Here is a 54208-nt window from a genome sequence, read left to right as displayed (position 1 = left end):
AGTCGACAGGCCCGGATCGGCCGCCGCCGCCACGGTCTCGACCGGGGCGCTGCCGCCCTCGCCTGCTGCGGCGAAGGTCGAGGTGCGGACCGTGATGACCTTCTTGGCGTCCTTCGACTTCACCGTCTGGATGGCGTTGCCGGCGTAGATCGGGCGCTCATAGGTATCGGGCGCGACCACCTTGGTGATCTCCGAGACCTGCATGACGTCGAGCAGAGCGGCGATGCGGGGCATCACGTTCTTGAAGCGCGAGGTCGCCGGCGCGACAATGGCGTCATAGCCGGACGCCAGCGACACCACCAGCGCAGCCAGCGGCTCGGCGAGATCGTGCGCGTAGAGGTCGCCATCGGCGAGCAGCACCTTCTTCACGCCAGCGAGCTTGGCAGCGGCATCCGCCGCGGCCTTGGCGTTCTGGCCGGCGACCAGCACCTCGACATCCGCGCCAAGCGCGGCAGCTGCGGTCAGGGCCTTGTTGGTGGCGTCCTTGAGCGACGCATTGTCGTGTTCGGCAATCAGAAGCGTCGTCATCAGAGCACCCCGGCTTCGTTCTTGAGTTTCGACACCAGCTCGGCGACGTCCTTGACCTTGACGCCGGCCTTGCGGCCCGCGGGCTCAGCCGTCTTCAGAACTTCGAGGCGCGCGGCGATGTCGACGCCGTAATCGGCGACCGTCTTCTCCGCGATCGGCTTCTTCTTCGCCTTCATGATGTTGGGCAGCGAGGCATAGCGCGGCTCGTTGAGGCGGAGATCGGTGGTGACGATCGCCGGCCCCTTCAGCTTCACGGTCTGGAGGCCGCCATCGACTTCGCGCGTCACCTTGAAGTCGGAGCCTTCGACTTCGAGCTTGGAGGCGAAGGTCGCCTGCGACCAGCCGAGCAGCGCGGACAGCATCTGGCCGGTCTGGTTCGAGTCGTCGTCGATCGCCTGTTTGCCGAGAATGATCAGGCCCGGCTGCTCTTCGTCCGCAACCTTCTTCAGGATCTTGGCGACGGCGAGCGGCTCGACGGTGCCTTCCGCCTTCACCAGGATGCCGCGATCGGCGCCCATGGCAAGACCGGTGCGGATCGTCTCGGACGCCTGCGCCGGACCGATCGAGACCACCACGACCTCGGTGGCCTTGCCGGCTTCCTTCAGGCGCAGCGCTTCCTCGACTGCGATTTCGTCGAAGGGGTTCATGGACATCTTGACGTTGGCGAGTTCAACGCCCGATCCATCGCCCTTGACGCGGACCTTGACGTTGTAATCGACCACCCGCTTTACCGGCACTAAGACCTTCATCGATCCTCTTTCACTCAATTTGGGAGGGGGGTTATCAACTGGCGCGGAACCTAAAGGCCCGATCTGCCCCGGTCAACGCGCGAACGGGTCTAATTTTGGCCTTCTGAAATGCGGGAGCGCGATGGGTCAGCGGTTCTGGCCGGGAACCCAGAGCACGTCGCCGGCGCCATTGCCGTTCACGACCCGGCTGGCCACGAAGAGAAAGTCGGACAGGCGATTCATATATTGGATGCCAGCCGCGCTGACCGGCTCGCCCGGCTGGGCCGCCAGTTCCACGATCACGCGTTCCGCCCTGCGGCATATCGTGCGCGCCACATGCAGATGGGCCGCGGCCGGCGTGCCGCCGGGGAGCACGAAGGAGGTCAGCGGCGCGAGCTTGTCGTTGAGCGCGTCGATGTCGCGCTCGAGCCGCTCCACCTGGCTCGCCACCACGCGCAGCCGCTCCGCCTTGCCTTTGTCCTTGTCTTGCCGCTCCGGCACGGCGAGATCGGCACCAAGATCGAACAGATCGTTCTGAATGCGGCCGAGCATCGCGTCGAGCTCGGGCATCTCCGCAGTGTGGAGCCTGACCACGCCGATCGCGGCATTGGTCTCGTCGACGGTGCCATAGGCCTCGATGCGCAGATCGTATTTCGGCCGCCGCTCGCCGGTTCCGAGCGCCGTCGTGCCGTCGTCACCGGTCTTCGTGTAGATGCGGTTCAGCACCACCATGATTAACGTCCCATCGCCCAGACCGCGAGCATCGCGATGATGATCGCCACGAACTGAAGCAGCACGCGCCAGCGCATCAGCTTCTGCGAGGTGTTGGGCGAGCCGCCGCGCATCATGTTGATGAGCCCGAGCAGCAGCACCAGCGCCACGGCGCCGGCTGCGGCCGGCAGGATGAAAGTACTCAGGAGAGATGCCATTTGGGGTAGATAACACCGGGGGTGCCGGTCCGCCATCTCCCCCCTTTGTCATTCCGGGGCGATGCGGAGCAACGAGCCCGGAATGACAAGCGGGGCGCTCGCGAACTGGCTTTTGGGCCAATAATATCAGATGGTAGCGCGATGATTTTTCGATTTGCGCCCATTGCTTGTTCTCCTGGCCTCTCCCTACCTTCAGAAGGAGACAGCAGCGGTGTAGGTGCCACGTGAAAGCGGTCCGCTACATTTACTGCGTGCTGGAGGACGCGTTTTACACGTTCCTCGCCGATGACGGTTGGGCGATCGCGAGCCACATCGCACTGTCGACGCTGATGGCGCTGTTCCCGTTCCTGATCGTGCTGACCGCGCTCGCTGGCTTCTTCGGCTCCAAGGAACTCGCCGACCAGGCCGCCAGCCTCATGCTCCAGGTCTGGCCCAAGCAAGTCGCCGATTCGATCTCGGGCGAGGTGCATGACGTGCTGACCACCACCCGGACCGGCCTTCTGACCATCGGCGCGGCGCTGTCGGTCTATTTCGCCTCGAACGGCGTCGAGGCGCTGCGGGTCGCGCTCAACCGCGCCTATGCGGTGGTGGAGATGCGAAGCTGGTACTGGCTCCGGCTGGAATCAATCGCCTATACGATCATTGCCGCCTTCACGGCGCTCGCCATGGCGTTCCTGATCGTGCTCGGTCCGCTCATTATCGAGGCGGCGCGGCGCCACATTCCGCTGTTCGTCGAATCCAACGAGAGCATCCTCACCTGGGTGCGCTACGGCATCTCCATCGGCGCGCTGGTGGTGGCGCTGATCATCCTGCACGCCTGGCTGCCGGCGGGACGGCGCAGCTTCCTGCAGATACTGCCCGGCATCGTCTTCACCATCGTGGCGTCACTGATCTCCAGCATCGTGTTCGGCCAATACCTGGCCCGCTTTGCCAACAACTACGTGACCATGTATGCGGGGCTCGCCTCGGTGATCATCGCGCTGGTGTTTCTGTACTTCATCGCCGCGATCTTCGTTTACGGCGGCGAGCTCAATGCCGCGATCATCAAGTCGCGGCTTCCTCACGGCGTGTCGCTTCAAGCAGCGCAGTCGCTAAAGCCCTCGGAGACACAGGCTTGACCAGGAAGGCGTCGGCCCCGGCTTCGCGCGAGGCGGCCTCGTCCTCGCCGCGGCCGGACACGCCGATGATCGGGATCCGAGCCAGCGGCGTTGTCAGCCTGCGGATCCGCCGGATGGCCTCGATGCCGTCGATGCCCGGCAGCACCATGTCCATCAGCACCGCGTCGAATGCGCCCTGCTCCAGCCGGTTCACGGTGTCCTCGCCGCGCCCGATGAACTCGGCGTGATGGCCGAGCTCGGTCAGGATGGTGTTGAGCACGACGCGGCCGAACGGATTGTCCTCGACGCTGAGAACGCGAAGCGCAGCGGCCGCCTCGGGCTCGCTGCCGTCCTTTGCCTTACGGGTCTTGCCCCGTCCCGCCAAGTCCAGCGACACCGTCAATGTGAAGGTGGCGCCGCCACCGCGGCGCGGAGCGACGGTGATGTCGCCGCCCATCGCCCGCGCCAATTGCTTGACCGAGGAGAGCCCCAAGCCGGCGCCGCCGAAGCGTGCGGCAATGGTGACATTGGCCTGGGTGAACGGGCGGAAAAGCCGCTTGATCTCGGCCATGGTCAGGCCGATGCCGCTGTCGGACACGGCGAAAGCGACGCCGACCCTGCCCTTTGCTTTGCCTTTGGCGGGACGCCACGGCTCGACGGCGAGGGCCACACCGCCCTGGTCGGTGAATTTCACGGCGTTGTCGATCAGGTTCTCGAGCGCGGCGCGCAGGCGGACGGAATCACCGACCACGAGCCCTGGGATCTTGTCGGCGATCTCGACCTTGGCCTGGAGACCTTTGGCCGCGGCGCGGCCGGCCAGGGAATCGCCGGCGGTGCGGGCGAGCGCCTTGAGATCGAACAGATCCTGGCGCGGCGTGCTGCCGCCATTCTCCGTTCTGGCAGCATCCACGAACAGCGTGGCGAGGCTCGCCAGATGCTCGGCGCCGGCCTTGATGGTGTCGGCCCAGCGCCGCTCCCGCTCGCCGAGATCGGAGGTCGCGAGCAGGTCGCTGATCGCGAGAATGCCGGTGAGGGGGGTGCGGACCTCATGGGCAAACGCGGCCAGCGCCGCCTGGACGACATCCGGCGCAGCCGCCTTGGTGCTGCGCTTGCGCAGCTGGCCGGCCGCCCTGGGCCGCTTCCGAAGCGGCCGCCGCCTGGACGTCCGGGTGGTGCGCACTGGACGCGTCTTCGCCGCCATGAATCCCCTTCGAAGTACCCTCTTCGAACCCCGCGCTGGCCAAGCATGGCACGGAGGAACGCCCGGAGTCACGGCGACGTTTCGCTAACCCCCAGAGAAACTTAACCTAATCCCACCAGCCGGCGGATCGCGGCAGGCGTGAGGCCGGCCGCGCGCAATTCGCGCAGACCGGTCGAGCGGCCCGATTTCGACAGCTTCCGACCCGCCTCATCGCGAATCAACCGGTGATGGCGATAGGCCGGCTCGGGCAGGCCGAGCAGAACCTGGAGCAGGCGGTGCACCGCGGTGGCGTAAAACAGGTCCTGCCCCCGCACGATCTCGCTGGCGCCCTGGAGCGCGTCGTCGACGACCACCGAGAGATGGTAGCTGGTCGGCGTCTCCTTGCGGGCCAGGACGACATCCCCCCAGGCCTCCGGCCGCGCCGGGACCACGCCGCGCTCGCCGTCCGGCCCCTCGCCGAGCTCGTTCCAGCTCACGCCGGGGGCGTGACGGCAGGCGGCCGCCATGTCGAGCCGCAGCGCATAGGGCGCGCCCGAGGCGATCAGCCGCGAGCGCTCGTCAGCCGAGAGTGATGTGGCCTCGCCCGGATAAAGCGGTGCGCCGTCGGGATCACGCGGCCACGGGCCAGCGGCCTCGCGCGCCGCCACCAGCCTTGCGATCTCGGCGCGGCTTTCGAAGGCGGGATAGACGAGACCGAGCACAGAGAGCTTTTCCAGCGCAGCGCGATAATCGGCGAGATGTTCGGATTGACGCCGAACCGGCGTCTCCCAGGCAATCCCGAGCCAGGCGAGATCCTCGTAGATCGCCGTCTCGAACTCCGGCCGGCACCGCGTCGCGTCGATGTCCTCGATTCGCAGCAGCAATCGGCCGCCGGACTCGCGCGCTCGGTCGAAATTGAGCAGCGCGGAATAGGCGTGGCCGAGATGCAGGAAGCCGTTCGGGCTCGGGGCGAATCGGAAAACGGGTGGTGCCATCACATGAATCTCGTCATGGCCGGGCTTGTCCCGGCCATCCACGTTCTTCGGTACCACAGACCGATGGTGTCAACGTCACGAACAAACACCACGACCACCGCTCATGCTACACAGTGCCTCGCGGTGAGAAAGACGTGGATGGCCGGGACAAGCCCGCCATGACGCTGGAGAGAACCCGCCCGCCATGACCATCCACCTCGAAACCCAGTCCGATCTCGAAGAGGCCGTCCACGCGCTGATCAAGCGCGATCCGCGCCTCAAGCCCGTGCTCGAGATCGCGGGCATGCCGGCGCTGCGGCGGCGCGAGCCGGGTTTTACGGGGCTCGCGCACATCGTCTGCGGGCAGCAGCTCTCCACCGCGAGCGCCGCGGCGATCTGGGCGCGGCTGTCGGCCGCATTCGATCCGCTCGACCATGACGCCGTGCGCCGCGCCCGCGCCGACCGGCTGGGGCGGCTCGGCCTCTCCGCCGCCAAGATCAAGACGCTCAAGCATCTCGCCCGCGAGATCGCCGCGCAGCGGCTGAATCTCGACGTGCTCGCCGAGGAGGATGCCGACGCCGCGCATCACACCCTGATCGCGCTGCCCGGCATCGGCCCCTGGACGGCCGACCTCTACTTGCTGTTCTGCCTCGGCCACGGCGATGCCTGGCCGGCCGGCGACCTCGCCGTGCAGGAAGGCATCCGTATCGGCCTCGGCCTCAAGGCGCGGCCGACGGAGAAGCAGATGGCGCCGATCGCCGAGCCCTGGCGTCCGCTGCGCGGTGCGGCGGCGCATCTGTGGTGGAGCTATTACCGCGCGGTGAAGAAGCGTGAGGGCGTGCTCGCGGAATCGGGCTAACCGCGCAGCCGCGCGCGGTCGGCCCGGGCGCATTCGGCGACGAAGTCGATCACGGCGCGCACCGCCGGCAGCTCGACGAGATCGGGATGGGCCAGCAGCCAGAGATCCGCCACGCTGGCGAGCTTCTGCGGGGCGACGCGCACGAGATCGGAATAGGCTTCGGCGACGAAGCACGACAGCGCGGAGATTCCGATGCCGGCGCGGACCGCCGCCAGCATGTCCCCCTGGGACGAGCAGCGCATCGCCACCCTTGCCTGCCGCGTGACGACGTCGCTCCAGCGCGCAAGCTGCGCATTGGACGTCTGGTCGGCGAAGCCGATGACGCTGTGCTCCTTCCAATCGCCGCGCCGTTCCGGCAGGGACCGCCCGGCGGCATAATCGCGCGAGGCATAGAAGCCGGTGCCGAGGCGGCCGATTTTGCGGCCGACCAGGTTCTCCTCCCCGGTATCGAAGGGCCGCAGCACCACGTCCGCCTCACGCCGGCGCACGCTCGCCGGAAATGGATGGGTGATGATCTCGAGCTGGATATGATCGTGCGCGCGCAGGAAGGCTGGCAAGCGCGGCATCAGCCAGTGCGAGGCCAGCGTCGCGCCGATCGACAGCTTGACGATGCCGCGCGCCTTGTGTCCACCCGCCGCCACTGCGGTTTCGGCCCGCAGCGCTGCGGCCGCCATGGCCTCGGCGTGCTCGCGCAAGGTCCGTCCATCCGCGGTCAGCGCCAGGCCATCGGCAGCCCGCGCCACCAATCTGGTGCCGAGCTGGGCTTCCAGCGCCGCGATCTTGCGGCTGACGGTGGGATGGCTGGTGTGCAGGCGGCGGGCGGCGGCGGTGAAGCTGCCGGTATCGGCGACCGCGACGAAGGTCTTGCAAAGGTCCCAATCCATCGGCGGCCCTGTTCATACCTGAATGATCGTCCGTTCATTATTGAACGGCCCCGGCGGCGCCGTCCAACCCTATAATGGGATCAAATCCGCGGCCACGGGCGGCCGATCCGCCCGCGCGACAATCAAAACGGAAACGCCTCGTGATCCGCCCGCCGGCGGGGCCGCGTTTCGGGAGGACATGATGGCACTGCCCAATCTCTTGAAGGATTCGCTCGAGCTGCCCGTGGTCGGCTCGCCGCTGTTCATCGTCTCCGGCCCGGAACTGGTGATCGCCCAATGCAAGGCCGGCGTTGTCGGCTCCTTTCCCGCGCTCAATGCCCGTCCGGTCGAGAAGCTCGGCGAATGGCTGAGCCGGATCGAGGACGAGCTGGGCGAGTACAAATCGCGCAATCCCGGCAAGAAGGTCGCGCCCTACGCCGTCAACCAGATCTGCCATGCCTCGAACGACCGGCTGATGAAAGACATGGAGACCTGCGTCAAGCACAAGGCGCCGATCATCATCACCTCGCTGCGGCCGCCGGCGGAGATCGTCGAGGCCGCGCATTCCTATGGCGGGCTGGTGTTCCACGACGTCATCAACGTCAAGCACGCGCGCAAAGCCGCCGAGCAGGGCGTCGACGGCCTGATCCTGGTCTGCGCCGGTGCAGGCGGACACGCCGGCACGCTGTCGCCCTTCGCGCTGGTGCGCGAGGTCAAGCAATGGTTCGGCGGCGCCGTGCTGCTGTCGGGCGCGATCAGCGACGGCTATGGCATCGCCTCGGCGCTGACGCTGGGTGCCGACCTCGCCTATATGGGCACGCGTTTCATCGCGACGCAGGAAGCCAATGCCGACCAAGCCTACAAATCGGCGCTGACGCAGCACGCCGCGCACGACATCGTCTACACTAACCTGTTCACCGGCGTGCACGGCAATTATCTCGGCCCGTCGATCGCTGCCGCCGGCCTCGATCCGGACAATCTCCCCGCCGCCGACAAATCGAAGATGAATTTCGGCTCCGGCGGCAACATGAAATCCAAGGCGTGGCGAGACATCTGGGGATCGGGCCAGGGCATCGGCCAGATCACCGATGCCCCGCCCGTCGCGGAGCTCGTCGACCGCATGAAGCGTGAATTCGATCAGGCGAGGCAGGATTTCCTAATGCGCGTCAGCGCCTGACGTCTCCAACTGACAAGACAAACGGGAGGATATCATGAAGCTGGCAGCCGCACTGATCGGTCTGTCCCTGCTGGCACTCGCCACGGACAGCGCCCACGCCGAAGGCACGGAGATCCGCATCGGACAGACCCTGCCCTATAGCGGCCCGGCCTCCGGCTTCGGCGCGATCGGCCGCACGCAGGAGGCGTTCTTCGAGAAGATCAATGCCGAAGGCGGCATCAACGGCCGCAAGGTCAAGTTCATCACGCTGGACGACGCCTATTCGCCGCCGAAGACGGTCGAGCAGACCCGCAAGCTGGTGGAGCAGGACGAGGTGCTGATGCTGTTCGGCTCGCTCGGCACCGCCACCAACAGCGCCGTGCATCGCTACCTCAACGGCAAGAAGGTGCCGCAGCTGTTCGTGCTTTCCGGCGCGACCAAATGGGCCGACCCGCAGAAATATCCATGGACCATGCCCGGCATGGCCGCCTATGAATCCGAAGGCGTGGTCTATGCCAAGCACGTGCTGCGCACCAAGCCGGGCGCCAAGATCGCCATCCTGTCCCAGAACGACGATTTCGGCCGCGACTATGTCGCGGGCTTCAAGCGCGCGCTCGGCGACAAGGCCGCCGGCATGATCGTTGCGGAGGCGACCTACGAGACCAGCGCGCCGACGATCAGCTCGCAGCTTTCGACCCTGAAGGCCTCGGGCGCCGACGTGCTGTTCGGCGTCGTGCTCGGCAAGTTCACCTCGCAGATGATCAAGGGCGTCGCCGAGCTCGGCTGGAAGCCCGAGCTGTTCTTCGTGCCGACCTCGGCCTCGTCGATCTCGTTCCTGGAGCCGGCCGGGCTCGACAACGCCGTCGGCCTGATCTCGTCGAGCAACCAGAAAGACACGATGGACCCGCAATGGGCCAGCGATCCCGGCGTGAAGGAGTATTTCGCCTTCATGAAGCAGTACATGCCGAATGCGGATCTCTCCAACTCCAACTATGCGGCCGGCTACCATTACGCGACGCTGCTGATGACGGTACTGAAGGCGTGCAAGGACGATTTCAGCCGCGACAACATCATGCGCCAGTCCGCCTCGCTGAAAGAGGTGAAGCTGCCGCTGCTGCTGCCCGGCATATCCGTCAGCACCGCCGCCGACGACTATCTGCCGTTCCAGCAGCTGCAGCTGCGGCGCTTCAACGGCAAGAGCTGGGTCGGCTTCGGCGACGTGCTGGACGATCGCTGACTCCAACGGAATGGGAATGACCATGATCATCAGCGGCGAACGCCGGATCGGCCATGACGAGATCCAGGCGCGCATCAGACGCGCGGCGAGCGGGCTGCGCACCCTCGGCCTTGCCGAAGGTGCGCCGGTTGCCATGATGCTGCGCAACGACTTCGCCTTGTTCGAGGTGGTCGCGGCCTCGGCCGCACTGGGCAGCCCCGTGGTGCCGATCAACTGGCACCTGAAGGCCGAGGAGGTCCGCTACATCCTGACCGACAGTGGCGCGAAGATCCTGATCTGCCACGCCGACCTGCTGCCACAAATCCGCGGCGGCATTCCGGAAGATGTCCGCCTGCTCGTGGTCGCAACCCCGCCCGAGCTGGCGGCGACCTTCGCCATTCCCCGTGAGCTGACCGAGATCTCTTCGGGCCTGACCGATTGGGACCGCTGGCGCGACGGCCACACGGAAACAGAGGAGCCGCCGCGCCGGGCCGCGGCGATGATCTACACCTCGGGGACCACAGGCATGCCGAAGGGCGTGCGGCGCATGCCGATGCCGCCGGAGCAGGCCGCCGCCTCCGAGCGGGTCGGCGCGATCGCCTACGGCATCAAGCCGCGCGAGGGCCAGGTCGTGCTGATCAACGGGCCGATGTATCACTCGGCGCCGCATTCCTACGGCATGATGGCCTTCCGCAACGGCTGCACCATCGTGCTTCAGCCGCGCTTCGACGCCGAGGAGCTGCTGGCGCTGATCGAGCGCCACCGTGTGACGCATATCCACATGGTGCCGACCATGTTCGTCCGTCTGCTGCGCCTGCCCGAAGCGGTCAGGCAGCGCTACGACCTGTCGTCGCTGCGCTTCGTTGTGCACGGCGCGGCGCCCTGCCCGCCCGAGGTGAAGCGGGCCATGATCGAGTGGTGGGGACCGGTCATCAACGAATATTTCGGCTCGACCGAGACGGGCATCCCGGTCTGGCACTCGGCCGAAGAGGCGCTGAAGAAGCCCGGCACGGTCGGCCGCGCCATCGAAGGTGGCATCGTCAAGATCTTTCGCGACGACGGCAGCCTCTGCGATGCTGGTGAGGTCGGCGAGATCTACATGCGCCAGACCGCGGTGCCGGATTTCGACTATCACGGCAAGGCGCAGGCGCGCGCCGAGGCCGGGCGCGACGGTCTCGTCAGCGTCGGCGACGTCGGCTATCTTGATGAGGACGGCTACCTGTTCCTGTGCGACCGCAAGCGCGACATGGTGATCTCGGGCGGCGTCAACATCTATCCTGCCGAGATCGAGAACGCGTTGATCACGATGCCCGGCGTACGCGATTGCGCCGTGTTCGGCATCCCCGACGCGGAATATGGCGAGCGGCTGTGCGCCTGCATCGAGCCCGACAGGGCCGAGCAGCTCTCCGCCGCCGCGGTGCAGGCTTATCTGCGCGAGCGTCTGGCCAACTTCAAGGTGCCGAAGGAGGTCAAGTTCCTGGATGCGCTGCCCCGCGAGGCAACCGGAAAGATCTTCAAGCGCAAGCTGCGCGACCCCTATTGGGCAGACCGGAGGCCGGGCGGCGCTTAAGTCGTTCTCCGGCCGCGTCCGCACGTGCGGAATTCCGGGCCATATTCCGTCCGGGCAGGGCCGCATGCCGGCCTCGCTCAGGTCCGCGGCTTTTGGCGGGCGGCGAAACCGTATAGCGTTCGATCTCTGAGGAAACGCCGCGAAGACGGCCATGAGGTCGCGCATGCTGGACCGGACGCAGGATATTTCCATCGCCGCACAGGCCTGGCTCGACGACTTCGAGCGCGCCTTAAGCAGACCTGGTCTCGCGACGCTGGGCCCGCTCTTCCTCGCCGACGGCTTCTGGCGCGACGTGCTGGCGCTGAGCTGGAACCTGCAAACGCTCGCCGGGCGCGAGACGATTGCGCAAGCGCTGGCCGCGCTCGCGTCCAAGGCAGAGCCGATCAGTTTCAAGATCGCTCCGAACCGGGCCCCGCCGCGCTGGGTGACGCGGGCCGGCACCAACTGCATCGAGGCGATTTTCAACTTCGAGACCGCGCTCGGTCGCGGCAACGGCATCGTACGGCTCGTGCCTGATACTGCCGACGGCGACCGCCTGAAGGCCTGGACGCTGCTGACCGCGCTCGACGAACTCAAGGGCTTCGAGGAACAGCTCGGCACCTCGCGCCCGCGCGGCCAGGCCTATTCGCGCGACTTCCGCGGGCCGAACTGGCTCGACCAGCGCAACGCTGCGCGCGCCTATGCCGACCACGATCCGGCCGTGCTGGTGGTCGGCGGCGGCCAGGCCGGGCTCGCGATTGCCGCGCGGCTGAAGCAGCTGAACGTCGACACCCTGATCGTCGATCGCGAGATACGGATCGGCGACAATTGGCGCAAGCGCTATCACGCGCTGACCCTGCACAACCAGGTGCAGGTGAATCACCTGCCCTATATGCCGTTTCCGCCGAACTGGCCGGTCTATATCCCCAAGGACAAGCTCGCCAACTGGTTCGAGGCCTATGTCGATGCGATGGAGCTGAACTTCTGGACCGGCACCGAGTTCGAGGGCGGCGCCTATGACGAGGCCAAGGGCCACTGGACCGTCACCCTGCGGCGCGCCGACGGCAGCAAGCGCACCATGCATCCGCGCCATGTGATCATGGCGACCGGCGTCAGCGGCATCGCCAACATTCCCGACATTCCGACCCTCGACAATTTCAAGGGGACGCTGGTGCATTCCAGCGGCTACGAGGACGGCGAGAACTGGACCGGCAAGCGCGCCATCGTCATCGGCACCGGCAACAGCGGTCACGACATCGCGCAGGATCTTCATTCCAGCGGCGCCGAGGTGACGCTGGTGCAGCGCTCGCCCACACTCGTGACCAATATCGAACCGTCGGCGCAGCTCGCTTATGCGACCTACAACGAGGGCACACTCGAGGACAACGATCTGATTGCGGCCTCGATGCCGACGCCGCTCGCGAAGAAGACGCATGTGATGCTGACCGAGCAATCCAAGCAGCTCGACAAGGAGCTACTCGACGGCCTCGCGCGCGTCGGCTTCAAGCTCGATTTCGGCGAAGCCGGCACCGGCTGGCAGTTCAAATACCTCACCCGCGGCGGCGGCTATTACTTCAACGTCGGCTGCTCCAACCTGATCGTCGAGGGCAAGATCAAGCTCAGGCAGTTTTCCGACATCGAAAGCTTCTTAACCGAGGGCGCGCGGATGAAGGACGGCTCGATCATTGCCGCCGACCTGATCGTGCTCTCGACCGGCTACAAGCCGCAGGAATTTCTGGTGCGCAAGCTGTTCGGCGATGCCATCGCCGACCGCGTCGGTCCGATTTGGGGCTTTGGCGACGGCTTCGAGCTGCGCAACATGTATGCGCGCACCAGGCAGCCCGGCCTCTGGTTCATCGCCGGGAGCCTGGCGCAATGCCGGATCAACTCGAAATATCTGGCGCTGCAGATCAAGGCGATCGAGGAAGGGATTTTGGCACGAGTATAACTACAGCCGTCATTCCGGGGCGCGCGAAGCGCGAACCCGGAATCCATCTAACCACAGAGTATGCTGCCCAATGGATTCCGGGTTCACGCTTCGCGCGCCGCGGAATGACAAGAGGAGAGATCAATGCCAGCCATTCTCGGCACCGGCGAGCACCGCTACCGCGTCGTCGACAACTTCGCGAAATTGCCGGACGGCTGGCAGCTCACCGACGTCGCCTCGGTGGCGGTCGACAGCAAGGACCGCGTCTACGTCTTCAACCGCGGCGCCCACCCGATGGTGGTGCTGGACCGCGAGGGCAATTTCCTGCGCAGTTTTGGCGAAGGCCTGTTCTCGCGCACGCACGGCCTACATATCGACGCCGACGACAATCTCTATTGCACCGACGACGGCGACCATACCGTGCGCAAATGCACCACTGACGGCAAGGTGCTGCTGACGATCGGCATTCCTGCAAAGCCGGCGCCGTTCATGAGCGGCGAGCCGTTCCACCGCTGCACCCACACCGCGCTGTCGCCGAAGGACGAGATCTACGTTTCCGACGGCTATGGCAATGCGCACGTGCACAAATTCACGCCCGACGGCAAGCTGATCAAGAGCTGGGGCGAGCCGGGCACCGATCCCGGCCAGTTCAACATCGTGCACAATATCGCCACCGATGCCGACGGCTGGGTCTATGTCGCCGATCGCGAGAACCACCGCGTCCAGGTGTTCGACGGCGAGGGCAAATACGAGACGCAGTGGAACAATCTGCACCGGCCCTGCGCGCTGTGCTGCTGTGGCGGGGCCAAGAGCCCGACCTTCGTCATCGGCGAGCTCGGCCCCGGTCTTGCCATCAACCGCAATGTGCCCAATCTCGGCCCGCGGCTGTCGATCGTCGATGCGCAGGGCAAACGCATCGCACGGCTCGGCGGCGAGGAGGGGCCGGGCGTCGCCAGCGGCAAATTCCTCGCGCCGCATGGGCTCGCACTGGACTCGAGGGGTGACATCTATGTCGGCGAGGTCGGCGTCACCAATTGGGAGACCAGCTTTCCGGACGAGGAGATGCCGGCCGCGGTGCGCGCGACGCGCTGCCTGCAGAAGCTGGAGCGGGTACGGGAGTAGCAAAGGTAGCCCACGCTGGGGCGGTTCCGCGCGCCCCCGGGATCGCGGCTTTTTGAGCACTTTTGCCACCCCGCCGCCGCATTGGTCGCGCCTGAATAAGTCGCTCAACGGGCTTCACAATCCCGTCACGCTGCATGTAGTATGTCACTACATGCTGCTTCGCAGCGTATATTGGAGGCCGGGAGCGTTACTTGAACGCACATGTCTCGCAAGGCAGTTGGCCGGTGTTGGTGCTGAATGCGGACTTCCGGCCGCTGAGTTACTACCCACTGTCGTTGTGGTCGTGGCAGGACGCGATCAAGGCGGTGTTCCTCGACCGCGTCAACATCGTTGCACATTACGATCAGGCGGTTCGAAGTCCCACGCTGGAAATGCAGCTGCCCAGCGTCGTCTCGCTCAAATCCTTCGTCAAGCCGACCACCCACCCCGCCTTCACCCGCTTCAACGTCTTCCTGCGCGATCGTTTCGCCTGCCAATATTGCGGCTCGCCCGAAGACCTCACCTTCGATCACATCATCCCGCGCAGCAAAGGCGGCCAGACCACCTGGGAGAACGTGGTCGCGGCGTGCTCGCCGTGTAATTTGCGCAAGGGCAATCTCACACCGGCGCAGTCCAAAATGTTTCCGCGCCAGACAGCGTTCGCGCCCACCGTGCAGCAGCTCCACCGCAACGGCCGGCTGTTTCCGCCGAACTATCTGCACGACAGCTGGCTGGACTATCTGTACTGGGATACGGAGCTGGATCCGTAGGTGCGAGCCAGCGCGCTCTGCTGCGCGTTGCGCGAACGCCGACGATCGCCGGGTTCGCGTTCGACGAAAGGTCAGGGCTCCTTCTTCAGGGCGCGAGAGAAGATCCGTCAAACATGCGTTCCGGCCGCTTGATCGAGATCAACAGGCCGTTTTCGCGCTCAGTTATACATTCCCTTGCGTAGCCCCCACTACGCGGTCCCACCCAAGCCGTCGGCTTTCCCCAAGGCTGGCGGCTTTCTTTTGTCCGCCTTCCGTTGGCTCGGCGCCCGCCATTTAATCCGGGCCACTACGTAGGTCGCGCTGAATTTGCGCCTGATCAAATCGGCGGCTCTCGCTCCCCTTAACTTTCGTCAACTTATCAGGGAGGCGCCTGTGCTGGTGAATATCAACACGCATCGACGGCCCATCGACGGTCACCTCGCTGCTCTCGCAGGTGAGCGCGTGCTTTGCAGTGAGTATAGATATCACAAGGGGACCGAGATTTTCGGTGAGGGCGAAGAGGCTGAATACGTCTATCAGATCGTCACGGGAGCAGTCCGGACCCACAAGCTGCTCGCAGACGGTCGTCGCCAGATCAATGCGTTTCACCTGCCGTGTGACATGTTCGGATTCGAGAATGGGAGCAATCATCGCTTTACAGCCGAAGCCATCGTCGAAACCGACGTTCGTATCATGAGACGCGGCAGCGTCATCGAGGCGACCGAGAGCCGGACAGGCGGCATCAGGAGCCTTTTGAGACTGGTTACTCAGAACCTGAAGCACGCCGAAGACCACATGCTGCTGCTGGGACGAAAAACTGCGCCGGAACGGGTAGCCACCTTCCTTGTCGAGATGGACGCGCGACTGGGACATCCCCGACTCATGACCCTTCCCATGAGCCGTCGCGACATTGCAGATTATCTGGGCCTTACGTTGGAGACGGTTTCGCGCGCTCTATCCAGGCTTCGGGACCAAAACCTGATCCGGTTCGAGGGCACGACACAAAGACGGATCGAACTGCTTCGGCGCGAACAACTGGCAGAGCTAGGCCCATGACTTTGCCGACGGTCTCTAGCCCAGATCTGCGAATGCGCGCGCGATGGGCTATCCCCGCTGCAACGCCAGCGTCACGCCTCCGAGCGTGAGCGCCATCGCCGTCCATTCGCGATAGCCGAGCGGCTCGCCGAGAATGACCGCCGCTGAGACGACGCCGATCACGGGCACGATCAGCATGCCGGTCGAAGCCGTGGTCGGCGGCAGACGGCGCAGCGTCTCGAACCAGGTGACGTAGCAGAGGCCCATCGGCATCAGCGTCATGTAGACGAAGCAGCCGAGCCCCAGCGGAGTGATGGCGGTGACGTCAGGGCGCTCGAACAGCACGCCGAGGACCAGCATCGTGGCGCAGCCCAGCCCGACCTGCCAAGCGACGACGACCAGCGGCGGCATTGGCAGCGGCTTGCGATTGAGCACGTTGCCGAGCGCGAACAGGATGGCGCAGAGCAGTGCGAGCGCAATGCCGACCAGCTTGTCGGTGCTGAACGCAAGACCGTTGCCGCTCAGGAGCAGCGTGACGCCGGCAATGCCGAGGACAAGCCCGAGAACATCTCGTCGCGCCGGCCGCGTGTGCAGCACCGGCCAGGCGAACAGCATCGCCCAGATCGGCATCGTATAGGCGAGCAGCGCGCCCTCGCTCACGCTCACATATTTCATCGCGACCGTGCCGAGACCCATCCAGGCCAAGACGTTGGTGAACGTCGCAAACAAGAGGCGCGGCACCGCCTCGCGCGGGACGGCGAAGGATTCCTTCCGGATCAGCACCAGGGCGCCGAGAATGAGCGAGGCGCAAACACCCGCAAGGCCGCGCGCGAACAAAGGCGGCCATTGCTGCAGCAGCAGCTTCATCAGCGGCCAGTTCAACGCCCAGCCGAACGCCGTTACGCACAGGCAGAGAGAGCCGATCGTCCTGTCGCGTCGCGCCGTGTCCATACCCAGCGCTTAGCAGGCCGGCGTCGGCCGCTCCACCTCGCCTGGTGCATGCGGGCCATCGCGGAGCAAGGAACCCGAAGCTTCCACGACCGTTCAGACCGTGGGCCAGGCACGCTCGCCTGCGCACGTTCCGCCATACGCATGTTTCGGATGGCAATATACCAAATGAGGGAAGGCCATGCCCACAGCCGAGCACGATCACGTCTACAAGATCCTGGACCTTGTCGGATCATCCGAGACCTCGATCGAGGATGCGATCAAGAACGCTATCAGCCGCGCCTCCAAGACCGTTCGCGAAATAAGATGGTTCGAGGTCGTGCAAACGCGCGGCCATGTCGAGAACGGCGCCGTGCGTCATTTTCAGGTGACGCTGCGCGTCGGCTTCACGTTGGAAGGATGAGACGTCAGGCCGCCCATCGCGCGGCGACACCACCATGAAAGCGAGCCGACGAGAGTGGAACTCGATGTCGGCCATGTTCCCGGTCGAGTACGGACCCCGCACAATCATCGCGGATATTGCAACAGGCCGTTAAGGCGAAAGTGAGAGGTTTGCTCCGATTTGGAGCAAGCCTGATGGTCACAAGCCGCGAACTCGGCAAGACGCGCCTTCCGCTCTGGGCGGCCGGATTCGTCGTGCTGACTTGCGTGGCTATCCTCGGCCTGAGTGCGTGGCGCGAATGGGAGGCGCGCAACGCCGATCTGAGGAACGCCGAAATCGACGTCACCAACCTCGCTCAGTCGCTGATCCAGCACGCGGACGACACGTTCGAGCTTGCCGATACGATTCTCGTCGGGCTGGTCCACCGGCTCGAGATCGACGGGACGGGCCCGGACACGATCCTGAAGCTCCAGGCCTATCTGCCCACCCGCAAATCATCGGAGCGCATCCGCGGCATCTTCATCTATGATGCGACCGGCCGCTGGCTCGCCACGACGGAGCACCTCGATTTCTCCAAGCTCAACAACAGCGACCGCGAATATTTCCAACGCCACCGCGATTCTACGGACGCGGGCACGCTGATCGGGCGACCCGTCAAGAGCCGCTCCGGCGGCCAGTGGATCGTCACCGCATCCCGTCGGATCAACGATTCCGACGGCGGCTTCGCCGGCGTCGCCCTGCTCACGATCGACGTCAGCTATTTCGTCAAGTTCTACGAGCGATTCGACATCGGGCCGAACGGCTCGGCATCTCTGCTCAACGACAGCGGCATCATGTTGGCGCGCAGCCGTGACGAGAGCGGCGCCTTCGTCGGACGCGACCTGTCCGATGCGCCCTTGTTCAGAAGCTGGAAAAGCCGCCCCGCCGCGGCGGTCTATTACTTCAAATCGCCGCTCGATGGCGCGGAGCGGCTGAGCTACTACCAGCGCAGCAGCCGCTATCCCCTGATGGTGCTGGCGAGCAAGTCGCAGGCCGACGTGCTCGCCCCCTGGCGACGCGCGGCAGCAGCACGCATGAGCTTCGTCCTCGGACTCGTCCTCTTGATCGCGGTGATCGGTTACTATCTGGTCCGTCAATTGCTGCAGCGGCAGCGCACGGCACAGGCCCTGGTCGCCAAGGAAGCCAATTTCCGCCTGCTGGCCGAGCAATCCAGCGACATGGTGACCCGCATCGGGCTGGATAACCGGTTGCTCTACGTCTCTCCCTCCTGCGCGCGCATCACCGGCTGGTCGGCCGAAGAACTGATGGGCACCTCGGCCCTGGCCGGCATTCACGCCGACGACATGGAACGAGTTGAGCAGGCCATCGCCGCGCTGAAGAATGGCGAGGCGGAGGAAGCGCGGTTCGTCTATCGGCAGCGTCATCGCGACAAAGGCGAGATCTGGGCCGAGGCGGCGCTACACGTCACCGTGGCGTCCGACAACGGCGTGATCGACGGCGTCGTCGCGGTCGTGCGCGACATGACCGAGCAGAAGGATCTACAGGACAGGCTCGCCTCGCTGGCAACCACTGACGGTCTCACCGGCCTCGCCAACCGTCGCGCCTTCGACGACCACCTTGCCGACGAATGGGCGCGGGCTCGGCGCGACGGAACCCAGCTCTCGCTGCTACTGATCGATGTCGATCATTTCAAGAAATTCAACGACCTCTATGGGCATCTGGCGGGCGACGCCTGCCTGCGCGCGCTGGCCCGGATTTTATCCGCCCAGGCCAGGCGCCCGGCCGACCTCGCGGCGCGCTATGGCGGCGAGGAATTCGCCGTGCTGCTGCCGAACACCGGTCCTGAAGGCTGCGCCGAGGTCGGCGAAGCGATTCGCCAGGCGCTGCTCGATCTCGCCATGCTGCACGCGCAAAATCCGCCTTCGCGGCTGGTGACTGCGAGCATCGGCGGCGCCGCGGCTCTTCCGTCCCAGACCGCGATGGACTCTAGCACGCTGGTCGCCGCCGCCGACCGGGCGCTCTACGCCGCCAAGGAGAGCGGCCGAGACCGGCTGGTGATGTCGGGCCAGGTGATAGCATGGCCCGCGAAAAGCGCGTGAGCTGATCGGCCGTCTACGGATTCATAGCACTACGCCAGATGGCACGCCACGAAATGGCCGCCCGCTCCCTCCTTCAGCGGCGGCGCGCTTTCCGCGCAGCGTGGCTGGGCGATCGGGCAGCGGGTGTGGAAGTGACAGCCGGAGGGCGGCTTCATCGGGCTCGGCACGTCGCCCTTGAGGCGGATGCGCTCGCGCTTGAGTTTTGGATCTGGCACCGGCACCGCCGACAGCAGCGCCCTGGTGTAGGGATGCTGCGGGTTGCGGTAGAGGTCGCTGGCTTTCGCGAGCTCGACGATGCGGCCGAGATACATCACCGCGACGCGGTCGGAGATGTGCTCGACCACCGAGAGATCGTGCGCGACGAACAGATAGGTCAGGTTCAGCTCGGCCTGAAGGTCCTCCAGCAGGTTGATGACCTGGGCCTGGATCGACACGTCGAGCGCGGAGACCGGCTCGTCGCAGACGATCAGCTTCGGCTCGACCGCGAGCGCGCGCGCGATCACGATGCGCTGGCGCTGGCCGCCGGAGAATTCATGCGGATAGCGCCGCATGTGCTCGGCCTTGAGCCCGACCTTGACCAGAAGCCCCGCAACGCGCTCCTCGCGCTCTTTCGAGGAGGAGGCGAGATTGTGGATGGTAAAGGCCTCGCCGAGAATGGCCCCGACCGTCATGCGCGGATTGAGCGAGGCGAACGGATCCTGGAACACCAGCTGCATGTTCCGCCGCATCGCGCTCAGATCGTTGCCGCCGAGCTTGCGTACGTCCTGGCCGTCGAAGGTGACCTCGCCGTCGGTCGGCTCGATCAGGCGCAGCACGCAGCGCCCGGTCGTCGACTTGCCGCAACCGGATTCGCCGACGAGGCCGAGCGTCTCGCCGCGGTTGACCGAGAACGACACGCCGTCGACCGCATAGACGGTGCCGACCTGGCGCGACAAGAGGCCGCCGAGCACCGGGAAATGTTTCTTCAGGCCACTGACGCGGAGCAACGGCTCGCTCATGACGCGGCTCCCACGCTGGTATCTCCGAGATGACAGGCCATGCGGTGACCGGGCGCGATCTCGCGCAGCAGCGGCTCCTTCTCGGTGCAGACATTCATGGCGAACTTGCAGCGCGGCGCGAAGCGGCAGCCGACCGGCGGGTTGATCAGGATCGGCACAGAGCCGCCGATCGCCTCAAGCCGCGTCTTGTGCTCGCTGTCGAGATCAATGCGCGGGATCGAGCGGATCAGGCCTTGCGTATAGGGGTGACGGGGATCGCCGAAGAGATCGTCGACGGGCGCCTCCTCCACCACCTTGCCGGCATACATCACGACGACGCGCTGCGCGGTCTCGGCGACGACGCCCATGGCATGGGTGATCAGCATCACCGCCATGCCGAAGCGGTCCTTCATGTCCTGCAAGAGGTCGAGGATCTGCGCCTGGATGGTGACGTCGAGCGCGGTGGTGGGCTCGTCGGCGATGATCAGCTTCGGCTTGCAGGCGAGCGCCATCGCGATCATCACGCGCTGGCGCATGCCGCCGGAAAACTGATGCGGATAATTGTGCACGCGACCTTCGGCGTTCGGGATCTGCACCAGTTTCAGCATCTCGATGGTGCGCTCGAGCGCCTGCTTCCTGGTCACCGCTTCGTGCCGTCGCAGGCTCTCTGCGATCTGCTCGCCAATGGTGAGCACCGGATTAAGCGAGGTCATCGGCTCCTGGAAGATGAAGCCGATCTCCTTCGCCCTGATCTCGTCGAGCTGGTTGCTGGTCAGCGGCACCAGATCGCGCCCCTCGAAGATGATCTGGCCCGCCGCGATCCGGCCCGGCGGCATCGCGATCAGCTTCAGGATCGACATCGCGGTCACGGTCTTGCCGCAGCCGGATTCACCGACGACGCAGAGCGTCTCTCCCTTGTTGATGGAAATGTCGACACCGTCGACGGCCTGGAGGATGCCGTCGTCCGTGGAGAAGTGGGTTTTCAGGCCCTTGATCTCGAGCAGCGGCGCCATCAGATCACCCGTCGCGCATCGAGCGCGTCGCGCAGACCGTCGCCGATGAAGTTGATGGCCACCACCGCGACGAAGATCGCGCCGCCCGGAAACAGCGCCCAGTGCGGGCCGATGTCGAGAAAATCCTTGGCGTCAAACAGCAGCCGGCCCCAGGTCGGCGTATCCGGCGGGAAGCCGAGGCCGAGGAAGGACAGCGTCGATTCCGCGATGATCGCAGCGGCGACGTCGATAGTGCCGGCGATGATCACCGGGCCGACCGCATTGGGCAGGATGTGCCGTACCACCTGCCGCACCGGACTGGCACCGAGCGCACGGGCGGCTTCGACGAACTCCTTTTCGCGGAGCGACAAGAACTGGGCACGCACCAGCCGCGCCACCGGCATCCAGCGCAGACCTCCGATCACGAGCACGATCAAGATGAAGATGCCGCCTTCGGGCCCGAACACCTGCTTCAGCCCGTCGCGGAACAGATAGATCAGCAGCAGCAACAGCGGCAGCTGCGGCAGCGACAGGAACAGGTCGGTGAGCCACATCAATCCGTGTCCGAGCGCCCCGCGCGACATACCGGCGAGCGCGCCGATCACTGTGCCGATGATGACAGCGACCAACATCGCGGCGAGCCCGACCGCGAGCGAGATGCGGCCACCATAGATCATGCGCGCCAGAATGTCCTGGCCGAGATCGTCGGTGCCGAAGGGATGGGCGAGCGACGGACCCTGCAGGCCCGCGACGATGTCGATCTCGTTGATCTTCACACGCCACACGAACGGCCCAAGCACGACGGCGAGCACCAGGATGAGGAGCAGGACAGCGCTGACCACCGCGAGCCGGTGGCGGCTGTAACGCCGCCATGCTTCGCGCCAGGGCGAATAGGCGCGCCGCTCAGCGGAGCGAGATGCGAGGGTCAAGCCAGCCATAAAGCACGTCCGCGATCAGATTGAACAGCACCACGAGGCACGCGAAGACGAAGGTGACGGCCATCACCACCGGCGTGTCGTTCGAAAGGATGGAGGAGATCAGCAGCGAGCCGATGCCGGGAATGCGGAAGATCTGCTCGGTGACGATGGCGCCGCCGAACACCGCGGGCATCTGCAACGCGATCAGCGTGACCACGGGAATCATGGCGTTGCGCATCACGTGTTTGATGATCACCGTGGTCTGGCCGAGGCCCTTGGCCCGCGCCGTGGTGACGTAGTCGAGCCGGATGACGTCGAGCATCGCCGAGCGCACGAAGCGCGTCATCGACGCCGCCTGGAACAGGCCGAGCACCGCCACCGGCATGATCGCCTGACGGATCATCTCCAGCACCCAGCGGATGCCGGTGGCCTTGATGTCGGTGGTGTAGACGAAAGGCAGCCAGTCCAGCGTGACCGAGAAGATCAGGATGAACAGGATGCCGGTGAAGAAGGTCGGCAGCGAGAAGCCGACGAAGGCGAGCGTATTCGCGATCTGGTCGAACAGCGAATACGGCCTGGTCGCGGCATAGACGCCGACCGGAATCGCGATCAGCAGCGCCAGGATCTGCGCCGAGCCGATCACGTAGAGCGTGGCGGGCAGGCGCTGGAGGATCAGCGTGTCGACGTTCATCCGGCTGACGAAGGAGAAGCCCCAGTCGCCGTGCAGCATGGCGTTGAGCCAGTGCAGGTAGCGGAGGTAGATCGGATCGTCGAGACCGAACTTGGCCCGGAGTGCCGCCTGCACTTCGGGCGGCACGTTCGGATTGGTGGCCAGTTCGGAGAACGGATCGCCGGGCGCGAGCGCAAGCACGACGAACAGCACCAGCGAAATCGCCAGCAGGCTCGGAACGGCAATCAGGAGGCGACGCAGGACATACTGACTCATAGGGAAGAATCCCGTCTAGCCTGCGCTCATGCCTCCCGGTACCAGTCCTGAAGGTTGTCGGTCCGATTGGCCCAGCCCGAGAGCGCCGGCCGCAACGTGTTGGAGCAGGCATCCACCAGCAGGCGATGCATCACCGGAATGAACACGGTGTCCTGCCACAACAGGTCGTTGCACTTGATGTAGAGTGCGGCGCGCTTGACTGGATCGGTCTCGGTCTCAGCCGCAGCAATGGCGTCATCATACTCCTTGTTGACGTAGCGCGGGAAGTTCTGCCCCTGCCATTTGTTCTCCTTGGTGGCCACATTGGCGGAGATGTAGCGCCGCATGTGCAGGGCCGGATCGGGCTGCGTCATCGGGATCTGGAACTCCTCGATGTCGGCATAGAACTTCGGATAGGTGTCCGGGTTGGCGACGTCAGACGAGAAGAAGACCGAGGCGACGACCGATTTCAGCTCCACGTCGATGCCGGCCTTCTGACAGGCCTGCTTGACGATGGCCTGGGTCTTCTGGCGCGGACCGTTGGTCGAGGTCTGGTACAGAAGCTTGAATTTCTTGCCGTCCTTCTCGCGGATGCCGTCGGCGCCGACCTTCCAGCCGGCGTCATCGAGCATCTTCGACGCCTTCTCGATGTTGAACTCCCACGAGGTGTTCTTGGAGACGAACTTCTCGGGGCCGTTGAGGTAGTTGGCCGTGGTGCGGCCGGCCCGACCATAGATCGCCTTCTTGACGGAGTCGCGGTCGACGAGCAGGGCGAGCGCCTTGCGCACGTTCGGATCGGAGAAGATCGGGTGCTTGGTTTTCATCGAGGACCGTTCGCCGTCGATCTCAGTGTTCGGATCGGTGAAGTTGATCGCGATGAACTCGATGTCGCCGCCGGTGGCATAGACGGTCTTGCCCTTGCCGCCCTTCTCCAGACGCAGCAGCACGTCGTCTTCGACCTGCATGTTCCAGGCGAAATCGAATTCGCCGGTCTGGATCACCGCGCGCGCCGCCGAGACGGCATCGCCGCCGCCCTTCATCTCGATCGTGTCGAAATGCGGACGGTTGGGCATGTGATAGTCGGGATTGAGCTCGCCGCGGACCACATCGCCCGGCTTGAACTCGACGAACTTGTAGGGACCGGTGCCCACCGGGGCAAGATTGTTCGGCGCCTCGCGGGACTTCGAGCCTTTGTAGTCGGCAAACAGATGCTTGGGGAGAACGCATCCATAAGCGCCGACGAACGCGTTGGCCCAGAACGGCGTCGGGGTCTTGAACAGGATGCGAATCGAAAGATCGCTGACCTTCTCGACCGTGATGTCACCATAGGTGCTGATGCTGACGGCAGCCGTGGCGGGATCGCTGGCGTACTGCCAGGTGAACACGAAGTCGTCGGCAGTCAGCGGCTTGCCATCGTGCCATTTGACTCCCGGCTTGATTTTCCAGACCACCGATTTGGCATCGGCGGCGAGACCGCCGTTTGCAAGCGAGGGAATCTCTGCAGCGAGGATCGGGTTGAGATTGCCGTCGGCGTCCCAGCTGGCGAGCGGTTCGTAGAAAAGCCGCGATCCGTCCTGGTCCTTGGTGCCGGTGGCGAAATGCGGATTGAGCAGCGTCGGCCCCTGCCACCACAGCACCTTGAGAGGGCCGCCGCCCCCGCGCTTGGTCGGCTTGTAGACCGCGGGGCTCTGCGCCATGGCAACGCCGCCGAGCGCGAGGAGCTGGTTGGCGAGGGGAGCGGTGAGACCGACCGCGGCGAGGCGCTTGACGAAGGCGCGGCGGTCCATCCGCCCGTCCTTCACCTGACCGATCATCGAACGCAGCTCTTTGTCCAGCATGGTTGTCCCCCGTCTGGTTCCGACATGGATGCAGGCGGCCGCTCGCGACCGCCGGGTTTGGCTGGCGGTAGATGGCACACCGAATGGGGTGCACGTCAACTGGGACCGTGTGTATGCAAACGGTCTATTGGCTGTCCGTTGGGCAAAATTGCGCTCCGCAGCCCATCCGTTCGGCAATCCACCATCAAAATCTGCTGGATTGCGCGCTGCACTGCGGAAAATTTGTTCGCTGGATCAGACGAAGTATCGAGGCGAATTCCTACGCCACGGACATGTCGAGCGGCGGCGCGACATGATCCGGCAACGGACAGACGTAAGGAGTGCGGGCCGTCCGCTTCTGGAGATCCGCCTTGGCAACCTTGATCAGCTCCGGTTTCGTCAACGCCTTGATGCCGAGACCTGCCATCGCCTTGGCGGCCTGCACCATGGCCTTGTGCGCGTGCGGGCTCTTGCCCTGCGCCACCACCTGCCAGGTGTGGAAGGGCGTGCCGATTGCAACCGTCGGTGCGTGCACCTGCACGGTCGGCACCACCCAGCTCACGTCGCCGACATCGGTGGAGCCGACCAGCGGATTGCGCTTGGCATCGAGCGGCACCAGGAAGTCGGCCAGCGGCCGATCGGTCGGCTCCATGCCGATCGCGTAATAGACCGAGGCGATATCCTTGTCGCTCAAGGTCGCACGGATCTGGCCGGCAAAGCTCTTGTCCGCATCGTCGAAATGCGGCGGTCCGAGCTCTTCCATGACCTGATGCAGCGCCTGCTCCAGCGGCGTGTTGGGCAGGATGTTGGAGACCGCGGAGATGATCTTCATCTCGACCTTGGTCTCGGTCATCAACGCCGCGCCTTGCGCGATCTTGGACACACGCTCGACCAACTCGTTCATGCCGGGAAGATCGCGCGCGCGGATCGAATAGCGCACGCGGGCATGGGCCTGCACCACGTTCGGCGCGATGCCGCCGGTGTCGAGCAGGGCATAGTGCACGCGCGCGTCGCTCGGCATGTGCTCGCGCATGTAGTTCACGCCGACATTCATCAATTCCACCGCATCGAGCGCCGAACGGCCAAGATGCGGCGAGGCCGCCGCATGCGAAGTGCGGCCGGTGAAGATGAAATCCGCGCGCGTATTCGCAAGCGAGGGCGTTACCGCCACCTCCCAGAAGCTGTGCGGGTGCCAGGTGATGGCGATGTCGGCGTCCTCGAACGCGCCGGAGCGCACCATGAAGGCCTTGGCCGCGCCGCCTTCCTCCGCCGGACAGCCGTAATAGCGCACGCGGCCGGGCACCTTGTTCTCGGCCAGCCAGTCCTTCACCGCGGTCGCGGCGAGCAGCGCTGCGGAACCGAGCAGATTGTGACCGCAGCCATGGCCATGGCCGCCGGTCTCGATCGGGCGATGCTCGGCGACACCCGCCTCCTGGCTGAGGCCCGGCAGCGCATCGTACTCGCCCATGAAGGCAATGACCGGACCGCCCTCGCCCCACTCGCCGATCAGCGCAGTCGGGATGCCGGCGACGTTCTCAGTGATGCGGAAGCCCTGATGACGCAGCTCGGCGAGATGCTCGGCGGCGGACCGCGCCTCGGTGTAGCAGACCTCAGGCATGCCCCAGACCCTGTCGCTGAGGTCGATGAAGCGTGCCTTGATCGTGTCGATGCCACGCCAGATGTCGCTGCGGTTGTCCATGCTTGTCGTCCGTGATCCCTTGGTCAAACGAGGCGGCAATGGTTAGCAGCTTCACTGCACGGCGCCTAGCACTGCGCCGGACAGCAGCCATGCGCCGGATCAGATGACGATGTGTTTCCGGGCCTTTCCAAGATTTCACGCGGCGTTCTCCCGAATAGTTGGGAACGAGGCTTTCAAGACGGCCTGCTCCGGCCTAAATTAGGCGTGCTTCGCGCGTCGCTCCGCCAGCCTGCCGGAGCGATGCTCTCAGCCAGGAGAACTCCATGAGCGCTCTGACCGAATGGAGAGTGCCGCCGGCGAACCAGCCGCGGGCGAGCGACTATGGTTTCGATCTCGACCGCGCGCTCGGCTCCGTCGTCGGCCTGCACGCCATCATCCCGCCGGACGCCTTCAGTGCCGAGACGCTGGGCACCGAACGCGCCGGCAACGGCGTCGTGATCGATGACGGCCTGGTGCTCACGATAGGTTATCTCATCACCGAGGCAGAGTCGGTCTGGCTGCACCGCGCCGACGGACGAGTGGTGGAGGGCCATGCGCTCGGCTTCGATTCCGAGACCGGGTTCGGGCTGGTGCAGGCGCTCGGCCAGCTCGACATTGCGCCGCTGCCGCTCGGCTCGTCGGCGGCGACACGGATCGGCGACCGCGTCGTGGTCGGCGGCGCCGGCGGACGCACGCGCTCGGTCGCGAGCCAGGTCGTGGCCAAGCAGGAATTCGCCGGTTACTGGGAATATCTGCTGGACGAGGCCATCTTCACCGCTCCCGCACATCCGAACTGGGGCGGTACGGCGCTGCTCAACGAACGCGGCGAGCTGATCGGCATCGGCTCGCTCCAGCTCGATCGCGAACGTGATGGCGAGGCCGAGCACGTCAACATGATCGTGCCGATCGACCTCCTGAAGCCGGTCCTGGAGGACTTGCGAAAGTTCGGCCGTGTCAACAAGCCGGCACGGCCCTGGCTCGGGCTCTACTCGACCGAGATCGACAATCGCGTGGTGGTGATCGGGATCTCCGCCAATGGCCCGGCCGCCCGCGCCGAGCTCAAGACCGGCGACGTCATTCTCGCCGTGAACGGCGACAAGGTGACGAGTCAGACCGCCTTCTACAAGAAAATGTGGGCCCTCGGCGCCGCCGGCGTCGACGTGCCGCTCACCGTTCATCATGAAGGCGTCACCTTCGACGTCACCGTGACGTCGACCGATCGCTTCAAGCTCCTGAAGGCGCCGAAGCTGCACTGATCCAAAAGGCTTTGAGGAAAGCTGGCGATGACCGAGGCCGTGGTCGACGACATCGTGGCCGTGCTGCCGCCGCTGCGCAACGCGCTGGAAGCACTCGGCTTCTTCCAGCGGCATCTGCATCCGCCGGCTTTCGCCTCGGTGATGGATGCGATCGGCACGCCGGACGAGGCGCTGCAGACGGCGCACGCAGCAATCGGGGATTGGCCGGAGCAGTTCGCCGGGCTGCGCGAGCGGCTCGATCGCGCCTGCGGCGAGACGCTCGCTGCCTTTGCCGGCATTCGTGAGGTCGAGCGTGGCCATGGCGATCTCGTCGCGGTGTTCCGCGCGCTGCGCCATGTCCCGCGCGCGCAGGAGGCGCTCTATCCGCTGGCAGCGCAATTTCCGCCGGTGAGCGACTTCTTCCTCAACGCCGCCAATCGCGGCAATGCGGATGTGTTGTCGCGGCTCCAAGCCAGCGCGAGAGAAGATACCGGCATCTTCCACGACCACAACGAGCCTGGCAGCCGCGGCGGCTTCTCGGTCTACGTCCCCGAATATTACACGCCCGAGCGTCCCATGCCGCTGGTGATGGCGCTGCACGGCGGCAGCGGCAACGGACGCGGCTTTCTGTGGAGCTGGCTCCGCGACGCCCGCAGCCTCGGCGCGATCCTGGTGGCACCGACCGCGACCGGCCCGACTTGGGCGCTGATGGGCGAGGACACCGACACGCCGAACCTCATGCGCATTCTCGAGGAGGTGCGCGGCCGCTGGCGCATCGACCCCTCGCACATGCTGCTGACCGGCATGAGCGACGGCGGCACCTTCTGCTACGTCACCGGCCTCGACGGCGCCTCGCCCTTCACGCATCTCGCCCCTGTTGCGGCGACCTTCCATCCGCTGATGGCGGAGATGGCCGACGCAACGCGCCTGCAAGGCCTGCCTATCTTCATCACTCACGGCAAGCTCGACTGGATGTTTCCGGTGCAGACCGCACGGCAGACACAGGCGGCGCTGTCCGCCGCCGGTGCCCAAGTCACCTATCGCGAGATCGACGACCTCAGCCACACCTATCCGCGCGAGATCAATGCGGAGCTGATGGAGTGGCTGAATGGAAAATGAACAACCTCTCCTTGGATGCGCCGCATAGTCGCGGAACCATCACTCCGGGCCGACGTTATCGCCCGTCACCGGAGGTTCGCCATGCAGACTTTTTTCGGAATGATTCTGGGCGCGTTGCTGCTTGCGGGCGGCGTCTACGTCTATGATTCCATGCAGACGTCGTCAGTCGCCAAAGGCGAGGTCGCGACCACCAACCGCACCATCGTGAACTGGGACGTCGCCAAGGCCGATTGGGATGCGCTGCGCGATCGCGCGCACAAGGACTGGGTCCGGATCTCGTCGAAGTAATTTCGTCCGATCGACATGAACGAGGCGCCGTCGCAGATCCGCGACGGCGCCTTTGTATTGCGTCCTGAATTATCGCCGGCTCAGTTCATCTTGGCCTTGCGGGCGTCGGCGATGACCTGCTCGAACTCGGTCATGCTGAACGCGCCGGGCACGCGATACTTGCCGACGATGAAGGACGGGGTGCCCTGGAAGCCGAAAGCTTCAGCCTGCTCGTTGTTGCGCTTGAGGATGGCGTCGATATCCTTGGCGTGGCCGGTGAGATCGCGCTTCAAGCGGTCCATGTCGACCCCGGCAGCCGCGAGCAGCTCGTTGATGCGCGGCTCGGTCAGGCGCGAGCTGACGCCGATCAGGGCGTCATGGGCCTGGTGATACTTGCCCTGGAACTTGGCCGCCAGCGCGCTCCGCGCCGCGGTGACCGAAACCGGCCCGAGGATCGGCCAGTCCTTCATGACCAGCCGCACCTTGCCGTCGTCCTGGACTACCTGGCGCAGCTCGGGCTCGAGCTTACGGCAATAGGGACAATTGTAGTCGGACCATTCGACGATGGTGATGTTGCCGTCGGGATTGCCTGCGACCGGCGTGTCGGGATCGCGTAGCACCTTGGCTTCGGTCAGCACCTCGTCATCGCCGGTGGCGGCGCGCGCAGAGGTGATGCTGCCCGCCGCAAGCGCGCCCGCCCCGATCAGCATCAGCGCCACGCGTCGCGTCGGCACAAGGCCCTTATTCGTGAATCCAGCCATATCTCGTCCCGTTTCGGTCCCATCTCCATCAATACGGATCGAGACCGGGAATTGTTACCGAACATATAGAGTGTCGCGGCGGCGATGTCATCGCACCAGCAGTGTGACCGCCACCGGCACCAGGAACGATGTCACCAGAGCGTTCAGGCACATGGCGATGCCGGAAAACACGCCGGCGATCTCGTCGACCTGGAACGCGCGGGCGGTGCCGATGCCATGCGCAGCAAGGCCGGCGGCAAAGCCGCGGGCCCGGTAATCGGTGATGCCGGTGCGGTTCATCAGCGGCGTCACGATGATTGCGCCCCTGATGCCGGTGAGGATCACGGCGACCGCCGCCAGCGAAGGATCGGCGTACAGGGATTCGGCGATACCCATGGCGACGCCTGCGGTGACCGATTTCGGCGCCAGCGACAGCACGACATCGCGCGGCAGTCCGGCGAGCTCGGCCAGCAGCACCACAGACACCACCGCCGCGACCGATCCCACCATCAGCGCCACCAGCATCGGCACGATCGATGCGACCACGCGCTTGCGGTTCTCGTAGAGCGGCACGGCGAGCGCGCTGGCACGCTTGTCAATCGCGCTATGCGCGGGACGCGCCCGACTCAACTAAGCCGCCGGCAGCATCGCCATCAATGTCCCGGTCATCGTGGCGATCAACTTGGTCTTGCCGTCATGTTCGGCGTAGGCCTTTGCCTCGCAGAAGGTCAGCGTACGGCCGGGCTTGACCACTTTGGCCTTGAAGACGAAACGCTCGCCGCGGGCGGGCGCAAGCAGCGTGGTCTTGAATTCGACGGTGAGGATACCGGCCTCCGCCGGCATCAAGCTGAAGGCCGCAACGCCGCAGGCGTTGTCGAGCCCGGCGGTGATGATGCCGGCATGGATGAAACCATTCTGCTGTGTGAGAGCCGGCGCATGCAGCATCGCCAGCTCGACCTCGCCCGGCGCGAGACGGACGATCACGATGCCGAGCGTGCGCATGGCCGGTTGGGCATCGAACATGGCGATGGCCGCCGCGCGATAGCCCGGGTTTTTCGGCTCGAAGGCAGTCATGGCTCACACCTCGGCTGGTTCGGCAAGATGCTTCAAGGCCGCTTCGCGAATGCAATCGGCGAACGGGGCGGACTTGCGGAGCTGGCGGTCCATGTGCACGCCGGTGATCTCGCACATCGCGGCGAGCTCGCCGGTCTCGGCATTCGTCATGTCGTGCCGGAAGCGGATCGACTTGTCCCTGATCTCGAGCAGATGGCTGCGGATCTCGACGATGTCGCCGGCGAGCAGCTCGCGCTTGTAGGCGATATTCTGCTGCACCGCAGCCATGCCACGGCCGGAGATGCGCAAATAGCTCGGCGTCAGGCCGAGACGAGCGAACAGATTCCAATTGGCCTCGTCGAACTTGCCGACATACCACATGATGTTCATGTGCCCGACATGGTCGCATTGCCACGGATAGACCGTGCCGCGATAGGTCGCCTCCTGCTCCATCGCATTTCCTCCCGCAATTTCGTCCTTGATCGTTGATACGGTAGCGTATCAAACCCGTGTCGCGTTAGCAATACGGCACCGTATCAAGACCGGGTGAGGCTTTCTTCATGAGCGACGGCAAGGGCGACGTTTGGGTCGAGGCTGGGTTTGCCGAGCTCGCCCGCGCGGGAGTGGAGGGCGTGCGCGTCGAGGTGCTCGCCAAGAATCTCGGCGTCACCAAGGGCGGCTTCTACCGGCGCTTCGCCGACCGCGCCGCACTGCTCGAGGCCATGCTCGACGCCTGGCGCAAGGGCCGCATCGCCGCGATCGCGCAGCAGACGAGCCTCGACGGACAAGCGCCCCGCGAGCGGCTGAAGGCGGTGATCCAGCTCTATTCCGAGCGACTCAATCCGGAAGGGATCGCGATCGAGCTCGCGATCCGGCAATGGGCCCGCTCGGACCAGAACGCCGCGGCGGCAGTGGCAAGCGTCGACGCGGCGCGGCTCAGGCACGTCGGCGACCTCTATCGCGCAACCGGCCTTGCGGCCGAGGAGGCCGACGCGCAGGCCTTTCTGTTCTACTGCTTCATCTTCGGCCAGAGCCTGTTGTTCGTCGAGAGCGGTCCGCGCAAGCGGTCGCAGCTCGTGGCGAAATCTGCCGAGAAGCTGCTGGACTGAGCATGATCCGGACCCCAAGGACCGGGTGGGCGCAGGTGTTCAGACAAGATCATGCGCGAGAATTCAGGCGAATCGGCCGGAGCCTTGCTCCGGCCTTCTCAGCAATGCGAAGCTCAGGCGGCGCCCTTCAGCTTCTTGGTGCATTCGCTGTAATAGCCGCCGCCTTTTTGAATCCATTTCAAGCCGCCGTTGCCGTTGGTGGTCTTGTTGGCATTATACTGGTCGACGCAAGTGTGCAGGCGCGCCTTGCCGGGCGTCTCCTTGGCATATTTCGGATCGACCGCGTTTGGGTAGACCGCAGGACCGGCCGGCAGGGCCAGCGCGGCGGCGGGTGCCTCTTCCTTCTTGGCCTGCTTCGGCTCCGCGGGAGCTGCGGGCGCAGCCGCTGTCGGCGCGGCGGCGGGCGTCGCATCGGCACCGCACTGGGCCTTGCGGAAGTCATTCCACTTCATGGTGCCGAGCGAGCCGTCCTTCTTGGCGGCCTGGTACTTCGCGCTGCACTCCTGCGCGGTCAGTGCCTGTGCCGGCGCGCTCGTCAGCAATGCCGCGACACCGGACGCTGCGATCGCATACAACAATTTCGTCTGAATGGTCATCCCTGGGTCTCCTGCTTGATCTTCCCCGACGGAAGTGAATTGAGGATTGCTATCCTAGCGTGCCGGCCGCTTGGGACAAGGATGCGATGGGTTGCGCCGGCAAAATATAGTGATCCTGCCGCTCAACTCATTCATGTCGCGTTCAGCAACGCGAGCCAACGTTCCAGCCCTTCGCAATTCTCGCAAGCAGAGTGCACCACATGACCTTCACGTCCCGCCTGGCCGCCGTTGCTCTCGCCTCCCTGCTCGTCACCGGCACCGCTTTCGCACAGACCGCCGCGCCGGCCGACAAGACCGACACTGCCGCCACCGTCGACGACAAGAAGGCAACGAAGGAGCGATCGGCGGAATCGCTGGAATGCTCCAGGCAGGCGGACGCCAAGGGATTGAAGGGGAAGGAGCGCAAGAAATTACGTCGCGAATGCAAAAAGGAGGCGAAGGCCGGCAGCGCAGTCGCCGCTCCCGCAGCTCCCGCAGCCGACAAGAAATAAGCCCGTCACGATTCCTTCCGAGCCTCCGCGGAAGGCCTCGCGCATTGCGGCATGACGAGCCTGCAATTGTGCGCCTCGCGCTGATTTGCGATAAGGTGGCGTGAAGCACATCACCGCCTCCCTGTCGTTCGAATGGCCGAGCCGTGCCACGATCCTGAGCACGGTGGAGACGCTCGTCATCGGCACCGCCGGCGGCCTTGTATTTCTGCTCGCCGGCCTTCCCGGCGGGCTGATCTCCGGCTCGATGATCGCGGTCGGGATCGCCGCGATCGCCGGCCGTCAGCTGACCTTGCCGCCGATTTTGACCCAGACCGTGCTGGTGCTGCTCGGCATCTCGCTGGGCTCGGTCGTCTCGCGCCATTTGCTTCAGCAGGTCAGCGCCTACCCCGTCACCATCGGCCTGCTTGCGCTCGCCACGTTCTGCTCCACGTTCGGGTCGAGCTATTACCTCCAGCGCATGCATGGCTGGGACCGCACCTCCGCTTTCCTGGCCGGCAGTCCCGGCGCGCTGTCGCAGATCACGATCCTGGCGGTCGAGCGCGGCGCCGACCTGCCGGGCATTGCGGTGGTGCAGACCATGCGCGTCATGATCCTGACCGCCGCGCTGCCGATGGTGCTGGCGATTGCAGGCGTCACGCCCTCGGCTGCACAGTCGCTGACAACGACCATCGCCTCGCCGCTCGACCTGCTCGAGCTGGCCGCCGCGTCGCTGGCCGCGGCGCTCGTGTTGCGGCTGATCAGGTTTCCTGCGAGCTGGATGTTCGGCGCGATGATCGCCTCCAGCGTGCTGCATGGTGCCGGATGGGTCGAGGGCGGCCTGCCGGACTGGGTGCGTGGCGTTGCGCTGATCGGGATCGGCGCACTGATCGGCAGCCGTTTCGCCCGGATGCGGATCAAGACGCTCGCCGGCCACCTCCGCGCTGCGCTGGGCTCGTTTGCCGTGGCCATCGCCGTCTCCGCCACCTTCGTTGCCATCGTGGCGCTGACCACCCCAGTGAAATTCTCCGACGTCGTCGTCGCCTTCGCGCCGGGCGCGATGGACGCGATGCTGGCGCTGGCCTTGACGCTGCACATCGACCCGATCTTCGTCGGCGCCCACCACCTGTCGCGTTTCGTCTTCGTGACGATCGCAACGCCGGGCATCGTGCACCTGTTCGGGCGCACGCAGGACGACGTGGATGATTGAGCTAAAGCGCGATGCGATTAGGATGAATCGTCATCGCGCTTTAGGTTTTGTTTGAGCATGATCTTTTCGGAAAACCGCTACACACTTTTCCGGATCATGCTTTAGCGCTTCGCCGTCCGCACGAATCCCCACGCGGCGATCGCGGCCATCACGAGTGAGATCAGCACGTTGTAGCCGGCGAGCGAGAGGCCGAGGAAGCGCCATTGCACCTCGTCGCAGCGCACCACCTTCACGGTGTCGAGCTTCGACAAGAGATCGGCGGCGCTGCCGAGGTTGACGACCGGACCGGAGCAATCGGTCGGCCCCTTCCAGAACCCCCATTCGACCCCGGAATGGTAGGCGCCGAGGCCGGCATTGGCGAGCGTGGCCAGGGTGAGGATCGCCAGCCCCGCCAGCAGCAGCGGCCGCGGCGCGCCGTTTCGCGCCGCCAGCGCCGTCAGCACACCGAGCGGTATCGCAAGGTAATAGGCGTGGCGCTGCTCCAGGCACAATGGGCAGGGCAGGATCTCCAGGACGAGCTGGAAGAACCAGGCGCCCGCAATCGTGGCTGCGCCGATCAACGTGACCAAGGCCGCGGCGGTCAGCGCGGGGCTCGTGGCGCCCGGCTTGAACGCAGGTATGGCGGCACTCTGGGTGGTCACGGCAGCCTCTTTCGTATCTCTCGCGCGCCCTAAGCCTCTAGCCCCGGCCCATGCGGCTGTCGAGAACGGCCGTATCACTTTGGCGCGGGTTGACCCCGTCCCGTCCATGGCTATAGTCCGCCGGCTTCGCGACGCCGCCTATGGGGCCGACCGAGGGCCCCTGTGGCGGAACTGGTAGACGCGCTCGACTCAAAATCGAGTTCCGCAAGGAGTGCTGGTTCGATTCCGGCCAGGGGCACCACGCTTGGCCCTTTGGGCTTCGCGTGGGGGCTAGAAGGGCGAAGCGTGTCCGGCGAAGCCTCTTGGCGAAGTCGGACTGGTTCAGCAAACTCGAACTACGACCAGAGCGTTGCTGCGAGCACATCGGCCAGGCCATGCCCGGCGCTGCCGTCTTCATCCAGGCCCGGATTGTAAATGGTGATCTCCAGGCCGACCGCCTTGCCACTCGCCAAGCCAACCCGGAGCACGGTCGATAGCTCGTCCCACGACAACCCACCCGGCACGCGAAAATCGACAGCCGGCATGATGGTGTCGTCGAGACAATCGGCGTCGAGATGGATGAAGAAGCCGTCCAGCTCGGCTCGCGTCAGGTGATCGACGGCTTCGCGTGCAGCGGCCTCGATGCCCCGCGCCCGCACAGCCGGAAGATCAAGCACCTTGAGCTCTTCGGGAAGCGGCTGGCTTCCATATTCCGCTTGATCCTGGTGATCGCGATATCCAAACGCCACAATGTCTTCAGGGCGGACCAGAGGACCGCGACCTTCGATGTCGGCCAGGAGGGACGGGCCGTAGCCGGAAACGAAGGCAAGGTCCATCGAGGCGCCCTCACCATTGGGCTCCGCCTTGGGCTGGAAAAAATCGGCGTGGCCGTCGATGAACAACAGGCCGTAGCGGCCGCGCCGTCGAAGCGCGAGCATCGAGCCCAGCAAGATCGTGCAATCGCCGCCCAGCACCAGCGGAAACTCGCCCGCGACAAGCACCGCTTCCACCGCGTCGGCGAGCTGGGGCGACCACGCCGCTATTGCGCCGGCGTTCAAGATGCCGGTCTCGGGATCCGGCGCCGGATCTTTCGAAGGCACCACCAGCCGCCCGGCGCGGCGTGCGCCGATGCGCTCCGCAAGTCCAAGCTTCAGCAGCTGTTCGGGCAAGCGCTCCACGCCGTCGGTCGCAAGGCCGAGCGTCGAAGGAGCTTCGATAATTGCATAGGGCATGGTCGGCATGGCGCCTTCCCGCTCGCGACTATTGTGCCGAGTAGGTCACGGCCTCGATCTTGTGACCGTCTGGATCGCGGACAAACGCCCCATAATAGTTGAGGTCGTAACTCGGCCGCAGCCCGGGAGCGCCAGCGTCGCTGCCACCATGCTCTAATGCTGCTGCGTAGAAGCGATCGACCATCGCGCGGTTCTCGACGGCAAAGGCGATATGACTGCCGTTACCCACGGTCGCGGGTTTTCCATCGATCGGAACTTGAACGCTGAAGTGAAACGTCCCGCTTCCGTAGCCCAGTCCGCCCTCGTCCTCGGCCATCGGCGTGATCCCGACGACCGGCAAGACCGCATCGTAGAAGCGCTTCGCACGCTGAACATCATTCGTACCGACGGAGACATGATGGATCACAACGACCTCCCGTTCCGGTGTTGCTTCGTAACGGTGAGCTTCCGGTCGTTGTTCCGCAGAGCCGCCTGCGGTTCTACCCACCACGAAGCAGATGCCGGGAACCCCGCCCCCGAAGTTGCTTTATCTACAAAGGAAGCAAGACATGGACACACGCGTCAGACATTGCAGGGTCCGGATCGGATCCGTGGATACCTTCTACCGAGAAGCCGGTCCTGAACGCGCGCCCGTCGTTCTGCTGCCGCACGGCTATCCCTGTTCATCCTACGAATTCCGCAATCTGATGCCGCGACTGGCCGATAATTGGCGGCTGATTGCTCCCGACTATCCCGGGTTCGGCTATAGCGGGACACCTGATGACTTCGACTACAGCTTCGACGGCTATGCCGCGTGGCTCGACCAGTTCGTGAGGCAGCTGAAGATCGAACGCTTCGTGATCTACCTTCATGATTTTGGCTCACCGATCGGAGCGAGGCTGGCGATCATGCGGCCTGAGAGGGTGGTGGCCCAGATCATTCAAAACGGCGACATACCTTACGAAGATGCGCTTGGCCCGGCATACGCCGACATCGAGAAGTGCTGGTCACTGCCCGATCAGGAGATGCGTGCGGCGATGCGGGAAGCTGTCACTGAAGAGAATTTCCGCGACGAGTTCCTGAACGATTTGCGTGCGGATATGGCTGGGCTGATCGCACCGGACCTTTGGCGATTGCACTGGTCGCTGATGACCGAGCGGCGGAAAGACGCCGCCGCAGACGTTCTGTTTGGCCTCAAGGCGAACCGCCAGTGGTTTCCCGAGCACCGCCGATATCTTCAGCAGCACAAGCCCCCAACATTGATCCTGTGGGGGCCGCAGGACCATTACATGCCTGAGGAGTCAGGGCGGGCCTATCTCCGCGACCTGCCGGATGCCGAACTGCATCTCCTGGATGGCGGCCATTGGCTGCTCGAAACCAACCTCGATGAGGTTGTCGCGCTGACGCGATCATTTCTCGAACGGATCGAACCTTAACGGGCAACGACAGCGCTTTTGTCGCCAACCGGCACCGGCGCGGGCGGCAAGCTTCCCCGATCGTCCGGGGCGTTCGACTTCCCCCAGATATTTCCTATATCGTGCGGCAACGATCTTGACGCAGCGGACCGCTTCGATGGCCAGGAGACGCACGACGGACACGGACGACCTTCCCCGCTATTTCGTCTGGGTCCGGGGGCTCGAAGGGCCCGAGCCGCAGAAATGGACGGCGATGGATTTCGGCGTCGGCGATTGGAAGCGGCCGCTCGTGCTGGCCTATCTGGAGCTGCCGGAAGACGAACGGCCGCTGTCGCTATCGGTCCTGGCGCGGCGATATCCGCCGCCGCGGATCGATCTTTCGTAGCCGGATTGGCCCGTCGGCCGACAACGTCAGGCCGGCACATGGCCGTCCCGTGACTTTCCCGCCCCCATGATTATGGGTGTCACCGCCTTCGCGCTGCGGTTAAACTTGCTTCGCGCCGCGGGGGACACGCGGGTCGCGGGACGATGATCATGACCGAACAGGACGAGACGGGTGAGGCCATCACCATCCTCCTCGTCGAGGACGATGCGCCGACCTGCTGGCGGCTCCAGGATGCGCTGGTCAAGGCCGGTTACGAGGTGCGCAGCGCCGGTACGCTCGCAGAGGCGCGGCAAGCCCTCGCCGCCGGCGCGCCGCGCGTGCTGCTGACCGACCTGCGACTGCCCGACGGCCACGGCGTCGAGCTGATCCGCGAGATGCGGCAGCGCTTCCCCGACACCGAAATCATGGTGATTTCCGCGCTGGGCGACGAGGAGAGCGTGATCTCCGCGATCACGGTCGGCGCCACCGGCTACCTGCTCAAGGACGCCTTCCCCACCGACATCGCCACCACGGTGCGCGATCTGGTCGCGGGACATTCGCCGATCTCGGCCTCGATCGCCCGCTTCATCGTGCGCAGGACGCAAGGTGCCGCGCAGAATTCGGCGGAGCCGCCGCCCGGCCCCGCGCTCAACACGGCAAGGCTCACCCCGCGCGAGATCGACATCCTGTGGGGCATCGCCAAAGGCTTCAGCTATGCCGAGATCGCGAGCCATCTCGGCCTGTCCAAGCAGACCGTGCCTGGGCATATCAAGAACATCTATCGCAAGCTCGAGGTGCATACGCGCAGCGAGGCGGTGTTCGAGGCGGTGCAGCAGGGCCTGATCAAGCTGTGAGCGAGATCGCGGCCAAAGCACCTACGAAGGCACCCGCGAAGGCACCGACACGCCCGCGGCGCCGGCTAATCGCCTCGCGCCTCGTGCCCTATCTGCTGCTTCAGGTGCTGATCGTGATCGTCACGATCCTGGGGATTCGGGTGCTGCAGCCGAGCGATCCCGAAGACTTCGCCGTGACCGATTTTTCGGTGCGAGAGGACGGTCTGACGCGCCCCGTGACGCTGCCGCATTTCACCTCGTCGCGCTATTCGCTGGCCGACCCGCCATTCTACGCCGGCACCTTCACGTTCCGGAGCGGCGATGCGGCCTCGGGCTGGTCGGTGTTCCTGCCGCGCTTCAGCAACGCGGTGGAGGTCGCCGTCAACGGCGTCGTCGTGCTCGACTCCCGACGCGACGCCAACGCCAACCGGCCCGACCGCAACACGCCGCAGATCGCCGTCATCCCCGCGTCGCTGCTGCGCGAGGGCGGAAACGAGATCACGGTGCGGCTGTTCGTATGGGGCCCGCTCAAGGGCTTCCTCGACACCGTCTATGTCGGGCCGGATGCCGCCTTGCGCCCGGCCTATGAGACACGCACGCTGCTGTTCGTCACGCTGCCTGTGGTGTTTTCCGCCTGGCAGGCGATCCTGGCCGTCATCCTCGCGATCATGTGGCTGATGCGGCGTCACGAGCCGGTCTATGGCGTACTGGCGACGGCGATGGTGCTCGGCGTGGTGCAGGCATTCGCGCCGCCGCCGGTGCCGCCGGCCACGGTATCGCACCTGGCCGCGGTGCTGCTGGCCTCCGCACCGATCGAGAGCGCGCTGATCGTCGTGTTCGGCGTGCTGTTCTTCGGCTGGCGCTGGCCGCGCTACGGCACCCTGCTGTTCGTGCCCGGCGTCCTCGTGTTCGTGGTCGGGCTGATCGGGGGCCCGCCGCTACCGCGCATCCTGTTCCTGGTGCTCGGCATTCCCACCGTCGGGCTCTGCCTGTTCCTGATGGCCTGCGTCACCGCAACCGCGGTGGTGCGACGGCAGGACGCGGCGAGCTTCACGATCGGCTGCGCGGTGACCATCGTGCTGGTTTGCTGGGTCCAGGACATGCTCACGGTGCTCGATATCGTGAGCAACGATCGCATCTTCGTCTCGCGGCTGTCCTATTCGGCGATGCTGGTCGCGATCGGCGCCGGGCTGACCTGGCGCTTTGCCCGCGCCTTGAACCAGGTCGACAGCTTTGCCGGCCAGTTGGTGACGCGGGTGCGGGAGGCCGAGGAGCGGCTGAAGGCGAGCTTTGCCCGCGAGGAGGAGCGCGCCCGCGCGGCGGCGCTCGCCAACGAGCGCACGCGCCTGATGCGAGACCTGCACGACGGCCTCGGCGGCCAGCTGGTGAGCATCGTCGCGCTGTCCGAGCGCGGCAGCGCGGGCGCGGCCATCACCGACGCTGCCCGCGCGGCGCTGAAGGATCTCCGTCTCGTCATCGATTCCATGGACGACATTGGCGGCGACCTGATGCTGGCGCTCGGCTCCTGGCGCGAGCGCGCCACGGCCCAATTGCGGCCGCACGACATCACGCTCGACTGGCGCGTGGCGACGCCGCAGGGCCTGCCGCTGCATCCCGAGCTCAGGCCATGGCACGTCGTCCAGATCGTGCGTATTCTCGACGAAGCCGTGACCAATGCGGTCAAGCACGCGCAGGCCCGCCGCATCGCGGTAACCATCGACACGTTCGACGCGGGCCAGGGGCCGTACGGCGTGATCAGCGTGACTGACGACGGAGGGGGCTTTGCGCTGGCCGGCAATGGCGAGGCCGCGGGGGCCGGCCAGACCGCGCGCGGCTTGCGCAACATGAAAAGCCGCGCCGCCCGCTGCGGCGCGGTGCTCGACCTGACGTCTGATTCCTCCGGCACGCGCGTGCGGCTGAAATTGCCGCAACGTTTTCCCGACAGCGACATGGCCGCGGGCTGAAAGGGCCCCCTCCCCGAACGTGTGGGGCGCACGGAGAGAGGGGACGGGCCGGGTAAAATTGCCTGCGGAGGACGGGGGGTTCGTCCGCAGGCCCCTTGGCCCGAAGCGATGCATCAATTCAATGAAGCGGAAATATCAGCGCACGCCGACGCGATTGACCGGGCCGCCGCGATTCATCGGCGTGCCGGCACGCACACCGACACCGGGCGCGCCGACACCGGGGGTCGCGACGGCAGCCCGCGCGACCGGCGCTCCCACCACCACGGCGCCAGTCGGCCGCACTACGCAGCCCTTGGGCACGCCGACGGTCTTGCAATAGACCACGGCCTGCGCCGGGCTCGTGCCCAGCGACACCATCGCCGCGCCCGCCAGCGCCATGACCGTCAGCCCTGCGCCCAGCGCTCCAGCTCTCTTCGACATCTTGCTCTCCTGGTTCCGTTCGGCGTCCCGACGCAATCACCGGGTCTCGCAGCCGAGGTGCAGCCTGAATGACAAAAGTCGGCGCGCGGATACATGCCATGAAGATGGGGGTACCGCGGGCGGGAGGACTGGCCGCTGCCATGAACATGGCATGGACCGGCGCCCGGCCTTTGCGGAATGGTCCGGCCCGATTGATCCCGGTCGGGACCAACGAGAATTCCAAAGAGGTGCTCTATGAAGATTTTGGTTCTTGCCGCGCTGCTGCTCGCAGCTGCCGCACTGCCTGCTGCCGCGCAGTCCGGTCCATCTGTCCAGGAGCAAATGGCCTGCCGCGGCGACGCCAGCAAATTCTGCGCCGAGCATATCGGCAAGCCGCCGCAGATGAATGCCTGCCTGCGCGAGAACAAGTCGAAGCTGTCCGATTCCTGCCGCAAGGTGGTCGAATCGCGCGGAGGCTAGTCGTTCATCCTTCTCTCTTGGAAGAAGCCAGAGAGGGCAGCGCTCTGCCGCCCTCTCGAAAAAATGCCAAAGGCGCGCCGCTATTCCTGCATCATTTCGCCGCTTCCGCCGAACTCGGCGGGAAAATCCTTCAGCTTGGGCAGGCCATCGCGCATCGGCAGCACGGTCTCGGCATAGTTGACGTGGACGCCGGGCGTGAACGCGAGGGTGGGGATGGTGGCGGCGAAAACGTCGACCAGACCGAGCGGCGGATGGTTGGTCATGAGATGGCCACCGCACTTCCTGCAATATTTGCGCTGGCTGAGCGGCGTCTTGACGAAGGTCTCGACATTCTGAGCGCCTTCGGTGATGCGCACGGCTTCCGGCTTCCACAGGCTGAAGGCGTTGACCGGGCCGCCCGACCATGAGCGGCAGGAGCGGCAATGGCAGTAACCCATCGCCTCCGGCGCGCCCGTGACCTCGACCGTGACCGCGCCGCAGAAGCAGTTTCCGACATGTTTCATTTGGACGTCTCCCTTTTTCCGATGGATCGCTATCGCGCGTCGGCGCCCCGCGCGCCGTTTCGATTGGATGCGCGGGGCTTGGCCTAGACTATACTGACCGGCGCCAGGGAATAAGCATGGAGACGCGTTGCTTGTACTGCCGGTACTCGTCGCCGAAGAGATCGACGAGATCGCTCTCCTCAAGCGCGATGCCGACGAAGATGTAGAGCGTGGTCACGGCCGCGAACAGCAGATGACCCGAGGTCATGACCGGCGCCGCCCAGAACGCGATGATGAAACCGAGATAGATCGGATGGCGGACGAACTTGTAGAGCAGCGGCGTCTTGAAACGCGGCGGCTGCATCTCCTTGCCGACAAGATGATTCGTCACCTGATGCAGGCCGAACAGTTCGAAATGGTTGATGATGAAGGTCGAGGTGAACACCAGCACCCAGCCGGCGAAGGACAACGTGACCAGTGTCACGGCAAGATCGGGGTTCTCGACTTCCCATATGACCGCGGGTAGCGGACGCCACTGCCAGAACAGGAGCAGCAATGACAGGCTCGCGAACAACACGTAGGTCGAGCGCTCGACTGGCTTGGGGACGAACTGCGTCCACCATGCCTTGAATTGTTGGCGCGCCATCACGCTGTGTTGAACCGCGAACAGCGACATCAGCAGCAGATTGATGACGACCGCGCGAACGACGGGCGCTTCGGCACCGGTATCGATGGTCTTGGGCACCATCACCCCCATGACGAAGCCGATCGCGTAGAGAATGGTGACGAAAAACACGAGATACGCCGCAATTCCGTACAGAAAGGCGATGAACCTGAAAATACGAGAGCCCGTAACCTCCGGGCCGAGAGAATGAACCTGATGATCAATTTGGGTCATGAAACACTCCGTTGTGCCGAGGCATCGACACGGTTTGGTCTTCGCACCATGCCGGATCGGACGTCCCGCGGCTTTCGCGGACGATTGATTTTCGCCTGAGACGACTTTGATTTTTGCTTGAGACGACGAGAACGTGCGATTTCGCTTTGAAAACAACGTGCTGGACGGTGACCTTCGGGAGCTCACTTGCGACGGGGAAACCGTTCCTTTGCAGCCGCAAGTGTTCGATCTGCTGCTTTATCTGGTCACGCAACGGGCGCGTGTGGTCAGTAAGGATGACCTGATCAGCCAGATCTGGAACGACCGCGTCGTTTCGGATTCCGCCCTGAACAGCCGGATCAACGCCGCGCGCAAGGCGCTCGGCGACGACGGCGCGACCCAGCGCCTGATCAAGACCATTCCGCGCAAGGGGTTTCGCTTCATCGGCGAGGTCCGGGAAGAGGTGGCGGTATCGCTCGCGCGGACGGAAGCCAGGCCCGCTCCCCCGCGGGTGGCGGACCGCCCGGCGATCGCGGTGCTCGCCTTCGAGAACAAGAGCGGGGATCCCGAGCAGGACTATTTCGGCGACGGGATCAGCGAGGACATCCTCACCGCGCTGTCGAAGCAGCGCTGGTTCATGGTGATCGCCCGCAACTCCTCCTTCACCTACAAGGGACGCGCGGTCCATATCACGCAGATCGCCGAGGAGCTCGGCGTCCGCTACATCGTCGAAGGCAGCGTGCGCAGGGCGGACAAAAGGGTGCGCATCACCGCGCAGCTCAACGACGCCGTGTCGGGCGGTCATCTCTGGGCCGAGCGCTATGACCGCGAGCTCGTCGACGTCTTCGCCGTGCAGGACGAGATCACCAACGCGATCGCCGCTGCGATCGAGCCGCAGATCCACGCCGCCGAGAATTTCCGCAGCCGTCGTAAGCCGCCGGCGAGCCTCGACGCCTGGGACCTGTTGATGCGCGCGCTGTCGCATTATTGGCGCGTGACCCGGCAGGACCACGCGGCAGCGAAGGCGCTGCTCGCGCGCGCGATCGCGATCGATCCGGATTACGGCCAGGCGTTGTCGGTGCTGGCCGTGAACGACATGTTCGGCGTGCATCTCGGCTGGACCGAGCTGGCCGCGGTTGCGCCGTCCGCGGAAGCCGCCGCGCTCAAAGCGGTGCGCTGCGACCATGAGGATGCCTGGGCACATGCCGCGCTCGGCAGCGTCTGCTTCTCGACCCGCAGGCTAACAGACGCGCTGTCCGAGTTCGAGCAGGCGCTCGCGCTCAATCCGAACTTCTCGCTGGCGCAGGGCTATTACGCGCTGGCACTGTCCTATGCCGGACGATCGAAGGACTCGTTCGAGGCTGCGCAAAAGGCGATCCGGCTGTCGCCGCGCGATCCGTCATTGGCGATCTATCACGGTATCGCCGCCTATGCGCGCTTCACCGAACGGCACTATGGCGAGGCCATCGCGCTGGCGCGCGAGGCGATCCGCCACCGCGGCGATCTTACCGGCGCATACCGCGTGCTCGCCGTCTCCGCCGGCATGACCGGCGATGGCCCGCTTGCGGAAATGGCACTCGGAGAGCTCCGCCGCACCCAGCCGGGCATCTCGCTGCACTGGATCGCGACGCAGCTACCGTGGGCCAGTGAGCGAGATCGCGAACACTATCTGGAGGGATTCCGCCGCGCCGGGTTGCAGTGAGGCGTATTACCCTCCCTGCAGCGCAAGCGTTAGGTTCGCTTCCGGCGTAAATGGACGACGACATCGAGCCGCGCGATCTCGTGGCCGGGAAGCGCCTCGGGCATCTTGGTGAAGGCGAGGCCCTCGGCCACGTCGACCAGCACGTCCTCGCCTTCGAGATAGAAGTGCGGATGCAGGGACGTGTCGGTGTCGAAGAACGACTTGATGCCGTCGGCCGCGATCCGCCGCAGCAGGCCGGCTTCGGTGAACTGGTTCAGCGTGTTGTAGACGGTGGCGAGCGACAGGTATGCGTTCGCAGCCATCGCTTCTGCGTAGAGACTTTCTGCGGTGACGTGACGATGGCCGCCCAGGAACAGCAATCGGCCCAGCGCCACGCGCTGGCGTGTCGGGCGCAAGCCGGCATTGCCGAGCAATTGCAGGCAGTGCTGCACGCCCGCATCCGGCGACGGCTCAAGACCGGCGACATCGGGTCCGCCGTCGTCATCCGCAGGGATAGTCGTGGCCTGAATGTCCATCCATCGTCTCACGGCTCAAGCAAACGGGATGCGCAGCCGCGTCCCGCTACTTGCCATTCGATCGCAAAAGCGGCGGGCCGGCTTTGATCCGGATCAAGTTTGGGGTCGACCGCCTCTGACCTGGCGCAAGGCGGGCCGGCTCATTCCCGGCCAGAATGCGCGGGCATAGATGAGGTTCGCATGTCCAAGCCGGTTCCCGACAAGGCAGAGGTCGCACTCGAATATCCCGACAAATTCTATGTCGGCACCTTCGAGCATTCGTCCCGCTTCGAGGCGAAGCTCGACGGCAGCGGCATTGCGCTGGTGCTGCAACATCCTGGTGCGGCCGATGAACGCAAATCGGTGCATCTGCACATCAACTTCGGCCTGCTGGCCGGCATCCTGCGGGAGCTCGCCCGCAGCGTCGCCGCGCTGCCCAAGGACGACATCGCGCACCGCGAGCAGCTTGCAGAGGCGCTCGACGAATTGCAGCGGGCGCTCGGCGCAAAATGACGGGCTGATGCTTTTGGTCGCAGGCGCGGACTTGTGCACTGCCCCGGCATGCTCTCATCACTTCTGAAGGCCGCCTGATCCCTCGGAGCTGGCCGATCTACCGTGCCGTCGCACAGGCGGAGAAACAGGACGAGCTGTACATTTTTTGTGCGAGCACTGTCGCGACTTTCATCTTGCCGCGCCGAACGGGACTGTGTGAGCCTCGATGGCGGATGGGGACTGGGATGGACCGACCGTCGCTTTGCGCGCAAGGGCGCGTGCGAAGCGTTTCCGGCTGGTCTCGCTTGAGAAAGATTACGACATGCCAAAACGAGTGTTGCTTGGTCTCCTCCTGGCTTGCGGCCTTGCGGCCCCTGCGCTGGCGCAAGAGCCGAAGACGGGGGGTGTGATCAATGCCGTGATTCAGCCCGAGCCGCCCGGCCTGATGCTTGCGCAGGTCCAGAACGGCCCGACCCAGATGGTCTCGGGCAACATCTTCGAAGGCCTCTTGCGCTACAGCCCCAAGCTCGATCCCCTGCCGGAGCTCGCCGAGAGCTGGAGCGTCAGCGAGGACGCCAAGACCTACATCTTCAAGCTGAAGAAGGGCGTGACCTGGCACGACGGCAAGCCCTTCACCGCCGCCGACGTGCTGTTCTCGATCGAGATGCTGAAGCAGACCCATGCGCGCGCCCGCACCAATTTGGCGCAGGTCGACAAGGTCGAGACGCCGGACGATCATACGGTGGTCTTCACGCTGAAGCAGCCGTTCGGCCCGTTCCTCGGCATCTTCGAGGTCGGCTCGATGCCGATGGTGCCGAAGCATCTCTATGCAGGCACCGATTGGAAGACCAACCCCTACAACAACGCACCCATCGGCACCGGCCCATTCATGTTCAAGGAATGGCAGAAGGGCTCGTTCATCCGCCTGGTCAAGAATCCGAACTACCACGAAAAGGGCAAGCCCCATCTCGACGAGATCTACTGGCAGATCATCCCCGACGCCGCCGCGCGCTCGGTGGCTTACGAGACAGGCAAGGTCGACGTGCTGCCCGGCGGCTCGGTCGAGAATTTCGACGTGCCGCGGCTATCCAAGCTGAAGGACACCTGCGTCACCGGCGCCGGCTGGGAGTTCTTCTCGCCGCTGGCCTGGCTGTGGCTGAACAACCGGCAGGGTCCGCTCGCCGACAAGCGGGTGCGGCAGGCGATCATGTATGCGGTCGACCGCGACTTCGCCAAGGACGTGATCTGGAACGGGCTCGGCAAGGTCGCCACCGGCCCGTCGGCCTCGACCATCAGGTTCTATACCGATGACGTGAAGAAATACCCCTACGATCCGGCCAAGGCCAAGGCACTGCTGAAGGAAGCCGGCTACAAGGGCGAGAAGATCCGCCTGCTGCCGCTAGCCTATGGCGAGACCTGGCAGCGCTGGGGTGAAGCCGTCAAGCAGAACCTCCAGGATGTCGGCATGACCATCGAGACGATCGCCACCGATGTCGCCGGCGGCAACCAGAAGATCGCCGAGTGGGATTACGATATCGCCTTCACCTATCTCTACCAGTACGGCGACCCCGCGCTCGGAGTGGGGCGCAACTACATCTCCAGCAACATCGCCAAGGGCCAGATGTTCAACAATGTCGAGGGCTATTCCAACCCGGAGATCGACAAGCTGTTCGCCGAGGGCGCGGTTGCAACGCCGGATTCCAAGCGCAAGGAGATCTACGAGAAGGCGCAGAAGATCCTGGTCGAGGACGTGCCGGTGGCCTGGATGCTCGAGCTGCAATTTCCGACCATCATGCGCTGCAAGGTCAAGAACCTGATCACCACGGGGATCGGGGTCAATGACGGCTTCAAGGACGCATGGCTCGACAAGTGAAGCCTCTTACCTCTCCCCGCCTGCGGGGAGAGGTCGAATGTGCGTATAGCGCACATTCGGGTGAGGGGGAGTCTCCACGAGTCCAACTGCTGATACGCTCGCGGAGAGTCCCCCTCACCCCAACCCTCTTCTCGCAAGCGGGGCGAGGGAGTCACTCTGTCTCCGTGGCGCCAGGTCACATCACCAATATGACTCACTAGATGCTCTCCTTCGTTGCTCAGCGCGTCCTAAAGGGCGTGATCGTCCTGCTCGCGATCGTCGTTCTCAATTTCTTCCTGATCCGCCTGGCGCCCGGCGATCCCGCGATCGTGATGGCGGGCGAGGCCGGGGCCAGCGATCAGGTCTTCGTCAAGCAGCTCCGGGAGAAGTTCGGGCTCGACAAGCCGCTGCCCGAGCAGCTCTTCATCTACGTCAAGGGCGTCGTCAGCCTCGACCTCGGCTTTTCCTTCCGCCAGCAGGCTCCGGTCGCAAAACTAATTGGCGAGCGGCTGCCGGCGACGCTGTTGTTGACGCTGACCGCCTTCGCGATCTCGCTCACGCTCGGCATCCTGTTCGGCACCTTCGCCGCGCGCTTTGCCGGAACGTTTGCCGACACAGCCATCACCGTGTTCGCGCTGATCTTCTATGCCATGCCGATCTTCTGGGTGGCGCTGATGGGCATCCTCCTGTTCTCGGTCACGATGGATTGGCTGCCGAGCTTCGGTTACGAGACGGTCGGGGCCAACCTCACCGGCCTTGCCCATGCGGTCGACGTCGCAAAGCACCTGATCATGCCGGCGATGACGCTCGGCCTGTTCTTCATGGCGACCTACACCCGCATGACGCGCGCCTCGATGCTGGAGGTGAAACGCCTCGACTTCGTCAAGACGGCGCGCGCCAAGGGGCTCTCCGACGCCGTGATCCAGCGCCGCCACGTGCTGCGCAACGCGCTGCTGCCGGTGGTGACGCTCGCCGGCGTGCATTCCGGCACGCTGATCGGCGGCGCCGTCATCACAGAGACCGTATTCGCCTGGCCCGGCATCGGGCGGCTGATGTACGACGCACTGCTGCAGCGGGACTACAATCTGCTGCTCGGCGTGTTCGTGATCTGCTCCGCCATGGTCCTCACCTTCAACCTCATCACCGACCTCGTCTATCGCCTGGTCGATCCGCGGATCGAATACGCCGCATGAAACAGTTCTGGAAATCGATGCTGAAGAGCCCGAGCGGCGTCATCGGGCTCGTCATCCTCCTGGTTGCAATCTCTGTCGCGGTGTTCGGACCGATGCTGTTCCCGAACTCGCCCTGGCGCATGGTGCAGCGGCCGTTCCTGCCGCCGTTCACGCTCTCGACCGTGCCGCTCGGCACCGACGCGCTCGGCCGCGACATCTTCGCCGGCATGATCTTCGGCGCGCGCGTCTCGCTTCTGGTCGGTCTCGTCTCTACGCTGGCGGCGCTGATCGTGGGCGTGCCGATCGGTGCCATGGCCGGTTATTTCGGCGGCAAGGTCGACGACGCCCTGATGCGCTTCACCGAGTTCTTCCAGACCATTCCGAGCTTCGCGCTCGCGATCGTGCTGGTCGCCATCCTGCAGCCCTCGATCTATTCGATCGTCGCCTCGATCGCGGTGGTGAGCTGGCCGCCGGTTGCTCGCCTCGTGCGCGGCGAGGTGCTCTCGCTGCGTACCCGCGAGTATGTCCAGGCCGCCGTGGTCACCGGCCAAAGCAACAGCTGGATCATCCTGCGCGAGATCCTGCCCAACGCGTTGTCGCCCGTGATCGTGCTGGCCTCGTTGATGGTGGCGACCGCGATCCTGCTTGAATCCTCGCTGTCCTTCCTCGGCCTCGGCGATCCCAATCTGATCTCCTGGGGCTACATGGTCGGCGCCGGCCGCACCGTGATCCGGCAGGCCTGGTGGATCACCGTGTTTCCCGGCATCGCCATCCTGATCTCGGTGCTCGGGCTGAACCTGATCGGCGAAGGCCTCAACGATGCGCTCAATCCGCGCCTGTCGCGGGAGGGCCGCTGACGATGACCGCCCCGGCCGCCGTCTCCATCAGGAACTTGCGGATCGCGCTGCCCAAGGGCGCCGAGCGCCCCTTCGCGGTCGACGGTGTCTCGCTCGATCTGCAGCCCGGCAAGATCGTCTGCGTCGTCGGCGAGTCCGGCTCCGGCAAGTCGATGTGCGCGCATGCGCTGATGGGCCTTTTGCCGGATACGGTCTCGGTCACCTCTGGTGAAATCCAGTTCGAGGGCCGGGACCTGCTCAAGCTCGCTGACGACGGCTGGCGCGATCTGCGCGGCCGTCGGCTGGCGATGATCTTCCAGGAGCCGATGACCGCGCTCAATCCGTTGATGCGGATCGGCGACCAGATGGCGGAGATGTTCGAAGCGCACGGCCTGCTCACGCCGAAGGAGCGGCGGGCCAAGGCGCTGGCGCTGGCAAGCGAAGTCGGCCTGCCCGACCCTGAGCGCATCGTGCGCGCCTATCCGCACCAGCTCTCCGGCGGCCAACGCCAGCGCGCCATGATCGCGATGGCGCTCGCTCTCGAGCCCGCGGTGCTGGTCGCGGACGAGCCGACCACCGCGCTCGACGTCACCACGCAGGCCCAGATCCTGAAGCTGATCCGCAACCTCCAGCAGAGCCGCAACATGGCGGTGATGTTCATCACGCATGATTTCGGCGTGGTCGCCGACATCGCCGACCAGGTCGTGGTGCTCCGCCACGGCAAGGTCGTCGAGGAAGGTCCCGCCACGGCCATCTTCAACGAGCCGCAGCACGACTATACCAAGGCATTGCTTGCCGCCGTGCCCTCGATGGATCCGCCGCCGCGAGAGCCATTGGACGATCGGGCCAAGGCCGTCGAGGTGATCGGGCTGGACAAGACCTACGTCACGTCGGGCGGCTGGTTCCGCCAGGCCCGCCGCGTCGATGCGGCGCGCGCGGTCAACTTCAACATCCTCAAGGGCGAGACGCTCGGCCTCGTCGGTGAATCCGGCTCGGGCAAGTCGTCGGTAGCGCGCCTGGTGATGCGACTGATCGAAGCCGACCGCGGCACGGTGCGGATCGGCGACACTGACCTGACGTCGCTTTCCGGCAAGGCGCTGCGCGGCGAGCGCCATCGCATCCAGATGATCTTCCAGGATCCGTTCGCCTCGCTCAATCCGCGCCGCAAGATCGGCCACATCATCGCCGACGGGCCGATCGCAGCCGGGACCGATCCAAAGGTGGCGTTCGACCGCGCCCGCGATCTCCTCAAGATGGTGGGCCTGGACGCCGGCGCGCTCGAACGCTATCCGCACGAATTCTCCGGCGGCCAGCGCCAGCGTATCGGCATTGCCCGCGCGCTCGCGCTCGAGCCGGAGATCATCGTCGCGGACGAGGCCGTCTCCGCGCTCGATGTCTCGGTGCAGGCGCAGGTGTTGAAGTTGCTGGAAGATCTCAAGGCGCGCCTCGGCCTGTCGATGCTGTTCATCACCCACGATCTGCGCGTCGCGGCCCAGATCTGCGACCGCATCGCGGTGATGCAGCGCGGCGCTATCGTCGAGCTGAAGCCGACGGCGCAACTGTTCGCCGCGCCCGAGCACGCCTATACGCGCGAATTGCTCGCAGCCGTGCCCGGACGGAAGGAGCACGCGCCGGCGGCCTGAGGCGCTCGTCCTTGTTCATCGATTTCCGTGATGGTTCCAAAAACTTGCACGCCGAGCGAGGCGAAACATATTCGATTCAGCGGCATTTGCTTTCGTGAGACCATCCTTGCTCATGTCGGCAGGGGGTGAGTTGACGCCAGAGTCGCTCGTCGCGGCTGGCGCCGTACAACGAACGTGATGTGATGGCAGCTCAAGAACCCAGCAAGCAAGACGCACCGGGATGCTGGGAACTGCGCAGCCCGGTCACGCGCTTTTTATCCGGTCGTGACCGGACCGGCCGCTTCAAAGCTAAGGGCATGACCATAGACGACGTTTGAATGATCGACGTCATCTCATGACGGACTCACACTGATACTCGGAGCCAACATGGGCGAAGTTATTCGATTTGTCTCGAAGTCCGAGCGCGAGCGAACGCGTCTCATCCAGGAAGCGCGGGCGATCTACGACAGCATCTTCCCGCCGGTCGATCCGACGGACGAGGGCCAGGGAAAGCCGGCGATCCGTCGCCCGTTCATCGGCCGCGACGGAGGTAACGTATCGTGATCAAGATCATCGCCGTGCTTTGCAGCCTCGCGTCTCCCTCCAATTGTCACGAGCAGATCGTCACCACGTCGGACTTTGCGCAAATCTCGGTGCAGGCCTGCCTGATGGGCGCGCCGCAGCTTGCCGAATGGATGAACCAGCATCCGGCCGAGCGCCTGGCGGCCTGGCGCTGCGTGATCGGAGACCAGGGGCGCCGGGGAATCTAGCGAGGCGGATTCTCCTCCGACAAATTAGGGCGGCCCACAAATCACGGAGTGACGCCAGTCCATTGCCGGTCTACCCTCCCTGTTCGAAAATGAGGGGGACGCCGGATGGAAGTCGCCAGCCTCGTTCTTCCGGTCTTCGCGATCATCGTCACCGGCTGGCTCGCCGGCGAGCTCGGCTATCTCTCGCGCGCGCTGGCCGATGCCCTGGTGCATTTCGCCTACAACGTGGCGATGCCGGCGCTGTTGATTGTCACGATCGCCCAGGAGCCGGCGCGCAATCTCCTGGAGTGGCGCTTTCTGCTCGCCTTCGGCGGCGGCTCGCTGATCTGCTTCGCGCTCGTGTTCGTGCCGGTCCGCGCAGGCGGCAAACACGACCTCGCCAGCAGCACCATTCACGGGATGGCGGCGGCGATGACCAACACCGGGTTCGTTGCGCTGCCGATCCTGCATGCGATCTACGGCCAACCCGCCGTCCTGCCCGCGGCCGTCGCGACGGTGTTCGTGGCCGCAGTGATGTTTCCGATCACGGTGATCCTGCTGGAAAAGCGCGATGCACGCGGGGCCTCCGTGCGCTCTATGGGACTGGCAAAGCAGATTCTGCTCAATCCCATGGTGCTGTCGACGTTCATCGGCCTCACCTGGGCGGTGACGGGATTGCCGATTCCGGCACCGGTCGCGGCCTATCTCAACATGATCGCTGCCGCGCTCACGCCGTGCGCGCTGTTCGCCATCGGGCTCGGCCTGTCCATCGAGGGCTTGCGGTCCAACCTGAAAGCGTCGTTTGCGCTCGCCGCGGTGAAACTGGTGGTCATGCCGCTCATCGTCTACGGGCTTTGCGTCGTGATCGGCCTCACCCCTCTCTACACGGTTGCGGCGGTCATCTGCGCGGCCGTGCCGACGGCGAAAACCGTCTACGTCCTCGCACATGAACACAAGGTCGAGGAGAAGCTGGTTGCGGCCACGGTCTCGATCACGACGATGCTGTCGGTCGCGACATTGCTCATCGCGCTTTATCTGCTCTCGGGATTGGCGAGCGGCATGCGTTGATCCGCCAGTGGCCTCCACCTTGCCGGAGCCCTCTATCTCGTGGTGTTGCTCCAGGTGGGAGCCGAGTTGGTCACGCCGACCGAGGGCCAATTGTATGATCCGATCGACGGGGCGGTGACAGTGCCAATCGTCTGTCCCGACGATCCGTAGGCCGCCCTCGGTTGCGCGGCCGGCGCTCCGGCTCCGCCATAGGTCGGAGCCACCACACCAGTGCTGTATTGCCGGCTGGACCGGACCTTCTTCGCCTCAGCTGCGAATGGTGCGGCAAGCAGTCCCGTCGTGATCAGCGCGGAAATGGCGAGTCTGATGGTTTTCATGGCTGATCCCTTCACCCGTTGCGCGCCCCGATATGGCAAGTGTTCATGCATCGGCAAATTTCCATGGGTTCTCCCTTCATAACTCCGTGTGCGGACGAAGGTGCCGGAGCGCGGCGGACTCACACCGTCTTCGGATGGACCCGAATCAGCGCTAGTGCATTGCTTTCAGTGACTTCCCTGGACGCAAGCATGACCGGCGCCGAACTGAAGCAGCTTCGCAACGACCTCTCCGATGCCCTCGAGCGCAAGCTCAGCGCGGCCGACATGGCCAAGCTTTGCGGACTGCCGGAGAGAGGCGGCGCCGACACCATCCGGCGCTGGGAGGTCAGCGGCCCGACGCCGGAGGGGACCAGGATACTGCGCGTGCTCGCGATGGCGAGCGAGCGCTATCCGATCCTGGAGAAGTTCGACATCTTCGATCGACACGATGTGCGTGAGGAAGACAGGCCGGCAAAGCGCGCCGCCTTTCGCGCGCAGATGCGCGACGAGGCGCGCCGCCGCCTTGGTTAACAGGATGCCCGCGCAAGTTACCCGAGAGGCGCCAAGTTAAGCCTTCCTTCACCACTCCTTAAGCCGCCATTAAGCACGAAAACCGATTGCCGCCCAATAAGTTGGCTTGGCTACCGCTGTGCCATGCATGTGACAGCATTTTCGTCAAAAGCGAGCTATCTGCAAAACCAATGCGGCGCAGAAAACGCGCCTGCCGGGGACCTTACGTGTTGGAGTTCAAGACGATGAAGAAGATTCTATTTGCGACCGTGGCGCTGCTCGTGGTGGGCGCGGCTCCGCCGGCCGTCGGCGCCGATCTCGGCAACCGCAATTATTACAAGACGCCCG

The 54208-nt window shown here is 65.0% G+C and carries 59 protein-coding genes, 1 tRNA gene and 1 pseudogene (2 of these 61 running past the window's edge); 34 read left to right on the top strand and 27 right to left on the bottom strand.

Annotation, left to right across the window (positions count from 1 at the left end; translation table 11 throughout):
- The 4 genes from I6F17_RS30030 to I6F17_RS30015 all read right to left on the bottom strand — a co-directional run.
- Positions 1-528: the 5' portion of an FAD-binding protein gene (locus I6F17_RS30030; RefSeq protein ID WP_036020748.1), read on the bottom strand. Its footprint begins 417 nt before the window's first position; only the first 528 of its 945 coding nucleotides appear in the window; it begins with the start codon at positions 526-528; its stop codon lies beyond the left edge, outside the window.
- Positions 528-1277 (bottom strand): electron transfer flavoprotein subunit beta/FixA family protein, encoded by a 750-nt coding sequence (locus I6F17_RS30025; protein ID WP_225127004.1) that lies wholly within the window; start codon positions 1275-1277, stop codon positions 528-530. The genes I6F17_RS30030 and I6F17_RS30025 overlap by 1 nt, the downstream gene beginning before the upstream one ends.
- Before the next feature lie 126 nt (positions 1278-1403).
- Entirely contained in the window at positions 1404-1988 is a 585-nt protein-coding gene (locus I6F17_RS30020) for a cob(I)yrinic acid a,c-diamide adenosyltransferase (protein WP_225127002.1), read from the bottom strand.
- A gap of 2 nt (positions 1989-1990) precedes the next feature.
- Entirely contained in the window at positions 1991-2185 is a 195-nt protein-coding gene (locus I6F17_RS30015) for a twin transmembrane helix small protein (RefSeq protein WP_028178512.1), read from the bottom strand.
- Positions 2186-2409: 224 nt separating this feature from the next.
- On the opposite strand from I6F17_RS30015, the gene I6F17_RS30010 reads away from it, so the two are divergent.
- Positions 2410-3303, top strand: coding sequence for a YihY/virulence factor BrkB family protein (locus tag I6F17_RS30010; RefSeq protein WP_225126999.1), 894 nt, complete (start codon positions 2410-2412; stop codon positions 3301-3303).
- Here the strand turns inward: I6F17_RS30010 and I6F17_RS30005 are convergent.
- Positions 3230-4483 (bottom strand): ATP-binding protein, encoded by a 1254-nt coding sequence (locus tag I6F17_RS30005; protein WP_225126997.1) that lies wholly within the window; start codon positions 4481-4483, stop codon positions 3230-3232. The genes I6F17_RS30010 and I6F17_RS30005 overlap by 74 nt on opposite strands.
- A 101-nt stretch (positions 4484-4584) precedes the next feature.
- A complete protein-coding gene (gene gluQRS / locus I6F17_RS30000; protein ID WP_225126987.1) occupies positions 4585-5457 on the bottom strand; it encodes a tRNA glutamyl-Q(34) synthetase GluQRS in 873 nt (290 codons plus the stop codon).
- 184 nt (positions 5458-5641) lie between these two features.
- Here gluQRS and I6F17_RS29995 point away from each other — a divergent pair, with 184 nt between their 5' ends.
- Positions 5642-6295: a DNA-3-methyladenine glycosylase gene (locus I6F17_RS29995; protein ID WP_036040349.1), complete on the top strand. Its 654-nt coding sequence runs from the start codon at positions 5642-5644 to the stop codon at positions 6293-6295.
- Here the strand turns inward: I6F17_RS29995 and I6F17_RS29990 are convergent.
- The gene (locus tag I6F17_RS29990) at positions 6292-7179 is read right to left on the bottom strand and encodes a LysR family transcriptional regulator (RefSeq protein ID WP_225126973.1); all 888 of its coding nucleotides are present in this window, start codon (positions 7177-7179) and stop codon (positions 6292-6294) included. The genes I6F17_RS29995 and I6F17_RS29990 overlap by 4 nt on opposite strands.
- 181 nt (positions 7180-7360) lie before the next feature.
- Between I6F17_RS29990 and I6F17_RS29985 the strand changes: the two genes are divergently transcribed.
- The 7 genes from I6F17_RS29985 to I6F17_RS29955 all read left to right on the top strand — a co-directional run bounded on the left by I6F17_RS29985 (position 7361) and on the right by I6F17_RS29955 (position 15912).
- A complete protein-coding gene (locus I6F17_RS29985) occupies positions 7361-8335 on the top strand; it encodes a nitronate monooxygenase family protein (RefSeq protein WP_225127087.1) in 975 nt (324 codons plus the stop codon).
- A 34-nt stretch (positions 8336-8369) separates the two neighbouring features.
- A complete protein-coding gene (locus I6F17_RS29980) occupies positions 8370-9551 on the top strand; it encodes an ABC transporter substrate-binding protein (protein ID WP_036020716.1) in 1182 nt (393 codons plus the stop codon).
- A gap of 22 nt (positions 9552-9573) precedes the next feature.
- A complete protein-coding gene (locus tag I6F17_RS29975) occupies positions 9574-11100 on the top strand; it encodes an acyl-CoA synthetase (RefSeq protein ID WP_225127085.1) in 1527 nt (508 codons plus the stop codon).
- 163 nt (positions 11101-11263) lie between these two features.
- Positions 11264-13027, top strand: a complete 1764-nt coding sequence (locus I6F17_RS29970) for an NAD(P)/FAD-dependent oxidoreductase (protein WP_225126963.1) — start codon at positions 11264-11266, stop codon at positions 13025-13027.
- 123 nt (positions 13028-13150) lie between these two features.
- On the top strand, positions 13151-14128 hold the full coding sequence (locus I6F17_RS29965; RefSeq protein WP_225126962.1) for a peptidyl-alpha-hydroxyglycine alpha-amidating lyase family protein: 978 nt from the start codon (positions 13151-13153) through the stop codon (positions 14126-14128).
- Positions 14129-14319: 191 nt separating this feature from the next.
- Positions 14320-14877, top strand: coding sequence for an HNH endonuclease (locus tag I6F17_RS29960; RefSeq protein WP_225126960.1), 558 nt, complete (start codon positions 14320-14322; stop codon positions 14875-14877).
- Positions 14878-15282: 405 nt separating this feature from the next.
- Positions 15283-15912, top strand: coding sequence for a helix-turn-helix domain-containing protein (locus I6F17_RS29955; RefSeq protein WP_225127083.1), 630 nt, complete (start codon positions 15283-15285; stop codon positions 15910-15912).
- A gap of 48 nt (positions 15913-15960) precedes the next feature.
- Here the strand turns inward: I6F17_RS29955 and I6F17_RS29950 are convergent, their stop codons facing one another.
- On the bottom strand, positions 15961-16842 hold the full coding sequence (locus I6F17_RS29950; protein ID WP_225126958.1) for a DMT family transporter: 882 nt from the start codon (positions 16840-16842) through the stop codon (positions 15961-15963).
- 178 nt (positions 16843-17020) lie between these two features.
- On the opposite strand from I6F17_RS29950, the gene I6F17_RS29945 reads away from it, so the two are divergent.
- On the top strand, positions 17021-17242 hold the full coding sequence (locus I6F17_RS29945; protein WP_036020706.1) for a dodecin: 222 nt from the start codon (positions 17021-17023) through the stop codon (positions 17240-17242).
- A gap of 173 nt (positions 17243-17415) precedes the next feature.
- Entirely contained in the window at positions 17416-19320 is a 1905-nt protein-coding gene (locus tag I6F17_RS29940) for a sensor domain-containing diguanylate cyclase (RefSeq protein WP_225126956.1), read from the top strand.
- Positions 19321-19349: 29 nt separating this feature from the next.
- Here the strand turns inward: I6F17_RS29940 and I6F17_RS29935 are convergent, their stop codons facing one another.
- The 6 genes from I6F17_RS29935 to I6F17_RS29910 all read right to left on the bottom strand — a co-directional run bounded on the left by I6F17_RS29935 (position 19350) and on the right by I6F17_RS29910 (position 26647).
- Complete coding sequence (locus I6F17_RS29935) at positions 19350-20318, bottom strand: dipeptide ABC transporter ATP-binding protein (protein ID WP_225126942.1); 969 nt, start codon at positions 20316-20318, stop codon at positions 19350-19352.
- Positions 20315-21310 (bottom strand): ABC transporter ATP-binding protein, encoded by a 996-nt coding sequence (locus I6F17_RS29930; protein WP_036040321.1) that lies wholly within the window; start codon positions 21308-21310, stop codon positions 20315-20317. The genes I6F17_RS29935 and I6F17_RS29930 overlap by 4 nt, the downstream gene beginning before the upstream one ends.
- Positions 21310-22227 (bottom strand): ABC transporter permease, encoded by a 918-nt coding sequence (locus tag I6F17_RS29925; protein ID WP_225126940.1) that lies wholly within the window; start codon positions 22225-22227, stop codon positions 21310-21312. The genes I6F17_RS29930 and I6F17_RS29925 overlap by 1 nt, the downstream gene beginning before the upstream one ends.
- A complete protein-coding gene (locus I6F17_RS29920) occupies positions 22193-23152 on the bottom strand; it encodes an ABC transporter permease (RefSeq protein WP_025033623.1) in 960 nt (319 codons plus the stop codon). The genes I6F17_RS29925 and I6F17_RS29920 overlap by 35 nt, the downstream gene beginning before the upstream one ends.
- 26 nt (positions 23153-23178) lie before the next feature.
- Positions 23179-24969 carry a peptide ABC transporter substrate-binding protein gene (locus I6F17_RS29915; protein WP_035996767.1) on the bottom strand — a complete coding sequence of 597 codons (1791 nt, stop codon included), beginning with the start codon at positions 24967-24969 and terminating at the stop codon, positions 23179-23181.
- Between the two features lie 259 nt (positions 24970-25228).
- A complete protein-coding gene (locus tag I6F17_RS29910; protein WP_225126938.1) occupies positions 25229-26647 on the bottom strand; it encodes a M20 family metallopeptidase in 1419 nt (472 codons plus the stop codon).
- A 263-nt stretch (positions 26648-26910) separates the two neighbouring features.
- On the opposite strand from I6F17_RS29910, the gene I6F17_RS29905 reads away from it, so the two are divergent.
- From I6F17_RS29905 to I6F17_RS29895, 3 genes are all read left to right on the top strand, one after another.
- Positions 26911-27882: a S1C family serine protease gene (locus tag I6F17_RS29905; RefSeq protein ID WP_225126936.1), complete on the top strand. Its 972-nt coding sequence runs from the start codon at positions 26911-26913 to the stop codon at positions 27880-27882.
- 27 nt (positions 27883-27909) lie between these two features.
- The gene (locus I6F17_RS29900) at positions 27910-28980 is read left to right on the top strand and encodes a phospholipase (RefSeq protein ID WP_225126934.1); all 1071 of its coding nucleotides are present in this window, start codon (positions 27910-27912) and stop codon (positions 28978-28980) included.
- 81 nt (positions 28981-29061) lie between these two features.
- On the top strand, positions 29062-29268 hold the full coding sequence (locus I6F17_RS29895) for a hypothetical protein (RefSeq protein ID WP_128265907.1): 207 nt from the start codon (positions 29062-29064) through the stop codon (positions 29266-29268).
- Positions 29269-29348: 80 nt separating this feature from the next.
- Here I6F17_RS29895 and I6F17_RS29890 read toward each other — a convergent pair whose 3' ends face one another.
- The 4 genes and pseudogenes from I6F17_RS29890 to I6F17_RS29875 form a co-directional block, all read right to left on the bottom strand.
- Positions 29349-30008, bottom strand: coding sequence for a DsbA family protein (locus I6F17_RS29890; protein WP_225126932.1), 660 nt, complete (start codon positions 30006-30008; stop codon positions 29349-29351).
- An 87-nt stretch (positions 30009-30095) separates the two neighbouring features.
- Positions 30096-30569 (bottom strand): annotated as a pseudogene (locus tag I6F17_RS29885) (LrgB family protein); the annotation flags it as partial.
- A gap of 48 nt (positions 30570-30617) precedes the next feature.
- Entirely contained in the window at positions 30618-31061 is a 444-nt protein-coding gene (locus tag I6F17_RS29880) for a PaaI family thioesterase (RefSeq protein WP_225126930.1), read from the bottom strand.
- Positions 31062-31064: 3 nt separating this feature from the next.
- The gene (locus I6F17_RS29875; RefSeq protein WP_225126928.1) at positions 31065-31493 is read right to left on the bottom strand and encodes an acyl-CoA thioesterase; all 429 of its coding nucleotides are present in this window, start codon (positions 31491-31493) and stop codon (positions 31065-31067) included.
- A 107-nt stretch (positions 31494-31600) separates the two neighbouring features.
- Here I6F17_RS29875 and I6F17_RS29870 point away from each other — a divergent pair, with 107 nt between their 5' ends.
- Positions 31601-32149 carry a TetR/AcrR family transcriptional regulator gene (locus I6F17_RS29870; protein WP_225126926.1) on the top strand — a complete coding sequence of 183 codons (549 nt, stop codon included), beginning with the start codon at positions 31601-31603 and terminating at the stop codon, positions 32147-32149.
- A 113-nt stretch (positions 32150-32262) separates the two neighbouring features.
- On the opposite strand, the gene I6F17_RS29865 is transcribed toward I6F17_RS29870, so the two are convergent.
- A complete protein-coding gene (locus tag I6F17_RS29865) occupies positions 32263-32745 on the bottom strand; it encodes a hypothetical protein (protein ID WP_225126924.1) in 483 nt (160 codons plus the stop codon).
- Positions 32746-32945: 200 nt separating this feature from the next.
- Here I6F17_RS29865 and I6F17_RS29860 point away from each other — a divergent pair, with 200 nt between their 5' ends.
- Positions 32946-33236 (top strand): phosphate starvation-inducible protein PsiF, encoded by a 291-nt coding sequence (locus tag I6F17_RS29860; protein WP_225126922.1) that lies wholly within the window; start codon positions 32946-32948, stop codon positions 33234-33236.
- A 100-nt stretch (positions 33237-33336) separates the two neighbouring features.
- Positions 33337-34422, top strand: coding sequence for an AbrB family transcriptional regulator (locus tag I6F17_RS29855; RefSeq protein WP_225126920.1), 1086 nt, complete (start codon positions 33337-33339; stop codon positions 34420-34422).
- A gap of 101 nt (positions 34423-34523) precedes the next feature.
- Here I6F17_RS29855 and I6F17_RS29850 read toward each other — a convergent pair whose 3' ends face one another.
- A complete protein-coding gene (locus I6F17_RS29850; RefSeq protein WP_225126917.1) occupies positions 34524-35063 on the bottom strand; it encodes a disulfide bond formation protein B in 540 nt (179 codons plus the stop codon).
- Between the two features lie 156 nt (positions 35064-35219).
- On the opposite strand from I6F17_RS29850, the gene I6F17_RS29845 reads away from it, so the two are divergent.
- Positions 35220-35304: transfer RNA gene (locus I6F17_RS29845), tRNA-Leu, on the top strand.
- Positions 35305-35398: 94 nt separating this feature from the next.
- Here I6F17_RS29845 and I6F17_RS29840 read toward each other — a convergent pair.
- Together I6F17_RS29840 and I6F17_RS29835 are read right to left on the bottom strand one after the other, a co-directional pair.
- Positions 35399-36283 (bottom strand): arginase family protein, encoded by an 885-nt coding sequence (locus I6F17_RS29840; RefSeq protein ID WP_225126915.1) that lies wholly within the window; start codon positions 36281-36283, stop codon positions 35399-35401.
- Positions 36284-36302: 19 nt separating this feature from the next.
- On the bottom strand, positions 36303-36680 hold the full coding sequence (locus I6F17_RS29835) for a VOC family protein (protein WP_035996730.1): 378 nt from the start codon (positions 36678-36680) through the stop codon (positions 36303-36305).
- 142 nt (positions 36681-36822) lie between these two features.
- Here I6F17_RS29835 and I6F17_RS29830 point away from each other — a divergent pair, with 142 nt between their 5' ends.
- The 4 genes from I6F17_RS29830 (at position 36823) to I6F17_RS29815 (ending at position 40829) form a co-directional block, all read left to right on the top strand.
- The gene (locus I6F17_RS29830; protein ID WP_225126913.1) at positions 36823-37689 is read left to right on the top strand and encodes an alpha/beta hydrolase; all 867 of its coding nucleotides are present in this window, start codon (positions 36823-36825) and stop codon (positions 37687-37689) included.
- A gap of 136 nt (positions 37690-37825) precedes the next feature.
- Positions 37826-38053 (top strand): hypothetical protein, encoded by a 228-nt coding sequence (locus I6F17_RS29825; protein ID WP_225126911.1) that lies wholly within the window; start codon positions 37826-37828, stop codon positions 38051-38053.
- A gap of 149 nt (positions 38054-38202) precedes the next feature.
- Positions 38203-38886, top strand: a complete 684-nt coding sequence (locus tag I6F17_RS29820; RefSeq protein ID WP_193760694.1) for a response regulator transcription factor — start codon at positions 38203-38205, stop codon at positions 38884-38886.
- Positions 38883-40829: an ATP-binding protein gene (locus I6F17_RS29815; protein ID WP_225126909.1), complete on the top strand. Its 1947-nt coding sequence runs from the start codon at positions 38883-38885 to the stop codon at positions 40827-40829. The genes I6F17_RS29820 and I6F17_RS29815 overlap by 4 nt, the downstream gene beginning before the upstream one ends.
- 135 nt (positions 40830-40964) lie before the next feature.
- On the opposite strand, the gene I6F17_RS29810 is transcribed toward I6F17_RS29815, so the two are convergent.
- Complete coding sequence (locus tag I6F17_RS29810; RefSeq protein ID WP_035996722.1) at positions 40965-41249, bottom strand: hypothetical protein; 285 nt, start codon at positions 41247-41249, stop codon at positions 40965-40967.
- A gap of 234 nt (positions 41250-41483) precedes the next feature.
- Here I6F17_RS29810 and I6F17_RS29805 point away from each other — a divergent pair, with 234 nt between their 5' ends.
- Positions 41484-41708 (top strand): hypothetical protein, encoded by a 225-nt coding sequence (locus I6F17_RS29805; RefSeq protein WP_225126900.1) that lies wholly within the window; start codon positions 41484-41486, stop codon positions 41706-41708.
- A gap of 80 nt (positions 41709-41788) precedes the next feature.
- Here the strand turns inward: I6F17_RS29805 and I6F17_RS29800 are convergent, their stop codons facing one another.
- Together I6F17_RS29800 and mddA are read right to left on the bottom strand one after the other, a co-directional pair.
- Positions 41789-42211, bottom strand: coding sequence for a GFA family protein (locus tag I6F17_RS29800; protein ID WP_036040263.1), 423 nt, complete (start codon positions 42209-42211; stop codon positions 41789-41791).
- A gap of 88 nt (positions 42212-42299) precedes the next feature.
- Positions 42300-43088, bottom strand: coding sequence for a methanethiol S-methyltransferase (gene mddA / locus I6F17_RS29795; RefSeq protein WP_225126890.1), 789 nt, complete (start codon positions 43086-43088; stop codon positions 42300-42302).
- 133 nt (positions 43089-43221) lie between these two features.
- Between mddA and I6F17_RS29790 the strand changes: the two genes are divergently transcribed.
- Positions 43222-44769 carry a winged helix-turn-helix domain-containing tetratricopeptide repeat protein gene (locus I6F17_RS29790; RefSeq protein WP_225126887.1) on the top strand — a complete coding sequence of 516 codons (1548 nt, stop codon included), beginning with the start codon at positions 43222-43224 and terminating at the stop codon, positions 44767-44769.
- 29 nt (positions 44770-44798) lie between these two features.
- Here the strand turns inward: I6F17_RS29790 and irr are convergent, their stop codons facing one another.
- Positions 44799-45284 (bottom strand): Fur family transcriptional regulator Irr, encoded by a 486-nt coding sequence (gene irr, locus I6F17_RS29785; RefSeq protein ID WP_036040259.1) that lies wholly within the window; start codon positions 45282-45284, stop codon positions 44799-44801.
- A 180-nt stretch (positions 45285-45464) separates the two neighbouring features.
- On the opposite strand from irr, the gene I6F17_RS29780 reads away from it, so the two are divergent.
- The 8 genes from I6F17_RS29780 (at position 45465) to I6F17_RS29745 (ending at position 53054) form a co-directional block, all read left to right on the top strand.
- Complete coding sequence (locus I6F17_RS29780; protein ID WP_036040257.1) at positions 45465-45776, top strand: hypothetical protein; 312 nt, start codon at positions 45465-45467, stop codon at positions 45774-45776.
- A 301-nt stretch (positions 45777-46077) separates the two neighbouring features.
- A complete protein-coding gene (locus tag I6F17_RS29775; protein WP_225126885.1) occupies positions 46078-47628 on the top strand; it encodes an ABC transporter substrate-binding protein in 1551 nt (516 codons plus the stop codon).
- 200 nt (positions 47629-47828) lie between these two features.
- Entirely contained in the window at positions 47829-48800 is a 972-nt protein-coding gene (locus tag I6F17_RS29770) for an ABC transporter permease (RefSeq protein WP_225126884.1), read from the top strand.
- Positions 48797-49636, top strand: coding sequence for an ABC transporter permease (locus tag I6F17_RS29765; protein ID WP_036040253.1), 840 nt, complete (start codon positions 48797-48799; stop codon positions 49634-49636). Before I6F17_RS29770 ends, I6F17_RS29765 begins: the two co-directional genes overlap by 4 nt.
- 2 nt (positions 49637-49638) lie before the next feature.
- The gene (locus I6F17_RS29760; RefSeq protein ID WP_225126882.1) at positions 49639-51258 is read left to right on the top strand and encodes an ABC transporter ATP-binding protein; all 1620 of its coding nucleotides are present in this window, start codon (positions 49639-49641) and stop codon (positions 51256-51258) included.
- 366 nt (positions 51259-51624) lie between these two features.
- Complete coding sequence (locus tag I6F17_RS29755; RefSeq protein WP_192893053.1) at positions 51625-51801, top strand: hypothetical protein; 177 nt, start codon at positions 51625-51627, stop codon at positions 51799-51801.
- Positions 51798-52007: a hypothetical protein gene (locus I6F17_RS29750; RefSeq protein WP_035996696.1), complete on the top strand. Its 210-nt coding sequence runs from the start codon at positions 51798-51800 to the stop codon at positions 52005-52007. The genes I6F17_RS29755 and I6F17_RS29750 overlap by 4 nt, the downstream gene beginning before the upstream one ends.
- Before the next feature lie 105 nt (positions 52008-52112).
- Positions 52113-53054, top strand: coding sequence for an AEC family transporter (locus I6F17_RS29745; RefSeq protein ID WP_225113016.1), 942 nt, complete (start codon positions 52113-52115; stop codon positions 53052-53054).
- A 32-nt stretch (positions 53055-53086) separates the two neighbouring features.
- Here I6F17_RS29745 and I6F17_RS29740 read toward each other — a convergent pair whose 3' ends face one another.
- Positions 53087-53371 (bottom strand): hypothetical protein, encoded by a 285-nt coding sequence (locus tag I6F17_RS29740; protein ID WP_225126880.1) that lies wholly within the window; start codon positions 53369-53371, stop codon positions 53087-53089.
- A gap of 189 nt (positions 53372-53560) precedes the next feature.
- Here I6F17_RS29740 and I6F17_RS29735 point away from each other — a divergent pair, with 189 nt between their 5' ends.
- Positions 53561-53881 (top strand): hypothetical protein, encoded by a 321-nt coding sequence (locus I6F17_RS29735; RefSeq protein WP_035996689.1) that lies wholly within the window; start codon positions 53561-53563, stop codon positions 53879-53881.
- Positions 53882-54105: 224 nt separating this feature from the next.
- A protein-coding gene (locus I6F17_RS29730) for an outer membrane protein (RefSeq protein ID WP_225126877.1) crosses the window boundary here: on the top strand, positions 54106-54208 show its start. 623 nt of this gene lie beyond the right edge of the window; the window shows 103 of its 726 coding nt (coding positions 1-103); the start codon lies at positions 54106-54108; its stop codon lies beyond the right edge, outside the window.

The organism is Bradyrhizobium sp. NBAIM18, assembly GCF_020193825.1.
Lineage (GTDB): Bacteria > Pseudomonadota > Alphaproteobacteria > Rhizobiales > Xanthobacteraceae > Bradyrhizobium > Bradyrhizobium yuanmingense.
Note: the sequence above shows the minus strand (reverse complement) of the source record. Positions and strands in the feature narration are given on the sequence as shown.

Bases quoted from the DNA above. Each gene is read 5' to 3' on its own strand.
- I6F17_RS29905 (WP_225126936.1), top strand. From the start codon at position 26,911: ATGAGCGCTCTGACCGAATGGAGAGTGCCGCCGGCGAACCAGCCGCGG.
- I6F17_RS30015 (WP_028178512.1), bottom strand. From the start codon at position 2,185: ATGGCATCTCTCCTGAGTACTTTCATCCTGCCGGCCGCAGCCGGCGCC.
- I6F17_RS29910 (WP_225126938.1), bottom strand. From the start codon at position 26,647: ATGGACAACCGCAGCGACATCTGGCGTGGCATCGACACGATCAAGGCA.
- I6F17_RS29745 (WP_225113016.1), top strand. From the start codon at position 52,113: ATGGAAGTCGCCAGCCTCGTTCTTCCGGTCTTCGCGATCATCGTCACC.
- I6F17_RS29825 (WP_225126911.1), top strand. From the start codon at position 37,826: ATGGCCAGGAGACGCACGACGGACACGGACGACCTTCCCCGCTATTTC.
- I6F17_RS29755 (WP_192893053.1), top strand. From the start codon at position 51,625: ATGGGCGAAGTTATTCGATTTGTCTCGAAGTCCGAGCGCGAGCGAACG.
- I6F17_RS29990 (WP_225126973.1), bottom strand. From the start codon at position 7,179: ATGGATTGGGACCTTTGCAAGACCTTCGTCGCGGTCGCCGATACCGGC.
- I6F17_RS29830 (WP_225126913.1), top strand. From the start codon at position 36,823: ATGGACACACGCGTCAGACATTGCAGGGTCCGGATCGGATCCGTGGAT.
- I6F17_RS29900 (WP_225126934.1), top strand. From the start codon at position 27,910: ATGACCGAGGCCGTGGTCGACGACATCGTGGCCGTGCTGCCGCCGCTG.
- I6F17_RS29950 (WP_225126958.1), bottom strand. From the start codon at position 16,842: ATGGACACGGCGCGACGCGACAGGACGATCGGCTCTCTCTGCCTGTGC.
- I6F17_RS29975 (WP_225127085.1), top strand. From the start codon at position 9,574: ATGATCATCAGCGGCGAACGCCGGATCGGCCATGACGAGATCCAGGCG.
- I6F17_RS29935 (WP_225126942.1), bottom strand. From the start codon at position 20,318: ATGAGCGAGCCGTTGCTCCGCGTCAGTGGCCTGAAGAAACATTTCCCG.
- irr (WP_036040259.1), bottom strand. From the start codon at position 45,284: ATGGACATTCAGGCCACGACTATCCCTGCGGATGACGACGGCGGACCC.
- I6F17_RS29930 (WP_036040321.1), bottom strand. From the start codon at position 21,310: ATGGCGCCGCTGCTCGAGATCAAGGGCCTGAAAACCCACTTCTCCACG.
- I6F17_RS29970 (WP_225126963.1), top strand. From the start codon at position 11,264: ATGCTGGACCGGACGCAGGATATTTCCATCGCCGCACAGGCCTGGCTC.
- I6F17_RS29860 (WP_225126922.1), top strand. From the start codon at position 32,946: ATGACCTTCACGTCCCGCCTGGCCGCCGTTGCTCTCGCCTCCCTGCTC.
- I6F17_RS29735 (WP_035996689.1), top strand. From the start codon at position 53,561: ATGACCGGCGCCGAACTGAAGCAGCTTCGCAACGACCTCTCCGATGCC.
- I6F17_RS29870 (WP_225126926.1), top strand. From the start codon at position 31,601: ATGAGCGACGGCAAGGGCGACGTTTGGGTCGAGGCTGGGTTTGCCGAG.
- I6F17_RS29925 (WP_225126940.1), bottom strand. From the start codon at position 22,227: ATGGCTGGCTTGACCCTCGCATCTCGCTCCGCTGAGCGGCGCGCCTAT.
- I6F17_RS29760 (WP_225126882.1), top strand. From the start codon at position 49,639: ATGACCGCCCCGGCCGCCGTCTCCATCAGGAACTTGCGGATCGCGCTG.
- I6F17_RS29890 (WP_225126932.1), bottom strand. From the start codon at position 30,008: ATGGCTGGATTCACGAATAAGGGCCTTGTGCCGACGCGACGCGTGGCG.
- I6F17_RS29985 (WP_225127087.1), top strand. From the start codon at position 7,361: ATGGCACTGCCCAATCTCTTGAAGGATTCGCTCGAGCTGCCCGTGGTC.
- mddA (WP_225126890.1), bottom strand. From the start codon at position 43,088: ATGACCCAAATTGATCATCAGGTTCATTCTCTCGGCCCGGAGGTTACG.
- I6F17_RS29840 (WP_225126915.1), bottom strand. From the start codon at position 36,283: ATGCCGACCATGCCCTATGCAATTATCGAAGCTCCTTCGACGCTCGGC.
- I6F17_RS29945 (WP_036020706.1), top strand. From the start codon at position 17,021: ATGCCCACAGCCGAGCACGATCACGTCTACAAGATCCTGGACCTTGTC.
- I6F17_RS30005 (WP_225126997.1), bottom strand. From the start codon at position 4,483: ATGGCGGCGAAGACGCGTCCAGTGCGCACCACCCGGACGTCCAGGCGG.
- I6F17_RS29740 (WP_225126880.1), bottom strand. From the start codon at position 53,371: ATGAAAACCATCAGACTCGCCATTTCCGCGCTGATCACGACGGGACTG.
- I6F17_RS29770 (WP_225126884.1), top strand. From the start codon at position 47,829: ATGCTCTCCTTCGTTGCTCAGCGCGTCCTAAAGGGCGTGATCGTCCTG.
- I6F17_RS30025 (WP_225127004.1), bottom strand. From the start codon at position 1,277: ATGAAGGTCTTAGTGCCGGTAAAGCGGGTGGTCGATTACAACGTCAAG.
- I6F17_RS29995 (WP_036040349.1), top strand. From the start codon at position 5,642: ATGACCATCCACCTCGAAACCCAGTCCGATCTCGAAGAGGCCGTCCAC.
- I6F17_RS29775 (WP_225126885.1), top strand. From the start codon at position 46,078: ATGCCAAAACGAGTGTTGCTTGGTCTCCTCCTGGCTTGCGGCCTTGCG.
- gluQRS (WP_225126987.1), bottom strand. From the start codon at position 5,457: ATGGCACCACCCGTTTTCCGATTCGCCCCGAGCCCGAACGGCTTCCTG.
- I6F17_RS29765 (WP_036040253.1), top strand. From the start codon at position 48,797: ATGAAACAGTTCTGGAAATCGATGCTGAAGAGCCCGAGCGGCGTCATC.
- I6F17_RS29780 (WP_036040257.1), top strand. From the start codon at position 45,465: ATGTCCAAGCCGGTTCCCGACAAGGCAGAGGTCGCACTCGAATATCCC.
- I6F17_RS29980 (WP_036020716.1), top strand. From the start codon at position 8,370: ATGAAGCTGGCAGCCGCACTGATCGGTCTGTCCCTGCTGGCACTCGCC.
- I6F17_RS29805 (WP_225126900.1), top strand. From the start codon at position 41,484: ATGAAGATTTTGGTTCTTGCCGCGCTGCTGCTCGCAGCTGCCGCACTG.
- I6F17_RS29940 (WP_225126956.1), top strand. From the start codon at position 17,416: ATGGTCACAAGCCGCGAACTCGGCAAGACGCGCCTTCCGCTCTGGGCG.
- I6F17_RS29895 (WP_128265907.1), top strand. From the start codon at position 29,062: ATGCAGACTTTTTTCGGAATGATTCTGGGCGCGTTGCTGCTTGCGGGC.
- I6F17_RS30020 (WP_225127002.1), bottom strand. From the start codon at position 1,988: ATGGTGGTGCTGAACCGCATCTACACGAAGACCGGTGACGACGGCACG.
- I6F17_RS29920 (WP_025033623.1), bottom strand. From the start codon at position 23,152: ATGAGTCAGTATGTCCTGCGTCGCCTCCTGATTGCCGTTCCGAGCCTG.
- I6F17_RS29820 (WP_193760694.1), top strand. From the start codon at position 38,203: ATGACCGAACAGGACGAGACGGGTGAGGCCATCACCATCCTCCTCGTC.
- I6F17_RS29880 (WP_225126930.1), bottom strand. From the start codon at position 31,061: ATGACTGCCTTCGAGCCGAAAAACCCGGGCTATCGCGCGGCGGCCATC.
- I6F17_RS29810 (WP_035996722.1), bottom strand. From the start codon at position 41,249: ATGTCGAAGAGAGCTGGAGCGCTGGGCGCAGGGCTGACGGTCATGGCG.
- I6F17_RS29915 (WP_035996767.1), bottom strand. From the start codon at position 24,969: ATGCTGGACAAAGAGCTGCGTTCGATGATCGGTCAGGTGAAGGACGGG.
- I6F17_RS29865 (WP_225126924.1), bottom strand. From the start codon at position 32,745: ATGACCATTCAGACGAAATTGTTGTATGCGATCGCAGCGTCCGGTGTC.
- I6F17_RS29875 (WP_225126928.1), bottom strand. From the start codon at position 31,493: ATGGAGCAGGAGGCGACCTATCGCGGCACGGTCTATCCGTGGCAATGC.
- I6F17_RS29965 (WP_225126962.1), top strand. From the start codon at position 13,151: ATGCCAGCCATTCTCGGCACCGGCGAGCACCGCTACCGCGTCGTCGAC.
- I6F17_RS29800 (WP_036040263.1), bottom strand. From the start codon at position 42,211: ATGAAACATGTCGGAAACTGCTTCTGCGGCGCGGTCACGGTCGAGGTC.